General features: G+C 64.5%; 51 protein-coding genes, 1 tRNA gene, 1 pseudogene and 1 riboswitch (1 of these 54 only partly in view). Of the genes and pseudogenes, 22 read left to right on the top strand and 31 right to left on the bottom strand.

Annotated features, from left to right (window positions below; all coding sequences use genetic code 11):
* A protein-coding gene (locus VFW84_RS09270; RefSeq protein WP_329680167.1) for a translocation/assembly module TamB domain-containing protein crosses the window boundary here: on the top strand, positions 1–3,268 show its 3' portion. The gene continues 983 nt to the left of window position 1, outside the view; 3,268 of the gene's 4,251 nt are visible here — the last part of the coding sequence; its start codon lies off the left edge, out of view; the stop codon is at positions 3,266–3,268.
* Between the two features lie 21 nt (positions 3,269–3,289).
* Here the strand turns inward: VFW84_RS09270 and VFW84_RS09265 are convergent, their stop codons facing one another.
* From VFW84_RS09265 to VFW84_RS09240, 6 genes are all read right to left on the bottom strand, one after another.
* Positions 3,290–4,837, bottom strand: a complete 1,548-nt coding sequence (locus VFW84_RS09265) for a methyl-accepting chemotaxis protein (RefSeq protein WP_329680166.1) — start codon at positions 4,835–4,837, stop codon at positions 3,290–3,292.
* A gap of 109 nt (positions 4,838–4,946) precedes the next feature.
* The gene (locus VFW84_RS09260; protein ID WP_329680165.1) at positions 4,947–6,293 is read right to left on the bottom strand and encodes a DUF3422 domain-containing protein; all 1,347 of its coding nucleotides are present in this window, start codon (positions 6,291–6,293) and stop codon (positions 4,947–4,949) included.
* 17 nt (positions 6,294–6,310) lie between these two features.
* Positions 6,311–8,386, bottom strand: a complete 2,076-nt coding sequence (locus VFW84_RS09255; protein ID WP_329680164.1) for a TonB-dependent copper receptor — start codon at positions 8,384–8,386, stop codon at positions 6,311–6,313.
* A gap of 86 nt (positions 8,387–8,472) precedes the next feature.
* On the bottom strand, positions 8,473–8,868 hold the full coding sequence (locus tag VFW84_RS09250) for a DUF2946 family protein (protein ID WP_329680163.1): 396 nt from the start codon (positions 8,866–8,868) through the stop codon (positions 8,473–8,475).
* 76 nt (positions 8,869–8,944) lie between these two features.
* The gene (locus tag VFW84_RS09245) at positions 8,945–9,391 is read right to left on the bottom strand and encodes an OsmC family protein (protein WP_329680162.1); all 447 of its coding nucleotides are present in this window, start codon (positions 9,389–9,391) and stop codon (positions 8,945–8,947) included.
* Positions 9,392–9,413: 22 nt separating this feature from the next.
* Entirely contained in the window at positions 9,414–10,283 is an 870-nt protein-coding gene (locus VFW84_RS09240; protein WP_329680161.1) for an MBL fold metallo-hydrolase, read from the bottom strand.
* A 92-nt stretch (positions 10,284–10,375) separates the two neighbouring features.
* Between VFW84_RS09240 and VFW84_RS09235 the strand changes: the two genes are divergently transcribed.
* From VFW84_RS09235 to VFW84_RS09220, 4 genes are read left to right on the top strand one after another with little or no spacing between them, the layout of a single operon-like run.
* Positions 10,376–10,747 carry a metalloregulator ArsR/SmtB family transcription factor gene (locus VFW84_RS09235; protein WP_329680160.1) on the top strand — a complete coding sequence of 124 codons (372 nt, stop codon included), beginning with the start codon at positions 10,376–10,378 and terminating at the stop codon, positions 10,745–10,747.
* A gap of 21 nt (positions 10,748–10,768) precedes the next feature.
* Positions 10,769–11,134 (top strand): TIGR01244 family sulfur transferase, encoded by a 366-nt coding sequence (locus VFW84_RS09230; RefSeq protein ID WP_329680159.1) that lies wholly within the window; start codon positions 10,769–10,771, stop codon positions 11,132–11,134.
* Between the two features lie 59 nt (positions 11,135–11,193).
* The gene (locus VFW84_RS09225) at positions 11,194–12,894 is read left to right on the top strand and encodes a SulP family inorganic anion transporter (protein WP_329680158.1); all 1,701 of its coding nucleotides are present in this window, start codon (positions 11,194–11,196) and stop codon (positions 12,892–12,894) included.
* Between the two features lie 46 nt (positions 12,895–12,940).
* Positions 12,941–13,129, top strand: coding sequence for a DUF2892 domain-containing protein (locus tag VFW84_RS09220; RefSeq protein WP_329680157.1), 189 nt, complete (start codon positions 12,941–12,943; stop codon positions 13,127–13,129).
* 68 nt (positions 13,130–13,197) lie between these two features.
* Here VFW84_RS09220 and VFW84_RS09215 read toward each other — a convergent pair whose 3' ends face one another.
* From VFW84_RS09215 to VFW84_RS09180, 8 genes are all read right to left on the bottom strand, one after another.
* Positions 13,198–13,569, bottom strand: coding sequence for a hypothetical protein (locus VFW84_RS09215; protein WP_329680156.1), 372 nt, complete (start codon positions 13,567–13,569; stop codon positions 13,198–13,200).
* Between the two features lie 147 nt (positions 13,570–13,716).
* Positions 13,717–14,328, bottom strand: coding sequence for a hypothetical protein (locus tag VFW84_RS09210; RefSeq protein ID WP_329680155.1), 612 nt, complete (start codon positions 14,326–14,328; stop codon positions 13,717–13,719).
* Between the two features lie 31 nt (positions 14,329–14,359).
* The gene (locus tag VFW84_RS09205; protein WP_329680154.1) at positions 14,360–15,634 is read right to left on the bottom strand and encodes an NAD(P)/FAD-dependent oxidoreductase; all 1,275 of its coding nucleotides are present in this window, start codon (positions 15,632–15,634) and stop codon (positions 14,360–14,362) included.
* A 98-nt stretch (positions 15,635–15,732) separates the two neighbouring features.
* Positions 15,733–16,023: a metal-sensing transcriptional repressor gene (locus VFW84_RS09200; protein WP_329680153.1), complete on the bottom strand. Its 291-nt coding sequence runs from the start codon at positions 16,021–16,023 to the stop codon at positions 15,733–15,735.
* A gap of 78 nt (positions 16,024–16,101) precedes the next feature.
* Complete coding sequence (locus tag VFW84_RS09195; RefSeq protein ID WP_329680152.1) at positions 16,102–16,323, bottom strand: DUF2892 domain-containing protein; 222 nt, start codon at positions 16,321–16,323, stop codon at positions 16,102–16,104.
* 32 nt (positions 16,324–16,355) lie between these two features.
* A complete protein-coding gene (locus VFW84_RS09190; RefSeq protein WP_414638945.1) occupies positions 16,356–19,640 on the bottom strand; it encodes an efflux RND transporter permease subunit in 3,285 nt (1,094 codons plus the stop codon).
* Positions 19,640–20,725 (bottom strand): efflux RND transporter periplasmic adaptor subunit, encoded by a 1,086-nt coding sequence (locus VFW84_RS09185; RefSeq protein ID WP_329680150.1) that lies wholly within the window; start codon positions 20,723–20,725, stop codon positions 19,640–19,642. Before VFW84_RS09185 ends, VFW84_RS09190 begins: the two co-directional genes overlap by 1 nt.
* A gap of 67 nt (positions 20,726–20,792) precedes the next feature.
* Positions 20,793–21,458: an esterase/lipase family protein gene (locus VFW84_RS09180; protein ID WP_329680149.1), complete on the bottom strand. Its 666-nt coding sequence runs from the start codon at positions 21,456–21,458 to the stop codon at positions 20,793–20,795.
* A gap of 107 nt (positions 21,459–21,565) precedes the next feature.
* On the opposite strand from VFW84_RS09180, the gene VFW84_RS09175 reads away from it, so the two are divergent.
* The gene (locus VFW84_RS09175) at positions 21,566–23,503 is read left to right on the top strand and encodes a diguanylate cyclase (protein ID WP_329680148.1); all 1,938 of its coding nucleotides are present in this window, start codon (positions 21,566–21,568) and stop codon (positions 23,501–23,503) included.
* A 65-nt stretch (positions 23,504–23,568) separates the two neighbouring features.
* On the opposite strand, the gene VFW84_RS09170 is transcribed toward VFW84_RS09175, so the two are convergent.
* The 12 genes from VFW84_RS09170 to VFW84_RS09115 form a co-directional block, all read right to left on the bottom strand.
* Positions 23,569–23,644 (bottom strand) — tRNA-Asn (locus VFW84_RS09170).
* A 151-nt stretch (positions 23,645–23,795) separates the two neighbouring features.
* Complete coding sequence (locus VFW84_RS09165; RefSeq protein ID WP_329680147.1) at positions 23,796–25,949, bottom strand: TonB-dependent siderophore receptor; 2,154 nt, start codon at positions 25,947–25,949, stop codon at positions 23,796–23,798.
* A gap of 112 nt (positions 25,950–26,061) precedes the next feature.
* A riboswitch (TPP riboswitch) is annotated at positions 26,062–26,168 on the bottom strand.
* A gap of 10 nt (positions 26,169–26,178) precedes the next feature.
* Entirely contained in the window at positions 26,179–27,273 is a 1,095-nt protein-coding gene (locus tag VFW84_RS09160) for an NAD(P)/FAD-dependent oxidoreductase (RefSeq protein WP_329680146.1), read from the bottom strand.
* Between the two features lie 25 nt (positions 27,274–27,298).
* A complete protein-coding gene (gene fdxA / locus VFW84_RS09155; protein WP_329680145.1) occupies positions 27,299–27,622 on the bottom strand; it encodes a ferredoxin FdxA in 324 nt (107 codons plus the stop codon).
* A gap of 45 nt (positions 27,623–27,667) precedes the next feature.
* Positions 27,668–28,513, bottom strand: coding sequence for a uroporphyrinogen-III C-methyltransferase (gene cobA / locus VFW84_RS09150; RefSeq protein WP_329680144.1), 846 nt, complete (start codon positions 28,511–28,513; stop codon positions 27,668–27,670).
* Between the two features lie 24 nt (positions 28,514–28,537).
* Positions 28,538–29,863 carry a sulfate adenylyltransferase subunit 1 gene (locus VFW84_RS09145; RefSeq protein WP_329680143.1) on the bottom strand — a complete coding sequence of 442 codons (1,326 nt, stop codon included), beginning with the start codon at positions 29,861–29,863 and terminating at the stop codon, positions 28,538–28,540.
* On the bottom strand, positions 29,863–30,822 hold the full coding sequence (gene cysD, locus VFW84_RS09140) for a sulfate adenylyltransferase subunit CysD (RefSeq protein ID WP_329680142.1): 960 nt from the start codon (positions 30,820–30,822) through the stop codon (positions 29,863–29,865). The genes VFW84_RS09145 and cysD overlap by 1 nt, the downstream gene beginning before the upstream one ends.
* Positions 30,823–30,843: 21 nt before the next feature.
* Positions 30,844–31,611, bottom strand: coding sequence for a phosphoadenylyl-sulfate reductase (locus VFW84_RS09135; protein ID WP_329680141.1), 768 nt, complete (start codon positions 31,609–31,611; stop codon positions 30,844–30,846).
* 16 nt (positions 31,612–31,627) lie between these two features.
* The gene (locus tag VFW84_RS09130) at positions 31,628–32,134 is read right to left on the bottom strand and encodes a DUF934 domain-containing protein (RefSeq protein ID WP_329680140.1); all 507 of its coding nucleotides are present in this window, start codon (positions 32,132–32,134) and stop codon (positions 31,628–31,630) included.
* 1 nt (position 32,135) lies between these two features.
* Positions 32,136–33,857: a nitrite/sulfite reductase gene (locus VFW84_RS09125; RefSeq protein WP_329680139.1), complete on the bottom strand. Its 1,722-nt coding sequence runs from the start codon at positions 33,855–33,857 to the stop codon at positions 32,136–32,138.
* 78 nt (positions 33,858–33,935) lie between these two features.
* The gene (locus VFW84_RS09120; RefSeq protein WP_329680174.1) at positions 33,936–34,712 is read right to left on the bottom strand and encodes a sulfite exporter TauE/SafE family protein; all 777 of its coding nucleotides are present in this window, start codon (positions 34,710–34,712) and stop codon (positions 33,936–33,938) included.
* Positions 34,713–34,882: 170 nt separating this feature from the next.
* Complete coding sequence (locus VFW84_RS09115) at positions 34,883–35,389, bottom strand: DUF192 domain-containing protein (RefSeq protein WP_329680138.1); 507 nt, start codon at positions 35,387–35,389, stop codon at positions 34,883–34,885.
* Between the two features lie 105 nt (positions 35,390–35,494).
* On the opposite strand from VFW84_RS09115, the gene VFW84_RS09110 reads away from it, so the two are divergent.
* The 9 genes from VFW84_RS09110 (at position 35,495) to VFW84_RS09070 (ending at position 43,627) form a co-directional block, all read left to right on the top strand.
* Positions 35,495–37,855 (top strand): cation-translocating P-type ATPase, encoded by a 2,361-nt coding sequence (locus VFW84_RS09110; RefSeq protein ID WP_329680137.1) that lies wholly within the window; start codon positions 35,495–35,497, stop codon positions 37,853–37,855.
* Positions 37,856–37,934: 79 nt separating this feature from the next.
* Positions 37,935–38,084: a cbb3-type cytochrome oxidase assembly protein CcoS gene (gene ccoS, locus VFW84_RS09105; protein WP_329680136.1), complete on the top strand. Its 150-nt coding sequence runs from the start codon at positions 37,935–37,937 to the stop codon at positions 38,082–38,084.
* A 77-nt stretch (positions 38,085–38,161) separates the two neighbouring features.
* Positions 38,162–39,589, top strand: coding sequence for a cytochrome-c oxidase, cbb3-type subunit I (gene ccoN / locus VFW84_RS09100; RefSeq protein WP_329680135.1), 1,428 nt, complete (start codon positions 38,162–38,164; stop codon positions 39,587–39,589).
* Positions 39,590–39,605: 16 nt separating this feature from the next.
* On the top strand, positions 39,606–40,238 hold the full coding sequence (gene ccoO, locus VFW84_RS09095) for a cytochrome-c oxidase, cbb3-type subunit II (protein ID WP_329680134.1): 633 nt from the start codon (positions 39,606–39,608) through the stop codon (positions 40,236–40,238).
* Between the two features lie 18 nt (positions 40,239–40,256).
* Positions 40,257–40,394, top strand: a complete 138-nt coding sequence (locus VFW84_RS09090) for a cbb3-type cytochrome c oxidase subunit 3 (protein WP_329680133.1) — start codon at positions 40,257–40,259, stop codon at positions 40,392–40,394.
* Positions 40,395–40,407: 13 nt separating this feature from the next.
* The gene (gene ccoP, locus VFW84_RS09085; RefSeq protein ID WP_329680132.1) at positions 40,408–41,358 is read left to right on the top strand and encodes a cytochrome-c oxidase, cbb3-type subunit III; all 951 of its coding nucleotides are present in this window, start codon (positions 40,408–40,410) and stop codon (positions 41,356–41,358) included.
* Between the two features lie 145 nt (positions 41,359–41,503).
* Positions 41,504–42,991, top strand: coding sequence for a cytochrome c oxidase accessory protein CcoG (gene ccoG, locus VFW84_RS09080; protein WP_329680131.1), 1,488 nt, complete (start codon positions 41,504–41,506; stop codon positions 42,989–42,991).
* Positions 42,992–43,025: 34 nt separating this feature from the next.
* Positions 43,026–43,280 (top strand): nitrogen fixation protein FixH, encoded by a 255-nt coding sequence (locus tag VFW84_RS09075; RefSeq protein ID WP_329680130.1) that lies wholly within the window; start codon positions 43,026–43,028, stop codon positions 43,278–43,280.
* A gap of 92 nt (positions 43,281–43,372) precedes the next feature.
* Positions 43,373–43,627, top strand: a complete 255-nt coding sequence (locus VFW84_RS09070) for a hypothetical protein (protein WP_329680129.1) — start codon at positions 43,373–43,375, stop codon at positions 43,625–43,627.
* Between the two features lie 79 nt (positions 43,628–43,706).
* Here VFW84_RS09070 and fnr read toward each other — a convergent pair whose 3' ends face one another.
* Complete coding sequence (fnr, locus tag VFW84_RS09065; RefSeq protein ID WP_329680128.1) at positions 43,707–44,423, bottom strand: fumarate/nitrate reduction transcriptional regulator Fnr; 717 nt, start codon at positions 44,421–44,423, stop codon at positions 43,707–43,709.
* 235 nt (positions 44,424–44,658) lie between these two features.
* On the opposite strand from fnr, the gene hemN reads away from it, so the two are divergent.
* From hemN to icd, 3 genes are all read left to right on the top strand, one after another.
* Entirely contained in the window at positions 44,659–46,089 is a 1,431-nt protein-coding gene (gene hemN, locus VFW84_RS09060; protein ID WP_329680127.1) for an oxygen-independent coproporphyrinogen III oxidase, read from the top strand.
* Positions 46,090–46,155: 66 nt separating this feature from the next.
* On the top strand, positions 46,156–47,025 hold the full coding sequence (locus VFW84_RS09055; RefSeq protein WP_329680126.1) for a sulfite exporter TauE/SafE family protein: 870 nt from the start codon (positions 46,156–46,158) through the stop codon (positions 47,023–47,025).
* Positions 47,026–47,214: 189 nt separating this feature from the next.
* Positions 47,215–48,468 (top strand): NADP-dependent isocitrate dehydrogenase, encoded by a 1,254-nt coding sequence (icd, locus tag VFW84_RS09050; RefSeq protein ID WP_329680125.1) that lies wholly within the window; start codon positions 47,215–47,217, stop codon positions 48,466–48,468.
* Between the two features lie 201 nt (positions 48,469–48,669).
* Here icd and VFW84_RS09045 read toward each other — a convergent pair whose 3' ends face one another.
* Complete coding sequence (locus VFW84_RS09045; protein WP_329680124.1) at positions 48,670–49,908, bottom strand: DAPG hydrolase family protein; 1,239 nt, start codon at positions 49,906–49,908, stop codon at positions 48,670–48,672.
* Between the two features lie 109 nt (positions 49,909–50,017).
* On the opposite strand from VFW84_RS09045, the gene VFW84_RS09040 reads away from it, so the two are divergent.
* Positions 50,018–50,599 (top strand): hypothetical protein, encoded by a 582-nt coding sequence (locus VFW84_RS09040; protein ID WP_329680123.1) that lies wholly within the window; start codon positions 50,018–50,020, stop codon positions 50,597–50,599.
* On the opposite strand, the gene glpK is transcribed toward VFW84_RS09040, so the two are convergent.
* Together glpK and VFW84_RS09030 are read right to left on the bottom strand one after the other, a co-directional pair.
* Complete coding sequence (glpK, locus tag VFW84_RS09035; RefSeq protein ID WP_329680122.1) at positions 50,589–52,094, bottom strand: glycerol kinase GlpK; 1,506 nt, start codon at positions 52,092–52,094, stop codon at positions 50,589–50,591. The two genes, VFW84_RS09040 and glpK, sit on opposite strands and share 11 nt — an antisense overlap.
* The gene (locus VFW84_RS09030; RefSeq protein ID WP_329680173.1) at positions 52,091–52,891 is read right to left on the bottom strand and encodes a DeoR/GlpR family DNA-binding transcription regulator; all 801 of its coding nucleotides are present in this window, start codon (positions 52,889–52,891) and stop codon (positions 52,091–52,093) included. The genes glpK and VFW84_RS09030 overlap by 4 nt, the downstream gene beginning before the upstream one ends.
* Positions 52,892–53,045: 154 nt before the next feature.
* Here VFW84_RS09030 and glpD point away from each other — a divergent pair, with 154 nt between their 5' ends.
* Positions 53,046–54,659, top strand: coding sequence for a glycerol-3-phosphate dehydrogenase (glpD, locus tag VFW84_RS09025; RefSeq protein ID WP_329680121.1), 1,614 nt, complete (start codon positions 53,046–53,048; stop codon positions 54,657–54,659).
* A 129-nt stretch (positions 54,660–54,788) separates the two neighbouring features.
* On the opposite strand, the pseudogene VFW84_RS09020 reads toward glpD, so the two are convergent.
* A pseudogene (locus VFW84_RS09020) lies at positions 54,789–54,983 on the bottom strand (cold-shock protein); the annotation flags it as partial.
* Between the two features lie 278 nt (positions 54,984–55,261).
* Here VFW84_RS09020 and clpS point away from each other — a divergent pair.
* The gene (clpS, locus tag VFW84_RS09015; protein ID WP_329680120.1) at positions 55,262–55,618 is read left to right on the top strand and encodes an ATP-dependent Clp protease adapter ClpS; all 357 of its coding nucleotides are present in this window, start codon (positions 55,262–55,264) and stop codon (positions 55,616–55,618) included.
* Positions 55,615–56,808, top strand: a 1,194-nt coding sequence (locus tag VFW84_RS09010) for an AAA family ATPase (RefSeq protein WP_329680119.1), incomplete at its 3' end; no start/stop codon positions are given. The genes clpS and VFW84_RS09010, both read left to right, overlap by 4 nt.

Below are 56,808 nucleotides of genomic sequence, written 5' to 3'. Positions count from 1 at the left end.
TCTGCTGGTCCATGTCGATCTGCGCAACGAGAGCGTGGGGGCGTGGGATGCCGGACGCCTGCCGGTGGCCTGGCTGCAGGCGGATCTGGTCTTGCCGGGCCAGGCTTCGACCCGGCGTCTGGCCGGTGTGGGCCGCGAGGGCCGGGGGCAAGGCCGCGTGACCCTGGCGCCCATGGGGGGCCGTGAAGGCGGGCAGATCCAGGTGGAGGGGCGCTGGAGCCTTGATCGCTGGCAGGACACGGCCATCCATGGCGTATTGCAGCGAGTGGAGCCGCAGGCACTGCATTCGGGGGCGCCGGCCTTGCGCCTGGCCGGTCAGGTGCAGGTCCAGGGACAGTCCGATCACGCCTGGTTGATCACGGGGAATCTGCAGGGGGTGGACGTGGGTGGCCGCACGCCGATGCAAGCAGTGCAGGCCCAAGGCTCGGCACGGTGGCAGCCGCAACTGCTGAGCCTGAACAGCCTCACGCTCTCATCGGGCGGGGCAAAGGCCTCGGCGCAGGGGCGATGGATCACGCGCCCTGATGGGGCATCTCAACTGGAGGGTGCACTCGCGCTCAAGGACTTCGACCCCGCCGTGTGGTTCCCCTGGCCCTCAACGCCGGGTTCTGCCCGGGCGGAGACACGCCTGGACGGTCAGATGACGCTGTCGCTGACCCGCTCGGCCGGTGCAGCCTGGCAGGAGGCTCAGGGGCAGGGCAAGGGAGGTTTGAACTCCAGTGTCCTGCTGGGGGTGCCGGTGTCGGGTCAATGGCAATGGCAGTTGACGCAGGCCTTGCAGGCACAGGCCCAGTTGACCGCCGCTGCCAACGAGGCGCGTTTGACCCTGTCCGTGCCATCCCCCCATCGGATCGACTCGTGGACCCAGGCTGCGGGTGCCGAGGTGTCGGCAACGCTGCAAGCGCCTGTGTTGTCGGCCTTGCAGCCCTGGGCGCGTGTGGCCGGTGTCGCAGGTCTGACGGGCAAGCTGTCGCTGGACGGGCGCTTGTCGGTGGGGCGTGACGGCCAGTGGCGATCGGAGGGACAGACGCAAGCGGACAGTGTGTCGGCGGAGTTGCCCGATGGCGGCAAGGTGCTGGTGCAGGGGGCACGTGCCCAGTGGTCTGTCAGTACCCAGTCCGGCGAAGGGGCAGGGTCCGCGCGGCCATGGAAGATCGATGCCGAACTGGCACGGGCTCAGTGGGGGGGCTGGGGCATGCAGCAGGGACTGGTGTCTCTGCAGGGCACGCCTGCGCAGCACCATCTCCGAGCCCAGGTGCGCGTGGATCTGCCGGAGCGCAAACTGCCCTCCGGCGGGATGTTCAAGGAGTCTGTGCGAGCCCAATGGGTGGCCGACGGTGCCTGGCAGGGCGGGCTGAGCGGGAGTCAAGGTGATGCCCGCTGGACGGCCAAGGTGCAGACGCTCCAGGTCTTGCCCTTGAGTGTGGCGCCCGTGGCCGCCTGGCTGGATGTTCAGCCTTTCGAGGCCACCTGGCAGACCGGCTCGGCCGACACCCAATGGCAGATCACCCCCACCCGTGCCACGCTGTTTGGCACGTCCTTGCTGCTGCGGCAGGCGCAATGGCGTGCGCCTGGGGGGCGCGGTGGCGATGTGGATCTGCTCCTGGATCTGGAGCCCTTGAAGGTGTCCGAGCTGCTGGCCCGCTGGCAACCCCGGGCAGGCTGGGGTGGCGACCTCACAGTGACCGGACAGCTCAAGGCCTCGCATCGCAGTGGTGTGGGTTGGACCGTGGACGCGCAACTGGCGCGCCGCGAGGGGGATCTCAGTCTGGCGGATTCGTCCATCGAAGGGGGGGGCGAGCAGCGCTTTGGCCTGCGTCAGATCAGTCTGGATCTGAAGGCCCGCGACGGTGTCTGGACGGCCAGGCAGTCGATCGAGGGGCGGGTGATCGGTGCCCTGCGTGGGCAGCAGATCGTTCAGGCCCGTGATGCCGAGGCCCTGCCGGCGACCAGTGATCCCTTGCAGGGCGAGTTGTCGATCCAGATGAGCAATCTGCGTCCGCTGGGCGCCTGGGCGCCCGCTGGCTGGCGTCTGGCCGGTCAGTTGAGCGCCCAGGCGCGGCTGACTGGCGTACTGGGGGCGCCGCAATACAGCGGCACGGTGACGGGGCAGAAGCTGGGCGCCAGCCACGCCTTGCTGGGGGTCAGCCTCAGCGAGGGTGATTTGCTGCTGACGCTGCAGGGAGATCAGGCCCGGCTGGATCGCCTGGTGGCGCGCGGTGGCGGGGAGGGCAGCGCAGGGGGGCGGATCGAGCTGACCGGGGAGGCCTTGCTGGGGGCTCAGCCCACGGCCACCCTGACGCTCAAGGCCGAGCGCTTTGGTCTGCTCTCGCGCATCGATCGGCGGGCGGTCGTCTCGGGTGACGCCCAACTGGCACTGGGGGCCGAGACCCTCAAGGTCGACGGGCGTTTGAAAGTGGATGAGGGCCTGGTGGACCTCAGTCGCGATGATGCCCCCACGGTCGGGGATGACGTCAATGTGCTCAACCGACCCGGTGAGCTGCCGGAGGATGAGACCCCCGCGGCCCCGGTATCGCGCCGCAAATGGCAGGTTCAGTTGGCGCTGGACCTGGGCTCGGCCCTCCGGCTCAAGGGACGTGGCATCGATACCCGCCTCAGCGGTGGCCTGCGCTTGAGCACACCGGGGGGGCGCCCCCAGGTGCAGGGCACGATCTCCACGTCCGATGGGACCTACATCGCCTATGGACAGAAGCTGGTCATCGAGCGCGGTACGCTGGCCTTCACGGGCCCGACCGACAACCCGCGCCTGGACATCCAGGCCATGCGCGCCCAGTCGCCTCTGGCGGCGTCGAACGATGTGAAAGTGGGGGTGCTGATCAGCGGCACTGCGCAGGACCCGCGTGTGCGCCTGTACTCCGAGCCCCCCATGTCCGAGACCGAAAAGCTGTCCTGGCTGGTGCTGGGACGGGGGCCGGCCGGCCTGGGAGGCGCCGACATCGGCCTGCTGCAGACCGCGGCCTCGGCCTTGCTGGGCGGGGAGGGCGCCTCGCCCAAGGACACGGTGATCAGCGCCATCGGTCTGGACGAGTTGTCGGTGCGCCAGACCGATGGCGCGGTGCGCGACACCATCGTGACCGTGGGCAAGCAGATCTCCAACCGCTGGTACCTGGGTTATGAGCGCAGCCTCAATGCGACCACGGGTACCTGGCAGGCCATCTACCGGCTGGCGCAGCGCTTCACGCTGCGGGCCCAGACCGGGGATGACAATGCCATCGATCTGATCTGGTCCTGGCGCTGGGGGCAGTGATCCGCCGCAGCGTGCTGCGCGTCAGGCGGGGCTGAGCCGGAACACCCCGACCACCTGGGCCAGATTGGCGGCCTGATGCCGCAGGCTCTCTGCGGCTGCGGCACTTTCTTCGACCAGGGCGGCATTTTGCTGGGTGACCTGATCCAGCTGGTTGACGGCGTCGCCCACCTGGCCGATGCCCTGCGTCTGCTCGACGCTGGCGGCGCTGATCTCGGCGATCAGGTCCGTGACACGGGCGACCTGGTTGACGATCTCCTGCATGGATTTGCCGGCCTCATCGACCAGGGCCGAACCGGCCTCGACCTTCTCGACACTCTCGCTGATCAGGGTCTTGATCTCCTTGGCCGCCTGGGCGCTGCGTTGGGCCAGGCTGCGCACCTCGGAGGCCACCACGGCAAAGCCGCGCCCCTGCTCGCCCGCGCGGGCGGCTTCCACGGCGGCGTTCAGCGCCAGGATGTTGGTCTGGAAGGCGATGCCATCGATCACGCTGATGATGTCGTTGATCTTCTTGCTGGAGGCCGTGATCTGCTCCATGGTGCCTACCACCTGGCCCACCACCTCACCGCCCTTGGCAGCCGCCTGGCTGGCGCCGCTGGCCAACTGGTTGGCCTGGCGGGCGGTATCCGAGTTCTGCTTGACCGTGGAGGTCAACTGCTCCATGGAGGCCGCCGTCTGCTGCAGATTGCTGGCTTGCTCTTCCGTGCGTTGAGACAGGTCGGCATTGCCGGTGGCGATCTGCGCGCTGCCCGTGGCAATGGAGTCCGAGCTGTGCCGCACATTGCTGACGATACTCACCAGGCTGTCGTTCATGGCTTTCAGTGCGGCCAGCAACTGACCGGTCTCATCCTTGCTGGCGACATGGATCCTGGAGGTCAGGTCACCCGAGGCCACCGCCTTGGCCAGTTGCACCGCCTCGTGGATCGGGCGCGTGACACTGCGGCTGATGAACATGCCGAAGGCAATGGCCCCCGCCAGCCCCAGCACGATGCTGCTGATCGAGATCAGTCGGATGGTGGCGTAGTGTTCTGCTGCGTTGTTGAACTCGATCTTGGCATGATCGACCTGCAAGCTTCGCAGTGACTGCAGATCCTTGAGAACAGGCTCGGCCAGCGGGCGCAGCTTGCCGAGCACCAGGCTTTGTGCCTGGGTGATGTCATGGCCTTTCAGTGCGGCCATGGTGGGCCGCAGCGCTTCTTGCAGGTAGGTGTCCCGGTGGGCCTGAAACTGCTGGACCAGGCGTTTCTCATCCTCGGTCATGGCAGTCGCGGTGTAGGCCGACCAGATCTTGCTGATCGCGGCCAGATTCGTGTCGATGCTGGACAGGCTGGATTGGATCACGTCTGGCGTCGGTGTGACCAGGCTGACAGCGATGGCCAGGCGGTTGGACAAAAGCAGGGACTGGATGTCACCCAACTGACCGATGGGGATGGTGCGGTCTTCGTAGACGGTTTTCAGGGCGGCGTTGGCCGTGGAGATGCCATACAAGCCGATGCTGCCGATCGACAGCAGCAGCACACCCAGCAGGCCGATCAATGCGCTCAGACGGGTGGAAATCCTCAGGTTTTTCATGATGTCCATTCCTCGCAAAGAGTTTGAGCATGTTTTGTCCATGCCAGAGACATCACCTGTTATCGGTAGGGTTATCGCAAATTGAATCCCCGAGGAAACCCTTGATATTTCAAGGGTTTTCGGCGTGAAGCGCGGCTTGAACGCGTTTGCCCATCCACCACACTCCGACCAGCACGAGGGGAATGCTCAGCCCGGTGGCCAGTTCGATGTTGACGGGCAGGCCGGCCGACTTGGCGGCCTTGGCGCAGTACACCAGCAGGCTCACGACGTAGTAGGAAATGGCGGCGATCGACAGCCCTTCCACCGTGCTTTGCAGCCGCAGTTGCAGCTCTTGTCCCTTGGTGAGCTTTTCGAGCAGCATCTGGTTCTGCGCCTCGGTGGCGATGTCGACACGGGTGCGCAGCAAGGCGCTGGCCCGCTCGACACGCTGCGACAGCGAGGTCAGCCGCTGAGCCGTGGCCTGTACGGTGGCGATGGCGGGAGAGAGCCGGCGTTGCAGGAATTCGCCCACGGTCTGGGTGCCCGGGATGGGCGTTTCACGCAGTTGCGTGATGCGCTGCTCGACCAAGCCATGGTAGGCCTGGGTGGCCGAGAAGCGGTACATATTGAGGGCCGTGGCGCGTTCGATGCGAGCGGCCAGGCCGATGAGGGTCTGCAGCAGTTCCTGGTCGGAGGCCTCGGTGTTTTCCATGCGGGCCGTGATCGCGGCCAGTTGGGCTTCGGATTCGGTCAGCATGGGCCCCAGCTCCTTGGCCACCGGCAGGCCACGCAGGGCCATCAGGCGGTAGGTTTCCAGCTCCAGCAGGCGTTGCGAGATCCGGCCCACACGCAGCTCCGAGGTGTTGGGCGGCGAGATCACCAGCAGGCGCTCGAAGCCACTGTCGCGCAGCCGGAAGTCCGTCATGGCGCAGGAGCGGCGGATGCCCAGCATCGAAGCCAGGGTCTCGCGGCCTTCGAACCAGGGGTCGGCTTGCGCCCGCATGGCGGCGGGGTCGTCCACATCGCCATGGACCATGGCCATCATGATGGCCGCCACGGTGCGGCCGGGGATGCTGGCCAGCCAGGCCGGGTCCACCGTCAGGGCACGGATCAGCTCGGCCTCATCGCCTCCGGTCATGGCCGCTTCGGGCAGGGCCTGCACGATCGAGTAGCGGCTGAACTCGGTGTGCCGCTCCCATTTCAAGGTGTGGGTGTCAAAGCGCAGTCGCAGGAAGTTGCCCGAGAGATCCTCGGGCGGCAGATCCTGCTGCCCGGGCAACTGCCGCAGATGAGACCATTCCGCCTCGCGCGACACGCCCTCGTTGAGCACCGCCACGTACACCACCAGAGCCGGCAGGCGGATGCGCGCGGGGGGGCGGGCATGGACCTCGTCATGCAGTACCTCCCGCAGGGCATCGTTGGGTGGGAGGGCGCTGACGACGGGGGGCTGAGCAGGACGGGGGGTGAGGGCGGTCATGGCTCAACTGTACCCAATCACTCCAGGTTCACCTGCAGCTTGAGCCACCAGGTGCGGCCGGGCTCGTTGACCCGGGTGGTCTGCTCATAACCCATCACCGCCGCGCCGCCGCGACTGATGGCCTCGGCATAGGTCTTGTCGAAGAGGTTGTCCACCCCGACACTCACCGTGGTGGAGGGGCTCCAGCGGTAGCCGCCATGCAGCGACACGATGCCAAAGCCGCTGGATCGACCCAGATCCTGACCGACGATGTTGCCCTCGTTGGTGGCGTAGCGGTGCTGGGTGGCCACCAGCCTCAGCAAGCCGCCTGCTGTCCAGGTGCCGTTGTCCCAGTCCAGACCCAGGCGTGACTCCAGTGGCGGGATCTGGCCCAGGGCATGGTCGTCCGTCTCGTTGTCGCCCTGCACATAGGCCAGGCTGGCTTGTCCCTTCCATTGTGGGTTGAAGGCATAGTGCACACCGGCTTCGGCCCCCCAGGTGCGGGCGTCGACGTTGCGCGCGATGGTGGTGCTGCGCGTGCCCATGCCAGAGGGCTTGACGACATTGGTCTGGATCAGGATGTAGTCATCGACCTGGCTGACAAAGCCCGAGACAAAGGCTTGCCAGGGGCCGCTCTGATGGGTCAGGCCGATGTCCAACTGGGTGGTCTTTTCCGGTCGCAGGCTGTCGAAGACGCTGGTGCTGTTGGCCCCCTCCTTGCCGATGAGCTCCCAGTAGTCGGGCGCACGCTGGGTGTGGCCCAGGCCGATCAGGGCTTGCGTGGCGGGGCTCAGATCGTGCTCGTAGCGGATGAAGCCGCTGGTGAGTCGCTCGTCGCGTCGCTGTCCGGCTGTCGGGTTGGCGCCCAGGCTCATCATGCCGCTGCTCAGTGTCTGGCGCTGATCGCGGGCTTCCCAGTGGTCTTGCCGCAGGCCGCCCACCACGCGTTGCTGATCGTTGATCAGATGGGTGACTTCGCCAAAGAGGCCCAGGTTGCCGAAGCGGGCATCTTCCGTCCGGCGCTGGCTGGCATAAGACACGGCCAGTTCGCCGCCCATGCCGCTCTTGCGCAAGGTGTGAACGTTGTCCTGCTGATCCAGCCCCAGCACCAGCTTGTGCCGATCGTTGGGGCGCAAGGTCACGGCCAGGCGGCCACCGGTGGTCAGGCGGTCCGGGTTGGAGGCCATGTAAGAGCCCGTGCTGGCCGGTGGCGTGCGCAGGCTGTAGTTGTCCATCACATGGTCGACATCGTTCTCGAACCATTGCGCCTCGATCTTGTCGAGCACAGTGCCGATGTGGCTTTTCTCGAACTTGATGCCGACATGGCGGCGGTCGAAGACCGAGCCGTCCATGCTGCGGTCGCCATAGGCGGCTTCGGCCTGGCTGTCCAGCGCAGACAGCTCCAGCCGGGTGTGGCGATCCGGGGTCCAGCCCAACGTGGCCGTCAGACTGGAGCGCTGATAGGCTGAGTGCACCGTGCGGCCGTCGCCATCCTCGTAGTCACCGGATTGCGCATGGGTGGCGATGCCCTGCACATAGCCCAGGGGTGTGCCGGCCTTGAAGTCCAGGACCTCGTCATGGCGTCCGGCGCTGGCGCCGGTCAGGGCAGCCTGGAAGCGCCAGCCGGGTTCTTCAAAATAGGTGGCCTGCCGCTCGAACAGCACGGTGCCGGCCGAGCCCCCTGGGCCGCGCAACACCGTTTGCGGGCCTTTGAGCAAGGTCACCTTGTCAAAGGTATCGGGGAAGATATAGGCCGTGGGCGGATCCATGCGCATGCCGCAGCCGCCCAGGATGTGTTCGCCATCGACCAGGATGTTCAGGCGGGAGGCCGCCATGCCGCGGAACAGGGGATCGCCATCGGTGCCGCCCTTGCGGATCACGCTCATGCCGGGGATGGTCTTGAGCAGGCTGGCGCCATCGTTGGCGGGCAGGGGTTGCTGGGGCGCGCGCGGATCAAAGCGGGTTTCCAGCGGGGTGGTCATGGCGGGGGCCGTGATGACGATGGGCTCCAGCACATCGATGGCCTGGGCCAGGGTGGACAGGGGCAGGGCGGACAGCGCAACAGCGGCCGCGGTGGCGCGTGCCATCGCGGTCGGACGGAAAGGGGTCGACATGGAAGGTCTCTCTTCGTTCTGACATGCTTGCCACGCGAGCCCATCGGGTGACGGGCTCGCGCAGGTGTGAAATAGAAAAAAGCAGTTCAGGCGAGGAGTGGGGGGGCACGCGCGGGTGCATGACGCCGGTCAGGCGCCTGTGGCAGCGTGTCCTGAGCCATGAGCAGGGGGGCTCGGTGGCTGATGGCGGGCCGTGCCAGCTGGAGGGGCGGCGTGTGCGGCAGCGGGGTGTGGCCCGCCGCCAGGCAGAAAGCGCAATGCTGTGACGCAGACCCCGTGGGATCTGGCGCCGAGTCCGATCCAGCCTGCCGCAGTCCGTTCGTGGACGAGCAGACCTCCAGCAAGCTGGGGTTGCCGGCCAAGCGCTGCAGCATGTGCCAGTGGCCCACACTGCCCGCCAGCAACTGTGCGCACAGTGCCAGCAACCCCAACCAGGCGGTCAGACGCGCACGGCGGGGCAGCGGATGGGGCGGCAAGGACATGCCGCGGATTCTAGAGAGGCCGCTGGGGATGCCTTATGAGATAAATCAATGGGAGCAGAAAGCCCGGCTGCGAGGCTTACTTCAGCCGCGCCCCCGACGCATCCAGCACTTGCACGTCAATGGGAATGCCCTGGCCCACACTCTGGGTCACGGTGCAGTAAGCCTCAAAGCTGCCCAGCACCCGGTCCAGATGCGCCAGGCTGGCAGCCTCCACCCCCAGGTGCAGGCGTGCGGTCATCGACAGCACGCGCAGGCGTCCTTCGGCATTGCGTCCGACCTCGGCGTCGATCTCGCAGCGGATGGGGTCCGGGTTCTGCTTGAATTTGCGCAGCGCAAACAGCAAGGAGTCCGACAGGCAATTGCCCACGGCTGCGGCCAGCAACTGGACGGGTGAGGGGCCCTGGCTGTGCCCCAGCGGCGGCGGCTCGTCACAGAGCAGGGGAGAGAGCCCGTCGCCAAAGTTCACCATGAACAAGTAGTCCTGCTGCTGGGTCAGGGTGATCTGGACGTTGTGACCGGACATGAGGGGCTCCTGATGTGAAAGTTTAGAAGACGTTCAGTGGCAGCTTGAGGTAGCGCTGGCCATCGCTCTCTGGCGGTGGCAAGTGACCGGCCCGAATGTTGATCTGCACGGAGGGCAGGATCAGCCGGGGCATGCCCAGTGTCGCATCTCTGGCTTGTCGACGCTCGACGAACTCGGCCTCGCTCACGCCATCGTGCAGATGGATGTTGTGCTGGCGCTGTTCTCCCACGCTGCACATGGCTGCCGGGGCGCGGTCGGTCGGGGGGTAGTCGTGGCACATGAACAGGCGGGTCTGCTCAGGCAGGGCCAGCAACTGGCGCGCCGAATGGTAGAGCTGATGGGCATCACCGCCGGGGAAGTCGCAGCGGGCCGAGCCCACATCGGGCATGAACAGCGTGTCCCCTACGAACACGGCATCTCCCACGGCGTAGGCCATGTCGGCAGGGGTGTGCCCCGGCACATGCATGGCCGTGGCGTGGAGATCGCCGATCCTGAAGACCTCGCCTGGCCGAAAGAGGTGGTCGAACTGAGAGCCGTCGGTGGCGAAATCACGCTCCAGATGAAAGAGCTTTTTGAAAACGGTTTGCACGCGCTGGATGGCACCACCGATGGCCACACGTCCACCCAGGGCCGCCTGGAGATAAGGGGCGGCAGACAGGTGGTCGGCATGCGCGTGGGTCTCCAGGATCCAGTCGATGCTCAGGCGCAGCGCGCGCACCCGCTCGATCACGGCATCCGCGCTGGCATGGCTGGTGCGTCCACTGGCCGCATCGAAGTCCAGCACCGGGTCGACGATGGCGCCATGTCCGCCCTCGTGGTCGTACACCACATGGGTCCACGTGAAGGTGTCAGGGTCGAAGAAGGATTCAACCAAGGGGGCAGGGTTGCTCATGCGCCGGACTCGCTGGATGTTGAGGGCCAGGGTTCAAAGAAGGTGATGTCACTTTATTGACAAACAATATATCTGTCAACATAATGTTAATCATGAAAGTGAAAGATCAGCCTCCTCCTTGTGATCGCGTGAGCTTGCCGCCCCCTGATGTGGTCGCCTTGCAGGCGTCTGCTGAAAAGGCCTGTGCTTTGCTCAAGGTGCTGGCGCACACCGACCGTCTGGTGCTGCTGTGCCGGCTGGCGCAGGGCGAGTTCTGCGTCGGTGAACTGGAGTCCGACCTGGGCATCCGTCAGCCGACGCTGTCCCAGCAGTTGGGTGTCTTGCGTCAGGAGGGCCTGGTCGACACGCGTCGGGTGGGCAAGCACATCTATTACCGCCTCATCAGCGACGACGCCGCTGCCGTGATGCAGGTGCTTCACAGCCGTATATGTGGCGCGGCCCTGCCGGGCGGCACCTGTGGATGATTCCCTTTTTTACCGGAGAAGATGATGACCCTGAGTGTTTCCACCTCGTCCCTGTGCCCCGAGTTCACGGTGTGTGGCCAGATCTCCGTCAACGATGTGGCGGTGCTGGCCCGCCAGGGCTTTCGCAGCATCATCAACAACCGTCCCGATGGCGAGGGTGGCCCGGGGCAGCCCACCAGCGCCCAGATTCAGGCTGCGGCCGAGGCGGCGGGCCTGCGCTATGTGTACTTTCCCGTGGCCAGCCTGATGATCAGTCCCGAGAAGGTGGATGAATACCAGCGTCAATGCGCGGATCTGCCCCATCCGGTGGTTGCGTTCTGCCGCTCGGGTGGCCGGGCCAGCGCCTTGTTCCAGGCATGTGGTGGCCAGGTGGGGTGCGCTTCGTGAATGAAGGGCGGCGTGTCGGGTCGGCAGGGCAAGCCCCATGGGCCTTCCCTCCGCCTTGGGTGCGCCAATGGCAGCGTGCCTGGTTGACGGGCGATCTCACGGCCGGCCTGGTGGTCGCGGTCATGCTGGTGCCCCAAAGCCTGGCCTACGCCATGCTGGCCGGCTTGCCGCCTCAGGTGGGGCTTTTTGCCAGTTTGTTGCCTTTGCTGGCCTATGCCGTGTTCGGCAGCAGTGGGTCCTTGTCGGTGGGGCCGGCGGCGATCACGTCGCTGATGGTGGCGCAGTCACTGGCCCCCCTGGCCACGCCAGGGTCCTTGACCTATCAGGCCATGGCCTGGTGCCTGGCGCTGGGCTCGGGTCTGTTGATGCTGCTGATGGGGGTGTTGCGTCTGGGCTTTCTGTCGCAATTGCTCAGTCGCCCCGTGGTGCAAGGTTTTACCGTGGCCTCGGCCATCCTGATTTTTGCCGGGCAGGTGGCCCCCTTGATGGGCTGGCCCTCCTTGGGCTACACCGTGCCGGAGATGCTCTGGTCCGCATGGAAGCAGGTGAGCACCCCGTCTGATGTGCAGGCCGGCGATGCCTTGATGGGCCTGGGGGCCTTGCTGGCGCTCGGGGTGGGGCCGCGCATGGTGTCGGCCCTGGGACGTCTGAGCCATTGGCCTGTGGCGGGGGTGCAGATCGCTTCGCGTTTGTGGCCTCTGGTGGTGCTGGTGCTGGCAACGCTCGTAGCCTCCTGGATGGGTGCTCAGACCGATCTGCATCCTGCACTGGTGGGTTCGGTGGGGAGGGGCGATGCGGTGGCGGGCGCCACCTGGTCCACGCTGGCCAGCCTGGGCCGCGATGATCTGCGGGGCCTGGTCATGCCCGTGCTCTTGATTGGCCTGGTGAGTTTTGTCAGCAGCGTTTCGGTGGCGCAGGCTTTTGCGCTCAAGCGCGGTGAGCGCATTGATGCCGACCGTGAACTGCTGGGCTTGGGGCTGGCCAATGTGGGTGGCGCCGTATTGGGCGGCATGCCGGTGGCCGGCGGCCTCTCGCGATCTGTCGTCAACGAGGCCGCAGGGGCCCGCAGCCCGCTGGCCGGTATCGTGACCGCCGTCCTGCTGGGGCTGCTGTTGCTGACCATGATGCCCGTGCTGGCGTATTTGCCCAAGGCCGCACTGGCCGCCGTGATCATCATGGCCGTCGCAGGCTTGATCGAATGGCAGGCCTTGCGATCGGCATGGCGCTATGACCGAGCCGAGGCCTGGTCGTTCCTGAGTACGGCCGTCGGAGTCTTGCTGATCGGTTTCGAGGCGGGCATCATGCTGGGCATGGCCTGGTCGATGGGCGCCATGATCTGGCGGCACAGTCAGCCGCACATGGCGGCGGTGGGGCGCGTGCCGGGCACCGAGCATTTCCGCAACATGGCGCGGCATCAGGTGGAGTGTTTGCCGGGGGTGCTGATGGTGCGGGTCGATGAGAGCCTGGATTTCACCAACATTCAGCGGGTGGAGCAGCGTCTGTGCGAGTTGATCCATGGGCAAACGAGCAGCCGCCTTGTGGTGCTCTTGCTGTCTGCGGTCAACCACATCGACCACACGGCGATGCAGTCCCTGCTGGAGCTCGATCAGGCGTTGAAGGATCAGGGCAAGACCTTGTATCTGGCTGAGATCAAGGGGCCGGTCATGGACCGTTTGCAGGCAGGTGATCTGGCGCGCCGTTTTGAGGGGCGCTGCTTCATGAGCGCGCAGCAGGCCTGGACGGCCCTGTCATGTGTTTGAACAGGTGTGGGGGCCTTTCCCCCAGTGTGTTGATCAGGAGAGAAGCATGAAAGCAAATGTTGGTGGTGTGGATCGCATGGCGCGCATTGGCGCTGGCGTGGCCTTGATCGCGTTGGCAGCCACCGGTGTGGTCGGCGTGTGGGGCTGGATCGGTGTGGTGCCGCTGGCCACGGGCCTGTCGGGTTGGTGTCCGGCCTATCTGCCCTTCGGGCTGTCGACCTGCAAGACCAAGTGATGCCCTGAGCACCACCTGATCTGAGCGCCAAGGGCCCCAGCATGGGGCCCTTGTTCATGGCGCTGGCATCAGGGTTTGGGGGCGGATGCAGGCATGCCACCCTTGCCACCCATGCCGCCCTTGCGACGCTTCATGGGGTGACGCTGCCCGCAAGGGGCGGCCGATGCCGCACAGGGCGGTTGCATGCGAGGCCCGGCGCCCATGCCCGGCCCCATGCCCATAGGGGGTGGTTGGTCCGGAATGCTCATGCCCTTGGCCTGGGCGCGCTTTTTCATCTCTTCATGGTGCTCGACGCGCAGGCGGTTGCGCTCGTCGTCCGTTTTGGCGGCCCACATCTGAGCGCGAAAACGTGTCCATTCCTGATCGCTCATCAACTGGCGAACGTCGGCCGTGCCCCAGGCTGCGGGTGGCTCCGCAGCCTGAGCGAGCGGCCAGGTCATAGACATCAAGGTGGATAAGCCGCCTGTGAGCAGGCAGGTCCAAAGTCGTTTGCTGATCATGTGCTTCTCCTGGTGTGCAGTCGTTGTCGGCATGTAGGCCGCTTTTTGATACTGCGCCGGGGATGAGCGTCTTGTCAAACCGTCAGGTCAAGTCAGAGCTGGATCAGACTCACGAGCGGCTTGCGTCTCCAGTTGGCGCCGGGTGGTGTTGTCCAGGGCGCAGCCCTTCCAGGGCAGCAGGCCAGGCACCAGGCGACGATAGGCCGCGTAGGCCCCAGGGTGGTAGCGCAGGATGCGCTGCTCCTCAATGCGGCTGCCGATGATCAGGTAAGCCGTGATGCACAAGGCCGAGACCAGCCAGGTGTCCGTCATGGGCTGCGCCCAGATGGCCACCAGCATCAGAAAATACCAGGGGTGACGCACCCAGCGATGCCAGGGGCTGAAGGTCAGGGGCCAGGTCTCTGCGCGCAGGCCCAAAAAGCCGGGCAATGAGTAGTACCGGAGGGTGTGCACGAAACCCAGACCCGCCAGCAGGCTCACGCCATGGTGTACCCAGCGCCAGGCCGGTGGCTCCGACCACAGAGGCTGAGCGGGCAGGTAGAGCCAGATGCTGATGGGCAGCGCCACCGACACCAGGGCGATGAGGTTGAAGGCCAGGCGGGAGCGCTGCCCGAACAGTCGCTCCAGGGTGTGGCCCGCCAGCAGGCTGTGCGAAGCGCCAAACAGCAGCCAGCACATCGCCAGGAAGAGCAGAGGCATTGAATCCATCAAGAATGGTATCGCATCACCCTCAGTGGTCCTTGAGCTTCATGATGCCCATGGCCTTCATCACGATTTTTTCGTAGATGGGTTCGGAGGTGCCCTTCTTCATCTTGCGCAGGAAGTAGCGCTCGAAGGCGATCTTGGCCAGGTGCACCCAGTAGCCCTCGGCAAACCAGTTGACGTTGCGCGGGGCGATCTGAGGGATGGCCACGAAGGCTGCGCCCCGGTCACCGAAATCGGCCAGGCAGACGGCGTTCCAGGTGGCCTTTTCCGTCGGGGGCTTGCCATCAAGCAGGGCCCGGATGTTGTGAGCCGTGGCCGTGACCATGGACTCGATCATGTAGCCCGTCTTGGGCACGCCCGTGGGCACCGGTGTGGGTTCGGTCGGTGCGATGGCCACACACACGCCGATGCCAAACACATTGGGATAGCGCGGGTTGCGCTGGTGCTCGTCGATGAGGACAAAACCCCGAGGGTTGACCAGGCCATCGATGCCCAACACGGCGTCCACGCCCTTGAAGGCGGGCAGCATCATCGAGTACTTGAAGGGCAGGGTGTGCTCCTTCTTGGCTTTCCCCTCGTCATCGTGCTCCAGCACGTGCATGAGGCCGGCTTCGACCTTGGTGACCTTGGCATTGCAGATCCAGCGCACGGCCTTGTCACGGAAAATGGATTCCATCAGGCCCTTGGAATCACCCACGCCGTTGAGGCCCAGGTGGCCGATGTAGGGCTCCGAGGTCACGAAGGTCATGGGCACCTTGTCGCGGATCTTGCGGCGACGCAGGTCGGTCTCCATGATCATGGCGTATTCATATGCCGGGCCGAAGCACGATGCGCCCTGGACCGCGCCGACCACGATGGGCCCCGGGTCCTTCACGAAGTCCATCCACGCATCCTTGGCATGTTCTGCGTGCTCAACATGGCAGATCGACTGCGTGTGCCCCTGCGGGCCCAGACCCTCAATCTCATCAAAGGCCAGCTTGGGCCCGGTGGCGATGACCAGGTAGTCGTAGCGGATCAGGCGGCCGTCGGCCAGTTCGACCTCGTTGCGCTCGGGGTGCACACGCTGCGCGCCGACCGGGATGAAGGCCACGCCCTTTTTCTCCAGGATGGGGGCGATGGGCAGCTCGATCTCGTCGCGGTCACGCCAGTCCACGGCCACCCAGGGGTTGGAGGGCACGAAGTGGAAGGTGGGGGTGTTGGAGATCACCGTGATGGTGTCTTCAGGGCGGGCGTTCTCTTTCATCTCGAACGCCATGGGGAGGCCGCCGATGCCGGCGCCGAGGATCACGATATGGGCCATGACTCATCTCCTTACCTGTACCCGTATGGGTATATCGAGATAATGCGCCTGACCCAGGCACTTGACTACAGGGTTAACGCGGAGTCAAGTGCCTGTGATCAGCGAATCTTGCCCAGCAGCGTCTCGATGTCGCCCAGCATCTCGCTCATTTCGGGCACGGCACCTTCCGGCGACCTGAGGCGCTCTTGCAGATGCTGCTCCATGAAGCACATGGTCATGCGCACAGAGGTGCTGTCCAGGGCCTTGCGCACCGCCGCCATCTGGGTGGCAATGTCCAAGCAGCCATCGCCTTCTTCGATCATGCGCTGGATGCCGCGCAACTGGCCCTCTGCGCGCTTGAGGCGGTTGAGGATATCGGTTCGGCTTTTCTCGTTGTCCAGTGCTGACATACTGCAATCGTCGGAAGGTGACGTCCCTTTGGCGCGTGAAGACCCCATTTTGCTACTCCTTGAGGTGAGCGCGTCTGATCAGGCGCAGCAAGCCGCACCGTCCTTGAAGCCCAGCTTGCGCAGGATCATGGCCAGCGGGCAAAAGTTGGTGAAGCCGAACTGGAACAGATTGGCCCCCACGAAGGCCGTGAAGGCCAGGGCCCACTTCGAGACAAACAGCGGGCTGCCCTCCACGCCCAGGGCGAGGGAGATCATGATGAACAGGCCGGCGATGATTCGGATCATGCGTTCAACGGTCATGGTAGTGTCCTTTCCAAGCGGGGGGATGTGGATCAGTGGGCGGGTTCGAAGCGGCGGCGGTAGGCGGCGTAATACAGCACCGGGATCACCACCAGGGTCAGCAGCGTCGACACCAGGATGCCGAAGATCAGCGAGATGGCCAGGCCATTGAAGATGGGGTCATCGAGGATGAAGAAGGCGCCCACCATGGCGGCGATGCCGGTCAGGGCGATGGGCATGGCGCGCACGGCGGCTGACTGCACCACGGCGTCCTTGAAGGCCAGGCCCTGAGCCACCTGCAGCTCGATGAAGTCGACCAGCAAGATGGAGTTGCGCACGATGATGCCGGCCAGGGCGATCATGCCGATCATGGAGGTGGCGGTGAACTGGGCGCCCAGCAGGGCGTGGCCTGGCATCACGCCGATGATGGTCAGCGGGATCGGCGCCATGATGATCAGCGGCGTGCGGTAGGACTTGAACTGCGCCACCACCAGCAGGTAGATCAGGATCAGGCCCACGCCATAGGCGGCGCCCATGTCGCGGAAGGTCTCGTAGGTGATCTGCCATTCGCCATCCCATTTGAGGGCGTAGGCCCGGTAGGGATCGCTGGGCTGGCGGATCCAGAACTCGTCGATCTCGCCGGTGCCCGGCAGGGCGGCCTGGGGCAGCTTGTCGCGGATGGCAAAGAGGCCATACAGGGGTGAATCCAGCTGGCCCGCCATGTCACCAAAGACATAGCTGACAGGCAGCAGGTCCTTGCTGAACAAGGGCTTGTCGACCACGCCACGCTCCACGCGCACCAGCTCGGACAAGGGCACCAGTTGCCCGTTGGCCGCGCGCAGGGGCAGGGCCAGCAGTGCGTCCAGGCCGATCTGGGCCTCGCGCGGCAGTTGCAGGCGCACGGGCACGGCGATCTTGGACTGACCATCGTGCAGGTAGGCGGCGTCTGTGCCGGACAAGGCAGCCTGCACCGTCTGCGCAACCAGGGCCACCGGGATGCCCAGGGACTCGGCACGCTGACGCTGCACGCGCAGGAACACGCGGGGGGCGTCCTCCTTGAGGTTGGTGTCCACGCCGACGATGTCGGGCGTGTCCTTGAAGGCCTGGGCCACGCGCTGGGCCAGGGCGGCGCGGCCCGCCTGGTCGGGGCCGTAGATCTCGGCCACCAGGGGCGACATCACGGGCGGGCCCGGGGGCACCTCGACCACCTTGACGCGCGCGCCATGGCGTGCGGCGATCTTCTCCAGGGCGGGGCGCAGGCGCTGCGCAATGGGGTGGCTCTGCTCGTGGCGGTGCTTCTTGTCCACCAGGTTGACTTGCAGCTCGCCTTGCTCGGCGTCGGCGCGCAGGTAGTACTGGCGCACCAGGCCATTGAAGGTGATGGGCCCGGCCGTGCCGGCATAGCCCTGCACATTGAGCACCTCCTTCTGGGTGGCCAGGTAGGCACCCAGGTCCTGCAGCGCGGCCTCGGTGTCTTCCAGGGCCGTGCCTGCGGGCATGTCCACCACCACCTGGAACTCGCTCTTGTTGTCGAAGGGCAGCATCTTGAGCACCACGCCCACCATGGACGAGGGCACCGTGGCCAGGCCGACCGACACGGCCACGGCCGCGATGATGCCCAGGCCCATGGCCCAGCGCTTGCGGCGGCTCACGAGCAAGGGCATGAGCACCCGCTGGAACAGGCGCTGCAGTTGCCCGGCCAGGCCGGTGGGTGCGGCGGGCGCATGCTCGCTGCCGCCATGCCCGCCGGTGTGGGCCTTCATCAGCTTGAGCGCCAGCCACGGGGTGACCGTGAAGGCGATGGCCAGCGAGATGGCCATGCCCAGGCTGGAGTTGATGGGGATGGGGCTCATATAGGGCCCCATCAGGCCGCTGACAAAGGCCATGGGCAGCAGCGCCGCGATCACGGTCAGGGTGGCCAGGATGGTCGGGCCTCCGACCTCATCGACCGCCTCGGGGATGATCTCGCGCAGCGGCTTGCCCGGAAAGAGCTGCTGATGGCGGTGGATGTTCTCGACCACCACGATGGCGTCGTCCACCAGGATGCCGATGGAGAAGATCAGGGCAAACAGCGACACCCGGTTGAGCGTGAAGCCCCAGGCCCAGGAGGCAAACAAGGTGGCAGTGAGCGTGAGGATCACGGCCGCGCCCACAATCATCGCCTCGCGGCGGCCCAGGGCCAGACCCACCAGCAGGATCACGGAGCCCGTGGCAAAGGCCAGCTTCTGGATCAGCTTGTTGGCCTTGTCGGCGGCGGTTTCGCCATAGTCCCGCGTGATGGTCATCTCCACTCCATCGGGCAGCACGGTGTTGCGCAGCTCTTCCAGCCGGGCGCGCACGGCCGTGGACACATCCACGGCGTTCTGTCCGGGCTTTTTGGTGACGGTCAGGGTCACGGCGGGGTAGGCCCCCCCGGAGGCCTGCGGCGCACTGGCGTTTGGCGACGCATTCACAGCCGCCCCCGGGGTGAACCACACATGGCGCTGGGCCTGCTGGGCGCCCGCTTCGATGCGGGCCACTTCACGCAGGTAGACGGGCTTGCCGTTGTTCACGCCGACCACGATCTGGGCAACGTCGTCCGCCGAGCGCAGGAACTCGCCCGTTTCGACCGACAGCAACTGGCTGCCACCGGAGGCCGCAGGCTCCAGCACGCTGCCCGAGGGCATGCCCAGGTTGGCCGCCGCGATGGTCTGACGCAGGCGGGCGATGTCGACGCCGCGCGAGCGCAGGCGTGAGGGATCGATCTCGACCATCACGGCCTGTCCGGGGCCGCCGATGGTCTGCACCTCCCGGGTGCCGGGCACGCGCTTGATGTCGCCTTCCAGCGTGCGCGCCACCCGCTCCAGGGCCAGCGCCGACTGGGCGTCGCGGCTCCAGAGCGTGACACCCAGCACCGGCACATCGTCGATGCCCTTGGGCTTGACGATGGGGGGCAGGGCGCCCAGTTGGCTGGGCAGCCAGTCCTGGTTGGCATTGAGCACGTCGTACAGGCGCACCAGGGCGTCGGTGCGGGGCACGCCGACCTTGAACTGCACTGTCAGCACGGCCATGCCGGGCCGCGCCACCGAGTAGGTGTGCTCGATGTCGGCGATCTGCGAGAGCACCTGCTCCGCCGGGCGGGCGACCATGTTGTGCACATCGTCGCTCGACGCCCCAGGGAGGGGGATCATCACATTGGCCATCGTGACATTGATCTGGGGCTCTTCCTCGCGCGGGGTGACCAGCACGGCGAACAGGCCCAGCAGCATGGCCACGATGGCCAGCAGCGGTGTCAGGGCGTTGTGCTGGAAGGCGGCGGCCAGCCGACCGGCGATGCCCATGGGCTGGGTGTGTTCCATCATCGCCCCTTGGCTTGCGCGCCAGCCAGCCCGGCGCGGACGGCATCCAGGGCCACCGTGTCACCGGCCTTCAGCCCGGTGAGCACTTCGACCTCGGCGTTTTGCGCGGCCGAGCGTGTCCGCACGGCCTGGAGTGTGAACTGCCCCTGGCGCACCACATACACGCCAGTCAATTCGCCGCGCCGCAGGATGGCCGAGGCGGGCAGGCGCAGGCTGTGCCCCCCTGGCGGGGAGGAAGCCGTGGTGTCGCCGTCAAATTGCACCTGAACACTCTGGCCGGGTCGCCAGGCGGCCTGCACCTGGGGGGGCAAGTCCAGGCGCCATTCGACGGTCTGAGCCACCATGTCGGTCACGGGCAGCAAGGTGCTCTTGATGGGAGTGATGCTGTCGGTGCCGTGGGTGGTTCGCACGCTGATGCGGCGGGCCGTGCGGGCGGCATCCGCCTGAGAGGCCGGCACCTGTACGACCACGCGCAAGGCGCCCGGTGCGTAGACGGTCAGCAAGGCGCGCCCCGGAGCGGCCAGATCGCCCACATTGACATGGGTGGCCAGCACGATCCCATCAAACGGGGCTGTGACCTGGGTGAAGCCGCGCTGCAGGGCCGCCTGCTGTTGACCGGCCTGGGCCGCCTGCAAGCCAGCCTGGGCTGCGCGCCACTGCGCCTGGGCCGAGTCCAGCGCGGCGCTGCTCACGAAGCCTTTGGCGCTGAGCTCGCGTGTGCGATCCAGTTGCAGCCGGGCGTTGTGCGCCAGAGCCTGCGCCTGGGCCATCGAGGCATCGCTCTGGGCCAGGGAGGCCTGCGCCTGTCGGGCATCGACCTGGGCCAGCACCTGTCCCGCCCGAACGCTGTCACCCGCCTTGACGGTGAAACTGAGCAGGGTGCCCGGGGTTTGTGCCGCCACGGTGGCCTGCCGGATGGGCTCGACCGTGCCTTCGATCTGATGGGTGCCGGCCGATACCCCTGGCTGTACCACGATGGTGGGCACCACAATGGCGGCCGCCGTGGCGCTCAGGGCCAGGCTCCCAGCCAGCATGAGGGCAGTGACCGGGCGCACGAGGTGCATTCCAGTGAAGGCGTTGAGCATGGTGGCATCTCCAGATGGCTGAATACTCCCCACAGTATATTCATACTGGTGGGGGTATGCAAGCAACTCATTCAGAGTCTGACACCCTGGGCCGAATGTGTCGAGTGATGATCTGGGCGATGTCTGGATGGCTGGGGAGCCAGGTGTGGACGATGGGGCGCAGGATCTCGCGCTCGACACCGCCGCCGCAGGCCTCTGACAAGGCCACCACGCCATCGTTGGGCTCCATGCCGAAGGGGCTCCAGCGGCCGCGCCAGCCCAGCGTACCGATCACATGGGTGCAGGCGATGGCGGGTGGCGGTACGCCAGCCATGCGCTCGGGGCTGGCCAGCAGGCGCCCGCAGTCACCTGTGGCCCATCGAAAAGGCAGCAGATGCCCCAGCGCCTGCGCCATCCGTGCGGGACGCATGGGGGAGCCCAGAAGGAAGAGGTGACGCGGCAGCCGGGTGCCCTCGGGCAGGTGAGCCAAGGCGCTGCGCAACAGCACGCCGCCCAGCGAGTGCCCGATGACGATGCAGTCGCCCTGAGCGCACAGCGCCACCAGCCTTTGCACCAGGCGATCGCGGATGGCCTCGAAGGACTGTGCGCAGACGAAGTAGCCGAAGGTGTGCGTGTGCCAGCCCTGACGCCGCAGCCGGAGCAGGGTGGGCCAGCCCGACAGTGGGGAACGCCCCATGCCGTGAACAAACAGCACGTGCGCCTTCTCAGGCAGGACAGTGCTGGAGCGTGTCATGTGGTGTGATTCTTGGGCGACATGAGCATTTGTGGTCCTCTGGCGAATATATTACTGGTGCGTGCCAGGAACGTCGTCCGAAGAAACAGCATAGTGGAGTATCCGGTTTGCTCAAAATTTTCCGCAAGGCCCTGATGTACTGGCTGCTGGCGGTGGCTCTGGTCATGGTGGTGGCCTGGCCCATCTATCGCCAGTACTGTCGCGGGCTGGAGCAGGCGGTGCTGGCCCGAGAGCACGGCCACCTTGAAATGACGGACCGCCTGGTCCAGGCGGAGTTGCAGGAGATCGGCAACAACACGCGCGTGCTGGCTGGCTTGCCTCGCGTGCGTGACTATCTGTTGTTGGGGCAGGCAGACATCCGGGGGATCGTCGAGGAGCAGTTCGTCCATTTTGCGCAGACCTACCAACGCTACGATCAGGTCCGTCTGCTGGACATGACCGGACAGGAGCGCGTGCGCGTCAATTTCCGCGGTGGGCGGGTGCGCATCGTGCCTGGCGCCGAGCTGCAGAACAAGGCAGATCGCTACTACTTCAAAGAGGCTCTGAGGCTGGATGCCGGGGAGATCTATCTCTCGCCGCTCGACCTGAACATCGAGCACGGGCAGGTCGAGCGCCCCTTGCTGCCCATGATCCGCGTGGCGGCCCTGGTGCGCGATGCCTCCGGGCGCCCGCTCGGCGTGCTGGTGGTCAACTACCAGGCCGAAAAGATGCTCAAGGGGTTTCGTGAACTGGTGATTCACGCAGGAGAGAGCGTGGGCATGCTGGTCAATGCGCAGGGCCAGTTCCTGTCACATCCCGATCGAGACAAGGAGTGGGGCTGGATGCTGGGTCACCCCGAGCATCAGTTGTCACGCTTGTATCCCCGGGTGGCGTCCACCATCACCGCCCAGGACAGCGGGCAGGTGCGCGATGTCGATGGGGTCTACCTGTTCAGCACCATCAAGGCGTCGGTGGCATCGGCCAGTGCGTGGTTGCAGGCCTCGCCTGATTCCCATGGCCCGCAGTGGAAGCTGGTGGTCTTTGTGCCCGAGCGGGTGTGGCAGATGGATTCCTTCCTGCATCAGACCTCAGGTCAGGTGGCGGTGGCCTTGATGCTGCTGGCCTTGGGGGTGGCTGCCTGGGCCCAGGCCGTGCAGCAGGCGCAGCGTGCCGCCTTGCGCGCCCACAGGGATGCCTACACTCAGGAGTTGCAGGACCTCTACGACAACGCCCCGTGTGGCTACCACTCGCTGGACGCCGACGGGCGGGTGGTGCGGATGAACCGAACGGAGCTGAGCTGGCTGGGCTACCAGGCGAACGAAGTGGTGGGCCAGATGCACTACGCCGATCTGGTCTTGCCCGAGACCCGGGCCTTGTTCCTGGAGCGTTTCCAGGACTTCATGCGGGGCGTGGAGCTCGCCGATCTGCAGATCATGCTGCGGCGCAGGGATGGCAGCGCGCTACCGGTCTCGCTCAATGCCAGTGCGGTCAGAAACGAGGCGGGTGAGGTGGTGTCCAGCCGCACCACCGTGACCGACATCACCGAACGTCATCGTCTGGAGCTGGAGCTGCAAAGCCAGGCGCGCACCGACCCCATGACCGGTGTCTCCAACCGACGTGATTTCTATGACCACGGTGCCCGCGAACTGGCCCGTGCACAGCGCAGCGGCAAGCCCGTGTCTGTGCTGATGCTGGACATCGACCACTTCAAGAAGGTCAACGACAGCCACGGCCACCATGCAGGGGACCTAGTCCTCAAGGGCGTGGCCGAGGCGTGCGTCAAGCATCTGCGTTCGCACGATCTGTTCGCACGCATGGGCGGAGAGGAGTTTGCCGCGCTGCTGCCCGAGACCGATCTGAACGCGGCCCGCGAGGTGGCCAATCGCATGCGCGAGGCCCTGGCGGCCATGCGCGTGACGCATGGGGACGAACGTCTGTCCGTCACGGTGTCCGTCGGCGTGGCCAGCCAGACGGATTCGCAAGACGATCTGGACCGTTTGCTCGTTCGTGCCGATGAACATCTCTACCAGGCTAAATCGGCAGGCAGGAATCGCGTTGTGGCTTGATGGCTTGGCCATGAGTGCGCACAAAGCAAAAAGCCCCGCACTTTCGTGCGAGGCTTTGCTTATTTTGGCTCCCCGACCTGGGCTCGAACCAGGGACCTACGGATTAACAGTCCGGCGCTCTACCGACTGAGCTATCGGGGATCAGATGTTTCGCTGTTTCGTTTTGCGTTGCAGCGATCAATCGAGAACGTGACTATAGCATTGTTTTTTGAATTCACGCAAATCGCTGCGATTTTTGTGAGCCTGTTGAGGCTATGCCACATCGCGCACAAACACCTCGCGGTGCCTGCACTCAGAAGTCGATCTGCGCCGATGCCGTGAGCTTGCGCGCCTCCATGGGGAACAGCCAGATGTGCCCGAAGTTGTTGGGTGCTTCACGCCAGGCGCGCTTGTCGAACAGATTGCTCACGCCCAGACGCCAGGTGAGGTCCACCCCCTGGGTTTGTTGCGTCGCGCGCACGCCCACATCCACACGGGTCCACGCGGGCAGGCGCAAGGTGTTGGCCTTGTCCACCCAGCGGCGGCCCTCGTGCACCAGATCGGCCTGCAGCACGAAGGGCAGGGTGCCGGTCACGTCTTGCGACACCTTGTAGCTGGTCGACAGCTTCAGGGCGATGTTGGGCACATTGACCGGGGTCTTGCCAGTGGCCACCACGGCGCTGCCTTCACGTTCGGCATCCAGGATCATGGCCGAGGCGTTCACGCCGAGTTGGCCATACTGTGCCTGCCAGTAGCCTTCCAGGCCGCGGTGCACCGAGCCGCCATCACGTTGGTACAGGGCATCGACGCTCTCGAACTCGGGACGCTGGATGCGGAACCAGTTGAAGCCCCATTGTTGGCCTTCACCCTGGCCTTTGACGCCGATCTCCAACTGACGGCTCTTGGCGGCGGGCATGATCTCCAGCGGATTGTCGACATAGAACTGCGGAGCGGTCTTGATCTCGGCACCTTCACCCCAGCTGATGTACATCTGGGTGCGTGGCTCGACTGTGTAACCCACGGACACCCAGGGCGTGGTGATCGATTCACGGCGCTTCGTGCTGGGGCTGCCATCGGTGGGGATGCTGCGGCGCGCCAGCGTGGTGTGGCGCACACCAGCCCACACGCGCCATTGTTCGTCCAAGGTGATGGCGTCTTGCAGCAGCCATTCCGTGGAGCGCTCATGGCGGTCGGCCACGGGGTAGGTCAGGTCAGGGTTGGGGGCGAATTCCAGCGTGGGTGTGGCGATGTTGCCGAGGCCCGTCAGCGGGTTGAAGGCCTGGGTCGACAGGTCTGTGCGGTGGAGGGCCCGCAGCACGCCCAAGGTCAGATCGTGGCGAGTGCTGCCCAACGTCACCTGGCCGTTGAGTTGTGCATTCAAGGCACGGGTGATGCGTTTTTCTCCATCGGAGCGGAAGTCATACATGGCGAAGCTGCCGTCCGGGCAAAAGCGGTCGTAAATCTCCATCGAGCAACCAAAAGGGAAGGCCGCGTGGTCGTCTGTGCGCAGGTGCTGCTCACCATAGGTCACGGTCGAAGCCCAGGCCGGGCTCCAGGTCTGGCGCCAGCGCAGGGTGCCGGTGTTGCCGCGCATGTCGACCGGCTGGCTCCAGGGCTGCTGGTTCAGGTTGGTGTCGGGGTCGATGGCATCGGCGGAGGGCAGGGTGTTTCCGGTGGCGCTGAAGCCCGGCATGCTGGGTTGGCGGTGGCGGCTGTGCTCGAACTCGGCCTCCAGGGTGCTGCCTGGCGCGATGCGCCAGTCCGTGGCCAGGGCCAGCAGGTGGCGCTGGCCGCCGGTGGCCTGGGTGCCCGGATCCAGGCGTTCTGTGGCGGCATTGATGCGCAGGCCCATGCTCTGCGATGCACCAAAGCGGTCGCTCAGGTCCACGGCGGCCTTGACGCTGTTGCCACCCGTGTAAGCCAGTTCAGCCTGACGCACACGCCCCTCGGGTCGTTTGACCAGCAGATGGACCAGTCCGCCAGGGGCGCTGATGCCGGCCTGAAGGCCACTGGTGCCCTTGAGCAACTCGACACTGGCCTTGTTGTCCAGGGCGATGCGGGTTTCGGCATTGATGGGCAGACCCTCGCGGCGGAAGTTGCTGGTGTTGTCCAGCACGAAGCCACGCATGGTGAAAGAGTCCCAGTAGCCCGCGGTGTTGTAGGCGTCGCTGGTGCTGGCGTCGAGCTTGATCACATCGGCCAGACGTTGTACCTGCGCGTTGGCCAGGGCATCCGGTTTGAGGCTCAGGGCTTGAACCGGCGTCTGCCAGGCGGGCAGATCCCCCAGGCCGGCGATGCTGGCGCGGGGCTCGCGCGCCGGTGAGGCCTTGACCGATACCGCAGGCAGGCTGGCGGTGCTGCTGTCCTCGGCCCAGGCGGGCGACGAGAGCGTGAAGGCACTCAGCAGGGTGGTGGTGGCCAGGGCCACCGGGGTGATGTGATGAAGCGAAGCGGATGAACAGCGCATGGTGGACGACTCCTGCACGGACGGCGGGGCAAGGTCGTCGCCGCGGGGCGGCAGGCTGTCAGATCTCCATGCGACCGCAGTCGCCCAGCCCTGCAGGCTGAGGATTCATGGATGGCGTCAGGCCATGCTTTCCTACGCGAGGATGACCTCGGTCAGGTTCGAAGGGACTCTCTCAGCCACGTCCGATGTGCGGTCGGTGTGGCACCCCTAGCAAGGCCTGTAGTTTAGGTCATCCCTGAGTGATGCCCAGCCGCTGGTGCAGCACGTGGCTCGTGGTGGTGTAGAGCAGTTGCGGTGGATCAAGGGGGCGCAGGCGCGTGGCGGCGGCGTGGGCCGCCATCGTGGCCTCATGGAAGCCGCACAGCAGCAGGCGTTTCTTGCCCGGATAGGTGTTGATGTCGCCCACGGCATGGATCCCCGGGATCGAGCTGGCATACGCGACGGTGTCCACCGCGATCTGTTTGCGCTCCAGGGCCAGGCCCCAGTTGCTCAGGGGCCCCAGCTTGGGGCTCAGGCCCTGGCGCACCAGCAGGTGGTCCAGAGGCAAGGTGCGCGCCTGTCCGTCTGCGCCCAGCAGGTGCAGGCAGCTCAGGCGCTGTGTGTCGCTCAGGTCGGCGCCCTGGGGCATGCCCAGCACCAGATCGATCTGGCCTTGGGCGATGCACGCGCGAACCTGACGGTCCAGCTCAGCGTCGGCCTGGAACTGGTCGCGCCGGTGCAGCAGGCTCAGGCGGATGGGGCGCTGTTCGGGCGGGGCTGCGAGCACATCGAGCACGCTTTGCAGCGCCTCATCCCCCCCGCCGGCCACCACCAGGTGCTGACCGGCCCAGGGCGCGGGCAGGCCATCAGCCGGCAGGTGGTAGTGCAGGTTGACGGGCTGCGCGTCCTTGTCCAGGCCAGGAATGGGCAGACTGCGCGGCACAAAGGCGCCAGCGCCCGCGGCAATGAACACCGCGCGCGCTTCAAAGTGCTCGCCGGTGCTGGTGTGCAACTGGAAGATCGGTGCCTCGGGCTGGCTGCGGTCCACCTCGAGGTGGGTCACCTGCTGGCCCAGGTGCAGGTTGCGAGGGCGGCCGGTGCCGTGATCCGGGGGCAGGAAAGGCTGGCACTGGGCCAGCAGCAGCTGGGTCAGCTCACGCCCCGTGCAGCGAGGCACCCCCGGGATGTCGTAGATGGGCTTGTCCGGGTAGAGCGCCACACATTGACCGCCGGCCTCCGGCAGGACGTCGATGAGCTCGGCGCTCAGGCCCAGCAGGCCCAGCTGGAACACCTGGAACAGGCCCACGGGGCCCGCCCCGATCACGACGGCGTCCGTGCGGATCATCGTGTGGGTGTTCCTGCGGCGTCGATCAGCGGATCAACTGATCGAGCTTGCCGGTCTTGTCCTTCCACTCATCGGCCGTGGGCAGGGCATCCTTGCGCTTGGTGATGCTGGGCCAGGACTTGGCCAGATCGGCATTGATCTTGATGTACTGCTGCTGGTTGCCCGGCACGTCCTCTTCAGGGACGATGGCGTTCACGGGGCATTCGGGGATGCAGACGGCACAGTCGATGCACTCATCGGGGTCGATGACGAGGAAGTTGGGGCCTTCGCGGAAGCAGTCCACCGGGCACACGTCCACACAGTCCGTGTATTTGCATTGGATGCAGGCTTCGGTGACGACGTGGGTCATGTCAGATCTCTTGGAGTATTCGGGTTGAAAGGGATTGCCGCGATTTTACGGGGCCTCGGGGCCCGCCGTCGCTGGGCCTTCTCCACAAAGGGAGATATGGGTCAAAGGTTGATCAGGTAGTGCGGTGGCGCCAGCCCCCACGATGACCAGGGTTGGGCGCCCGGCATGGATGGCGCTGGCATCGTCCAGGCTGGCCACCGTGTGCAGGGTGTGGCGCATGTCGGGCCAGCCGGCACGCGAGACCACGCTCACCTCGGTCTCAGGCGCCCAGCCAGCGTCGAGCAGTCCTTTGGACAGTGGGGCCAGTTGGCGTCCGGCCATGTAGAAGACTTCGGTGTCGGCGCGCTGCCCTGGGCCCATGCCGCATTGCAGGTCACCCGTGCGCGTCATGGCCGTGGTGAAGCTGACGCTGCGGCCCGTGCCACGGCGGGTCAGTGGGCGTTGCGTGGCCGCCGCCGCCGCCAGGGCCGCGGTCACACCCGGCACCACTTCGGAGGTGACGCCGGCCTCGCGCAGGGCGTGCAGCTCTTCTTCCAGGCGGCCAAACAGGCTGGGGTCACCGCCCTTGAGGCGGGCCACCACGGCCTGGGCACCGTGTTCGGCACCGACGGACACGGCGTGCTCGACCAGCAGACGGTTGATGCGTGTCTGGCCATTGAAATCACTGCCGGGCTGGCCGGAGAAGCCCCGCTTGCCCACGTCGATCCACTGCGCACCCGGTGCCATGTCCCGCAGCGTGGGGTCGGCCAGGGCGTCGTAGAGCACCACCTTGGCTTGCGCCAGCAGGCGGGCGCCACGCACGGTGATCAGATCGGATTCACCCGGCCCGGCGCCAATGAAGACGACACGGGCGCTGGGCACGCTGGCAGAGGGTGGTGTGTGTGATGACATGGACGAAGTCTGCCAGCGATCCGCTCAGGCGGCCTTGACCAAAAGCGCACCACTGGTGCGGTTCGTGGTGGGATCCACGACGATCAGGGCGCCGCCCACGCGGTTGTCCAGGTAGGGCTCGACTGGCAGGGGCTGCTGCGTCTGGATCTGCACGCGGCCGATCTCGTTGACAGCCAGCTCGTGCGCGTCCTGGTCTTCCAGGGTGTGGATGTCCAGGCGGTTGTCGATGGATGTGATGCGGGCCTGCACCCAGCGGTTGCCGTGGCGCACCCAGTACTTGCGACCCAGCACGGCGGGCTCGGTGTCCAGCCAGGCCAGGGTGGCCGTGAAGGTGTCCGTGGGCTGGATGCCACCGGGGGTGTGGATCCAGTCACCGCGCGAGATGTCGACCTGGCGGTCCAGCACGATGCCGGCCGACTGACCGGCTTCGCACGAGGCCACCACTTCGGCCGAATGGCGCACTTCGGCCACGATGGCGGTCTCGCCACTCGGGAAGATCTGCACTTCGTCGCCGGCCTTGACGCTGCCGTGGGCAATGCGGCCCCAGAAAGCGCGGTACTGATGGCCGGTGCCGCTGGCAGAGGCCTCGCCCTCGCCGACGCTGTCGCGGGTCACGTACTGCACGGGGTGCAGCAGAGAGCCATCGTGGCGCTCGTCGGTCACGGGCAGCTCTTCGAGCACCTGCAGCAGGGTGGGGCCCTGGTACCAGGGCCAGTTGGCGCTGGGGGTGGTCACGTTGTCGCCGCGCAGGGCGGACACGGGGATCACGCCCTTGCTGGTGATGCCGGCTTGCTCGGCAAAGGCTTCCAGGGAGGCCTTGACGTTGTGGAAGGCCGTTTCGGTGTCTTCGTCGATCGCGTCCAGCTTGTTGATGGCGAACACGATGGAGGGCACACGCAGCAGCTGGGCCAGCAGGCTGTGGCGGCGGGTCTGGGCCAGCAGGGGCACGGGCGACGCCTTCCAGTCGATCTTGGTGATGTCCACCAGCACGACCGCGGCGTCCGAGCCGGCGGCTGCCGTCACCATGTTGCGGGTGTACTGCTCATGGCCCGGGGCATCGGCAATGATGAACTTGCGCGTCTTGGTGGCGAAGTAGCGGTAGGCCACATCGATGGTGATGCCTTGTTCGCGCTCGGCCTCCAGACCGTCGGTCAGCAGGGACAGGTCGATGGGCGCACCGGCGGCGCGCTTTTCCAGCGCGTCGAGCTGGTCGGCCAGGATGGCGCGGCTGTCGAACAGCAGGCGACCGATCAGGGTGCTCTTGCCATCGTCCACGCTGCCTGCCGTCAGAAAGCGCAGGGCCTTGTGTGCCAGTTCGTCCTTGGCGTGGTTTTCAACTACGGTGTTCATCAGAAATAACCTTCCTTCTTGCGGCGCTCCATCGAGGCCTCGGACGTGCGGTCGTCCATGCGGGTGGCGCCACGCTCGCTCACGGTCACGTGCAGGGTCTCGGCGACGATGTCGGCCGGGCTGGCGGCATCGCTTTCGACAGGGCAGGTGCAGGTCATGTCACCCACGGTGCGGAAGCGCACGTCCACCGTCTCGATGGTCTCGCCTTCCAGGGCCGGCGTGACCTCGGTCAGAGGCACCAGCAGGCCCTTGCGGCGCATCACCTGGCGGGGATGCTTGAAGTAGATGCCTGGCAGGGGGATGCCTTCGCGAGCGATGTAGAGCCACACGTCCAGCTCGGTCCAGTTGCTGATCGGGAAGGCGCGGAAGTGCTCACCCGGCTTGATGCGGGTGTTGAACAGGCTCCACAGCTCGGGGCGCTGCTCCTTGGGCTGCCACTGACCAAAGCTGTCGCGGTGGCTGAAGATGCGTTCCTTGGCGCGGGCCTTCTCTTCGTCGCGGCGGGCGCCACCGATCAGGCAGTCAAAGCGGTTGTCCTCGATGGCTTCGAGCAAAGTCACCGTCTGGTGGCCGTTGCGTGACTCCAGCGGGTGAGCCAGGCGCACGGTGCCCTTCTTGATGGACTCGTCCATGTGCGCCACGATCAGGCGCTCACCGATCTCGGCCACGCGCTGTTCGCGGAACTCGATCACTTCGGGGAAGTTGTGGCCGGTGTCGACGTGCAGCAGCGGGAAGGGCAGCTTGCCCTCCAGCCGGCCTTGCGCGTTCTTCATCTTGAAGGCCTTTTCGGCCAGATGCAGCACCACACACGAGTCCTTGCCGCTGGAAAACAGCAGGGCAGGGCGCTCGAAGCTGGCGGCCACTTCACGCAGGATGAAGATGGCCTCTTCTTCCAGGGCGTCCAGGTGGCGGTGGTCCACATCCGCCAGCAATTGGTTCACGTTCACGGGGGCGTTCATCGTTTTACTCACTCTTGGAATTCATTTCTGGTGGACGTGCAGGCCGCATTCCTTGGCCTTCTCGTCCTCCCACCACCAGCGGCCAGCGCGGAAGTCCTCGCCCACGGCGATGGCGCGGGTGCAGGGGGCGCAGCCGATGCTGGGCATGAACTGGTCGTGCAGGGGGTTGTAAGGCACGTGGTTCACGGACACGTAGTGCCACACATCGCCCCAGGTCCACTCGATCATCGGGTTGAACTTGGCACGGCCCTTGTCGTCCTGCTCGCGCGCGGCCATGTCGCCACGGTTGTTGGATTGCTCGCGACGCAGGCCGGTGATCCAGGCCGAACGCTCGGCCAGCATGCGGCCCAGGGGCTCGAGCTTGCGGATGCCGCAGCAGGCCTTGCGCAGATCGATGCTCTCGTACATGGCCTTGTCGCCGTTCTTCTGGACGAACTCGATCACGGCCTCGGCCACCGGCTGGTAGACCTCGACGTGGATGCCAGCGTCGGCGTAGTGCGTCTCGATCGTGCCGATCAGGGACACGGTCTCGGGGTGCAGTGCGCCGGTTTCCAGGGTGCCGATGGCGATGGGCAAGCGGTGGCGTGCGATCAGATCGGTGACGATCATGTCTTCCACGCCCAGGCTGGTGGCTTGCACGACCTTGCCCGGGTGCTCGATGGCGGCGGCCTTGAGCAGTTCGAGGGTGGCCTGCACCTTGGCCGCGTAGTCGGCACTTGGGTGGTTGTACAGAGTGATGGCCGAGCCGGCAGGGGCCGGGCCACCCAACAGGGAGGAGGTTTCGCTCATCTGCAGTCTCCTGGCATCAGGCCGCGCGACCGAACACGGGCTTGGTCACCTTGACGTCGCCCTGGTAGTGGCCGCGAGGCGCAAAGAAGCTCAAGGCACGCTCGGCGGCGGCACGGTCCTGATCGCCGCGCAGCACCACGGCATCAAAGCCGGTGCGGGCCAGCAAGGGCATCATGTCCACCAGCACTTCGCCGGTGGCGCGGATCTCGCCCTGGAAGCGGTACCGCGAACGCAGGATGTGGGCTTGCGTGTAGGCGCGGCCGTCCACCCACTTGGGGAACTGCAGCACCACCAGGGCCAGCTTGGGCACATCGGTTTCGAGGACTTCGATGTCGGTGTCGTTGCTCAGGATCACGCCCACAGGCTTGTAGTCGGCGCAGCCCTGCGCGGGCCATTGTTCGCGCACGGCATGCCACTGGCCCAGGGTCAGCAGGCTGTGGCTCTTGATGGGCGGGTGCGACATGGGACCGTCTTCGCCACCCACCGTGTGCCACTGGTCGTGAGGGAGTTCGATGAATTTCATATCAGGCTGCCTTGGCGGAATCTTTGGCGGTCGAGCGACGCACGGCATTGGCCGCGGCCTTGAAAGGGTCCAGCCCGATGCGCTGGACCGTGTCGATGAACTTCTCGTTCGCGGCGCGCTGGTCCTTGTAGGTTTCGATCACGGCCTCGATCACGTCGCTGACTTCGTCAGCGGCGAACGAGGGGCCGATCACCTTGCCTGCGGCGCTGGTGGGTGCATGGTCCGAGCCGTCCGAGCCTCCGAGGGTGACCTGGTACCACTCGGTGCCATCCTTGTCCACGCCCAGGATGCCAATGTGGCCCGTGTGGTGGTGGCCGCAGGAGTTGATGCAGCCGGAGATGTGCAGGTCGATCTCGCCGATGTCGTAGAGCTCGTCCAGGCTCTGGTAGCGCTCGATCAGCTCGTTGGCAATCGGGATGGAGCGGGCATTGGCCAGGGCGCAGAAGTCACCACCCGGGCAGGCGATCATGTCGCTGAGCAAACCGATGTTGGCCGAGGCCAGCGTGGCCGCCTTGGCAGCCTGCCACAGGGCAAACAGGTCTTCTTCGCGCACGAAGGGCAGCAGGGCGTTCTGGTCGTGGGTCACACGCAGCTCGCCGCAGCTGAAACGGTCGGCCATGTCGGCGATCGCATCCATCTGCTGATCGGTGACATCACCGGGGGCCTGGCCCACGCGCTTGACCGACAGGTGCACGTTCTTGTAACCCTGCACCTTGTGGCCGCGCACATTGCGCTCCAGCCACTTGCCGAACTGGGTCTTGTCCTGCTCGGAGGCGTCGGAGGGCAGGCCGTTGCCGGCCGGTGTGTGAGCCTGCACCGATGCAGGGTAGACAAAGCCGGCGTTGACGCGATCGAACTCGGCCTGGGGGATCAGGTGGGCGGCGCCGTCCAGATCGCGGCTGAGGATGGCCTCGAACTCCGCATTGACCTGATCGAAGAACTTCTGTCCTTCGGCCTTGACCAGGATCTTGATGCGGGCCTTGTACATATTGTCGCGGCGGCCGTAGCGGTTGTAGACCCGCACGATGGCTTCGATGTAGACCAGGATTTGCTGCCAGGGCACGAAGCTGTTGATGACCGAACCCGTGATGGGGGTGCGACCCATGCCACCACCGACGATCACCTTGAAGCCGACCTCACCGGCGTCGTTCTTGACCAGTTGCAGGCCGATGTCATGCCAGTAGATGGCGGCACGGTCTTCCTTGGCGCCGCTCACGGCGATCTTGAACTTGCGGGGCAGGAAGGCGAACTCGGGGTGCAGGGTCGACCACTGGCGCAGCACCTCACAGTAAGGACGGGCGTCGATGATCTCGTCTTCGGCCACGCCCACCATGGCATCGGCCGTGATGTTGCGGATGCAGTTGCCCGAGGTCTGGATGCCGTGCATGTTGACTTCGGCCAGCAGGTCCATCACGTCGGCACTGCGGCTCAGGGGGATCCAGTTGTACTGGACGTTCTGGCGCGTCGTGAAGTGGGCATAGCCGCGGTCGAACTCGCGGGCGATGCGGGCCAACTGGCGCAGCTGGGTGGACGACAGCTCGCCATAAGGCACGGCCACCCGAAGCATGGGCGCATGGCGCTGGACATACCAGCCGTTTTGCAGCCGCAGGGGACGGAACTCGTCGTCACCCAGCTTGCCGGCCAGATTGCGCTCCAACTGGTCGCGGAATTGCGCCGCGCGCTGGCGGACGAACTGTTTGTCAAATTCGGTGTACTGATACATGGCATCGGTCCGGTGATGAAGCCGGCTGTCAATGTGTCAAAGAAAACGGATTCTTCGGTCTGTAGGGGTGTTGCCGCCTCAGGCGGACAGCAGCACCTTGCGGGCAGCAACCACCAGACACGCGCACAGCGCAAAGCGCGTGATTGTGTCAGGCAAATGCTTGGTCAATTTGGCGCCCACCCATATTCCGGGGAGTGAGCCAGCCAGCAGTTCAATCAGCAGCATCCAGTGGACATTGCCCAGGGACGCATGGCCAATACCTGCCACGATGGTCAAAGGTACGGCGTGCGCGATGTCGGTGCCCACCAGGCGTTTCATGTCCAGGCGGGGGTAGAGCAGCAAGATCATGGTGGCGCCAAGCGCACCTGCACCGATGGAGCTCAGTGACACGAGCACGCCCAGGACCGCGCCGCACATCACGGTCAGCACAGGGCGGCGCTCACGGGTGATGTATCGCTCCAGCCAGATGCCGACCTTGTGCCACAGTGGGCGGAAGGCCACGGTCACCGCCGTCAGCAGTAGCGCAATTCCCAAGGCATAGGCCAGCACGCTGTCACCACTCTTGCTGATCCCTTCCATGTGCATGTAAGCCATGGTCAGGATGGTGGCCGGGATGCTGCCCATCAGCAGTTTCTTGGTGATGTGGTAGTCGACGTGGCCTTCGCGGTGGTGCGCCACGGAGCCAGAAACCTTGGTCAGGCCGGCAAACCACAGGTCTGTGCCAATGGCCACGGCCTTGTCCAGATGGAAGACCGAGATCAGCAGCGGGGTCATCAAAGACCCGCCGCCGACACCAGTCAGCCCCACGATCAATCCCACGCCTGCGCCAGCAGCTATGGCGGTCCAGTCCAGCATCATCTATGCACTTCGGTTGCTTGCTCACGCCCCTCAGAGGTGAAGGGCAGGTGAATGCAGGCTGAAATGTAGTGGTGCTCTATATATATGAGAACTACTTATTTATAAGTTGCTTATTCCTTATTGGAATAATTGAGTGATGATCAGATGCTCTCATCTGAGCTCAGTCATCAAGGCGTTGGGCTGAAAGGCTCACCGGCCAGCTTGTCGCCTTCCTTGATGCCACGCTTGGCAAACCAGCCCTTGTTCATCTCCAGCACGAAGCGCACCGGCTTGGCCGAGCAGTGGTTGTTCTCGGTCTGAGGCTGCATTTCGTCGATGTTCACGATGCTGCCGTCGTCCGCCACAAAGGCGATGGCCAGCGGGATGAGCGTGTTTTTCATCCAGAAGCACTGCTTGCTGGCCTGAGGGAAGACGAAGAGCATGCCTTCGTTGACCCCCATGCTGCTGCGGTTCATCAAGCCGATCTGCTGCTCGCGCGGCGTCTGGGCCACTTCGGCCTTGATCAGGTGCATCCCGGCGCGCAACTGGATGGCCGGCAGCCTTTGCGGGCCGGTGGGCAGACCCATCTGAGCGTGCGCCGGGAGCGATGCTCCCAGCAACAGGCCCGCCAGGGCCAGGCCCTTCAGCCACGAGGTCGAGCGGGCAATACGTTCTTGCAAGACAATTTGTGCCATTGAGTTGATCCTGGTCCGGGCTGTTGCCGACGTTTGGGCCTAGAGTGTCGCAGCCCCATGAGTCCATCTGTTTCTACCTCGACCCCTAACGCAGCACCGCCGCCCTTGGCCGACAGTGATCGCCCGCCGCTCCCGCCCGTCCACCTGAGCGATGCGCAGGCCGCTGGCGTGGACGATCCGGCCGTGATGCAGCAGTGCCAGGTGGGGCCTCGGGGTGCAGATGGCAGTGTGCCCATCGGTCTGGGCTTGTCGGGCATGTACTGCGCGGCCTGCGCCATCACCATCGAGCATGCCCTGGCGCGCGTGCCGGGGGTTCGTGAGGTTCAGGTCCAGGGGGCGACCCAGCGGGCGCGCATCACCCTGCAGCCTGGGCAGGTCAAGCTGTCGGATCTGATCCGGGCCGTGCAGGCCCAGGGTTACCGGGCCTGGCCCGATGCGGGTGCCCGGGCACTGAGCGAGCGGCTTCAGGTCCAGCGCAAGCTCCTGTGGCGTCTGCTGGTGGCGGCTTTCTGCATGATGCAGGTGATGATGGTGACCACGGCCCAGTACGTGGCGGGACCCGAGGACATCCCGGCCGACATCTGGCGCCTGATGAACTGGTCCAGCTGGGTGATCAGTCTGCCGGTCATGACCTTTTCCTGCGGGCCCTTTTTTGCCGGGGCCTGGGCGGCGCTCAAGCATGGGCGCATTTCCATGGACACGCCGGTGGCGCTGGGCATCGCCGCCATGTTCGGCGTCAGCACCGGCGTGACCTTCGGCCACACCGACTGGCTGGGGCAGGATGCCTATTTCGATTCGCTCACCATGTTTGTCACCTTCCTGCTGGGAGGGCGGTGGCTGGAAGGGCGGGCGCGCGAGAAGGTGACGCAGTCCCTGGAGGCACTGTGCAGTCGTTTGCCGGAGGCCGTCGAACGGTCGGTGGATGCCGTGAGCGCGGAGGCCGATCTGGCCAGGGCGGCCGTGCAATCCGTGCCGCTGTCGGCCCTGCGTCCGGGTGATCATGTGCGCATCGCGGTGGGCCAAGCTTTCCCGGCGGACGGGCAGATTGTGCTGGGTCAGACCGAGGTGGACGAAGCCCTGCTCACCGGCGAGTCTCGCCCCGTGCCTCGGCAGGCCGGCCAGGTCGTGGTGGCAGGCAGCATGAACCTGGGCTCGCCGGTGTGGTGCCGCATCGAGCGCCTGGGGCCCGATACCCGCTACCAGCAGATCGTCTCCCTGGTGCACCAGGCCCTCACTGAAAAGCCAGGATGGCTGCGCACAGCGGATCGATTTGCCGGCCCCTTCCTGTGGGCCGTGCTGGGTCTGGCCGCCTTGGGCGGGCTGGCCTGGCTGTGGATCGATCCGGGCCGCTCCGTGTGGGTGGCCGTGTCGGTGCTGGTGGTGACCTGCCCCTGTGCTTTGTCGCTGGCGGCCCCCTCGGCCCTGCTGGCCGCCGCCGGTGGCCTGGCGCGGGGAGGGGTGCTGGTGCGTCGCCTGGATGCGCTGGAGACCCTGGCCTCTGTAGATACCGTGCTCTTCGACAAAACGGGCACCCTGACGGATGCCCACTTGAGCGTGGACTGGATCTGGCGCGATGGCGAGGTCCATGCCTGGTCGGGCGATCCGGCTCAGCAAGTCTGGGCCGCGCCCGCCGCTTCGCTGGCGGCCCTGTCGCATCACCCCCTTTCGCAAGCGTTGGCCACCTTGTCCGGCCCGGCCGAATCCAGCTGGGTTGCCTGGTCCGAGGTCACTGAAAAGGCCGGGCTGGGCCTGGAGGCCAAGGACCCGGAGGGCCGACGCTGGCGCCTGGGCGCCGCCGGGTGGGCCTTGGGTGAGGTGGGCTTGCTGGATCTGGCGGGCGGCTGGTCGGACGGGCGTGTCTGGCTGGCGCCCCAGGATGGGGCGCCACAGGCGGGGCAGGTGCTTGGTTTTTCTCTGGATGAAAAAATGCGCCAGGAAGCGCCTGCGGCGCTGAAAGATCTGCGTCGATTGGGGGCCGATGTGGCCGTGCTTTCAGGCGATCACAATGATCGTGTCGTCGCGCTGGTGCAACATATGGCGCTGGTTCCGCCATTGCGGGTGGCCAGTGCTGCTGCAACGCCGGAGCACAAGTTGTCCGTGTTGCAGGAGCAACAAAAGACACACCATGTGGCGGTGGTGGGTGACGGCATCAACGATGCGCCGGTGCTGGCGCGCGCCCACGTCTCTTTTGCCCTGGATCAGGGGGCTCCCCTGGCGCAATCGCAGGCCGACTTCATCGTGCTGGGCGGGCGCTTGAGCGGCGTGCCGCTGGCCATGGACACCAGTCGCCGGGCCCTGCACATCGTTCGGCAGAACCTGATGTGGGCCGCTGCCTATAACTTTGTGTGCATTCCGCTGGCGCTCATGGGCTATCTGCCCCCGTGGCTGGCGGGGCTGGGCATGGCCTTGAGTTCCCTGGGCGTGATGCTCAATGCACTGAGATTGGGCAGAGTGTCACCAAGTTGATGCGTGTGCAACCTTGCTGCACTGCACAAGAGAGCACCATAATGAACCGTTTGATCACCCCGGATTCTTGAAGCACGTCATGGACATCCTGTATCTACTCTTGCCGCTGTCGGTCGTGCTGGTGCTCCTGATTCTGGGCGTGCTGGGGTGGTCCATTCATCGAGGGCAGTTCGACAACCTTGACCAAGAGGCTGTCCGTATTCTTGAGGAAGATCAAGAAAAGCCGTAGATCATGACTTGATCCGCCTCAAGTCACTCTACTGGTTTGCCCTCACAATAGCGCCTGTTGAAATAGGAGAACTAGAGATGGCAACCAATCGCTCTGCCACCTACAACGACACGGTCGTCCGGCAATTTGCCTTGGCGTCCGTGTTGTGGGGTGTTGTGGGCATGGCCGTCGGGGTGCTGATTGCAGCCCAACTGGCCTGGCCCGAACTGAACTTCGGTATTCCCTGGCTGACCTACAGTCGGCTCAGGCCTTTGCACACCAACGCGGTGATTTTTGCGTTCGGTGGTTGTGCGCTGTTCGCGACGTCCTACTACGTGGTGCAACGCACCTGCCAGACCCGGCTGTTTGCCAATGGGCTGGCATCGTTCACCTTCTGGGGCTGGCAACTGGTCATCCTGGCTGCAGCCATTTCGCTGCCCATGGGCTGGACTCAGGGCAAAGAATACGCTGAACTCGAATGGCCCATCGACATCCTGATCACCCTGGTCTGGGTGGCTTATGCGATCGTGTTCTTCGGCACCGTGGGCATCCGCAAGGTTCGTCACATCTATGTGGCCAACTGGTTCTACGGCGCCTTCATCCTGGCGGTGGCCCTGCTGCATCTGGTCAACAGTGCTGCCATCCCGGTCACGCTGACCAAGAGCTACTCGGCTTACGCCGGTGTGCAAGACGCCATGGTCCAGTGGTGGTACGGGCACAATGCGGTGGGCTTCTTCCTGACCGCAGGCTTCCTGGGCATGATGTACTACTTCATCCCCAAGCAGGCCGGCATGCCCGTGTACTCGTATCGCCTGTCGATCGTGCACTTCTGGGCGCTGATCTTCACCTACATGTGGGCGGGTCCTCACCACCTGCACTACACCGCGCTGCCTGACTGGGCTCAATCCGTCGGCATGGTGTTCTCGCTGATCCTGCTGGCACCCTCCTGGGGCGGCATGATCAACGGCATCATGACCCTGTCGGGTGCCTGGCACAAACTGCGTGACGATCCCATCCTGAAGTTCCTGATCGTGTCCCTGTCGTTCTACGGCATGTCCACGTTCGAGGGCCCGATGATGTCGATCAAGACCGTGAACTCGCTGTCTCACTACACCGACTGGACCGTGGGCCACGTGCACTCCGGCGCCCTCGGCTGGGTGGGTCTGATCTCCATGGGGTCGCTCTACTACCTGATCCCGCGTCTGTTCGGTCGCAAGACCATGTACAGCGTGTCGGCCATCTCCCTGCACTTCTGGGTGGCCACCATCGGCATCGTGCTCTACATCGCCGCGATGTGGATCGCCGGTGTGATGCAAGGCCTGATGTGGCGCGCGGTCAACCCTGACGGCACCCTGGTCTACAGCTTCGTCGAAAGCGTGAAGGCAACCTATCCCTTCTACGTGCTGCGTGTCGGCGGTGGTCTGCTCTACCTGGGCGGCATGATCCTGATGCTCTGGAACACCATCATGACGGCCACGGCCGGCAAGGCCACCACGGTGTCCGTGCCCCAGCCCGCTGCGGCTTGATGGATGGAGGCTACAAATGGCTAACAACAATCACCACGAACCCTCCCTCTTCTCCCACGAGAAGATCGAGACCAGCAACTTCCTAATGATCGTGCTGACCCTCGTGGTCATCCTCTTCGGTGGTCTGGTCGAAATCGTCCCGCTGTTCTTCCAGCGCAGCACCACGCAACCGGTCGAAGGCGTCAAGCCCTACACCGCGCTGCAACTGGCCGGACGTGACGTCTACATCCGCGAGGGCTGCTACAACTGCCACTCGCAGATGATCCGTCCCTTCCGCGCCGAAACCCTGCGCTACGGTCATTACTCCATGGCCGGCGAGTTCGTGTACGACCACCCCTTCCAGTGGGGTTCCAAGCGCACAGGTCCTGACCTGCATCGCGTGGGCGGCAAGTACTCGGATCAATGGCATGTGGCTCACCTGACCAACCCGCGTGATGTGGTGCCCGAGTCGAACATGCCGGCTTACCCCTGGTTGCTTGGAGCCACCATTGACCCCAAGAGCATGGCGCCCCGCATGGAAGCGCTGCGACTGGTCGGTGTTCCTTACTCTGACGCCGAGGTCAAGGCTGCGGCGGATGAGGTCAAGGACAAGACCGAGATGGATGCTTTGGTGGCCTATCTGCAGGTCATGGGCACGGCGGTCAAGTAACGAGGCAAGGAGACGGACATGGATATCGGACTTTTGCGTAGCGCGGTGACCGTGCTGTCTCTGTGCATGTTCGTGGGCATTGTGGTGTGGGTCTATACCCGCTCCAACAAGGCCCACTTCGAAGAGGCAGCCAAGCTGCCCTTCGCAGACGAATGATTGGAGGCTCTCAATGAGCGACTTCGTATCGAGTGGCTGGGCACTGTATGTGGCCGCCATCGTGGTGGGTGGCCTGGTGTTCTGCGTGGGCGTTCTGCTCGGCGCAGCGCGCCACAAGGTCATCCGGGATGCCCAGGGCAACATCGACAAGACCACCGGTCACGTGTGGGATGGCGATCTGCAGGAGTTGAACAACCCGCTGCCGCGCTGGTGGCTGATGCTGTTCATCATCACCCTGGTGTTTGCTGTGGCCTACCTGTTCATGTACCCCGGTCTGGGCGACAACAAGGGCAGCCTGAACTGGTCGTCGGCCGGTCAGTACAACGACGAGATCAAGAAGGCCAAGGCCACCGAAGATCAGGTCTATGCCAAGTTCAAGACGGCATCGGTCGAGGACATTGCCCGCGATCCGCAGGCCCATGAAATCGGTCAACGCCTGTTCCTGAACAACTGTGCGGCTTGCCACGGTTCTGACGCGCGGGGTGCCAAGGGCTTCCCCAACCTGACGGACAAGGACTGGCTGTATGGCGGCACGCCCGAGAAGATCATCGAAACCCTGACCAACGGTCGCCAGGGGCAGATGCCTGTCATGGCTGCTGCCGTCGGTGGCGCCGAAGAGGTCAGCCAGGTGGCCAACTATGTGCTGAGCCTGTCGGGCAGCGCCCACAACTCCATCAAGGCCCAACTGGGTCGCGAGAAGTTCCAGGCCTGTGCGGCATGTCACGGTGCCGATGGCAAGGGCAATCAGGCCATGGGCGCGCCCAATCTGACCGACAAGATCTGGCTGCACGGTTGGGGTGAGGGCGCGATCATGGAGATGGTCAACAAGGGCAAGCTCAATGTGATGCCGGCCCAGAAGGATCGCTACACGCCTGAGCAGATCAAGGTGCTGGCTGCCTACGTGTGGGGCATGTCCAATGCCCCGCAGACCGCCCAAGGCGAGAGCGGCGACAAGAAGCAGTGATCGTGCTTGGCACCTCTTCTGCTGACCAAGTGGAAACCCTTGGCATTCAGTGGGATGATGGTGCTGAACACTGGAAACGGTGGTGCTTTTCTGATACCCTTGGGGGGTATAGAAAGGGCCACCGTTTTTTGATGGTGCATACATCATGAGCGATTCCAAAGATCCCCAGGACGACGCAGCGCGCCGTGTGATTCCCATTCAGCCGGTGGCTGCTGCCGCGGCAGATGGCCGGCGCGAGGAGACCGTGCTGCTCTATCAGAAGCAGCCCAAGATCTACCCTCGCGAAGTCAAGGGCTGGTTCATGAACTGGCGCTGGGCGCTGGTCTTTCTCACGCAGTTGGTGTTCTATGGCATGCCGTGGATCAACTGGAACGGGCGCCAGGCGGTGCTGTTCGATCTGGGAACGCGCCGCTTCTATCTGTTCGATCTGGTGCTCTATCCGCAGGACTTCATCTACCTGACGGGTTTGCTCATCATCTCGGCCTACGGGCTCTTTCTCTTCACGGCCGTGGCCGGCCGCTTGTGGTGTGGTTATGCCTGTCCGCAGACGGTCTATACCGAAATCTTCCTGTGGATCGAGCGTCGCTGGGAGGGTGATCGCCCCAAGCGCATGAAGCTGGACAAGGCGGGTTTTTCTGTCGAGAAGCTCTGGCGCAAGGGCGGCAAGCATCTGAGCTGGATCGTGCTGTCGCTGTGGACGGGCTTCACCTTCGTGGGCTACTTCACGCCCATCCAGGTGCTGGCGCATGAGGTGGTCACACTGGGCATGGGCCCCTGGGAGATCTTCTGGACAGGCTTCTATGGTTTTGCCACGTATGGCAATGCCGGCTTCATGCGCGAACAGGTGTGCAAGTACATGTGCCCCTACGCGCGCTTCCAGAGCGCCATGTTCGACCGCGACACGCTCATCATCAGCTATGACGAAAAGCGCGGCGAGCCCCGTGGCTCGCGCTCGCGCAAGGCCGATGCCTCGGCGTTGGGGCAGGGCGATTGCATTGACTGCACCTTGTGCGTGCAGGTTTGCCCGACCGGCATCGACATCCGCAAGGGTCTGCAGTACGAATGCATCGGCTGTGCCGCCTGTATCGACGTGTGTGACAGCGTGATGGACAAGATGGGCGCACCGCGCGGCCTGATCCGCTATGCCACGCTCAACGCCATGGACGGCGGTTGGAGTCGCAAGCAGATGTGGCAACGTATTGCCCGTCCGCGCGTGCTGGTCTACTCGGCCATTCTGGGCCTGGTGGTGGTGGCCTTTGTCGGCAGTCTGTATTTCCGCACGCCCTTCAAGGTCGACATCGTGCGTGACCGCGGGGCTTTGGGTCGGGTGGTGGAGGACGGCTTCGTCGAGAACGTCTATCGCATCCAGATCATGAATGCCACGGAATCCGAGCATCGCTTCCGCGTGTTTGCCGAGAAGCTGCCTCGTGTCCAGGTGACGGCGCAGGAAGAGATCATTCTGGGGCCGGCCGAAGCGCGTTGGGTGCCGGTGGCGGTGCGTATCCCACCTGAGGACGCTGCCAGGTTGGGCACAGGTGCCCATCAGGTGGACATGGTGGTGACGCGTCAGCGACAGGCCGATGAACCTGAAGTGGCGGTGCGTGAGAAGACCACCTTCATGGTGCCGCGCTGATCGGTGATTTCATTTTTGACTTGGAGTTGTTGTCATGTCTGCATCGCAAAAGGCCGCCCCGGGTGGCAGTCAACCCTGGTGGACCTTCCCCATCGTCTGGATGGTGATCGGAGGGCCGGCCATCGTCGTGGTCGCTGGGATCACGACGGCGGTCATCGCCTGGAAGCATGTGGATCCCGTGCTGGACACCAGCGCGCCACGAGCCCAGGCCTTGCAGCCCAATGAGGTCCCAGCCCTTCTGGGGCGCAACCGTGCGGCCGAAAACGCCGTCACGCCGGCCGATCGCTGAAGACCCCCCTCAAATGAGGGTTTGTCCCGCTGTGGTTTTGGGGCAAAGGCTTGAATATGTCCTTGTGTTGGCTAACGATCAAGGAGTTCAGCATGACACAGCGGATGCTGCACGCAGCGCAAATCCTCTGGCCCGCCTTCATCGTCGCGGGCATTCTGGAGATGGTGGTGTTCTCATGGGTCGACCCCAATCTGCTCCATCTGGGCAATTGGGAGCCGGACATCATGACGACCTACAGTTTGTCCTTCCTGATCTTCTGGGCGTTGGTGGCGGTGTCTGCCGCCGTCAGCCAGTGGCTCATGGGGGCAAACGACACGGCGCGTCACACCCTGTCGCACCACGCCTGACCTGCTCAAAGAAAAAGGCCCTTGACGGGCCTTTTGTCTGTCTGAACGCTTGATCGGCCGCCTTGCGTGGCCGCAGCGCTCAACAACGCGTGGTGTTCACCAGCGCCCGCAGACCGGGTTCGTCCAGGATGCGGATGTCGCGCTGCTTGACCTCCAGCAGGCCTTCTTCCTGGAACTTGGAGAAGGTCCGGCTGACGGTTTCCAACTTGAGACCCAGGTAGCTGCCGATCTCTTCGCGGGTCATGCGCAACACCAGCGCCGACGCCGAAAAGCCGCGCGCATGCAGGCGCTGGGTCAGGTTCAGCAGGAAGGCCGCCAGACGCTCTTCGGCACGCATGCTGCCCAGCAGCAGCATCACACCGTGATCGCGCACGATCTCGCGGCTCATGATCTTGTGGAACTGGTGCTGCAGATCGGTGAACTCGCGCGACAGCTCTTCGAGCTGGGCATAGGGGATCACGCAGACCTGAGAGTCTTCCAGCGCCACGGCATCGCAGGCATGGCGGTCAGTGCTGATGCCGTCCAGGCCCAACAATTCACCGGCCATCTGGAAACCTGTGACCTGATCGCGGCCATCTTCAGACGAGACGCAGGTCTTGAAAAAACCGGTGCGCACGGCATAGACGGCCTTGAAGGGCTCACCTGCATGAAAGAGGGCGTCACCCCGTTTGACGGTCTTGCGGGCGCCCACCAGTTCATCGAGCTGGCTCAGTTGAGGTTGCGACAGCCCAACGGGCAGGCACAGTTCACGCAGATTGCAACTGGAGCAGGCGACCTTGAAGGATTCGTATTTCATGGAGCTGGCGTCGGCACGCGTGAGCGAGCATTCATGACGCGGAGGCGTTGCCTCTCCGGCAACTGGCCCTGGTATGTTAGCAGTGGAGACTGGATCGCTCATAGGGATCTGATCATTCGGTTGAGGGGCCGCGCTTTAGAGATTGATCAAGCTGGTCGCATTGTTCCCTTTACGACCGCGCTTGCCTTGACCTATGTCAACCCGCAACCGTGTCGCTTTGGCACAGTCCCCCCTCATGAATGCTCAGGCTCTGTCCGCTTCCTCCTCGTCGGCTCCGCTCGTCATCACGCGTGACATGATCGCGCGGCTGGATGTGGCCGGCCCCCGTTACACGTCCTACCCGACGGCGGATCGTTTCGTCGAGGCCTTTGGTGCCCCTCAGTACCGGCAGGCGTTGGCGCAGCGCGCGCATGGTGCGGGTGCCGTGGGTGGGGGGGCTCAGCCCCTGTCCGTGTATGTGCACATCCCCTTTTGCGAGTCGGTGTGCTACTACTGCGCCTGCAACAAGGTGGTCACGCGCCACCACGAACGCGCCATTGAATACCTGGAGGCGCTCTACCGCGAGATCGATCTGCATGTCGAGGTGCTGGGGCGTGGGCAATCCTTGTCGCAGTTGCATCTGGGCGGTGGCACGCCCACCTTCCTGACCGACGAGCAGATCGAGCAGTTGCTCAACAAGCTGCAGTCGGCCTTCCGCTTTGTACCGGGAGGGGAGTACTCCATCGAGATCGATCCCCGTACCGTGGATGCCGAGCGCCTGGGGCGCCTGTGGGCCATGGGCTTCAACCGCATCAGTCTGGGTGTGCAGGATTTCGATCCGCAGGTCCAGCAGGCTGTTCACCGCGTGCAGTCCTTCGAGTCGGTCGCCGGCTTGATGGACGCTGCACGCAAGGTGGGCTTCGAGTCCATCAACATGGACCTGATCTACGGATTGCCGCGCCAGACCAGCGAGAGCTTTGCGCGCACGCTGGCCCAGGTCACGCAGCTCCGACCCGAGCGCGTGGCGCTGTATGCCTACGCCCACCTGCCGCAGCGCTTCAAGCCTCAGCGTCGCATTGATGCCAAGCTGCTGCCCCCGCCGGTCGACAAGATTGGCATGCTGTCGGCGGCCATTGAGCATTTTCGTGAGGCGGGCTACGACTACATCGGCATGGATCACTTTGCCTTGCCGAGCGACCCGTTGGCCGTGGCCAAGCGCCAGGGGCGCCTGCATCGCAATTTCCAGGGTTACAGCACTCAGCCTGACAGCGATCTGATCGGCCTGGGGGTGTCGGCCATCGGGCGCATCGGCCCGCACTACACACAGAACGCCAAGACACTGGACGAGTACTACGACACCTTGGGTCGTGGTGAGTTTCCCATCGTCCGGGGTCTGACGCTCAGCCGCGATGACCTGGTGCGCCGTGCGGTCATCATGGCCATCATGTGCCAGGGACGGGTGGACATCGAGTCCATCGAACTGGCCTATCTGATCGATTTCAGGCAATACTTCGCCCAGGAAATCGAACAGCTGGAACCTCTCGTCGAGAAGGGGCTGGTCGTCATGGAGCCCGACGGTGTCCGGGTCTCGCCTTTGGGCTGGTATTTTGTGCGCGCCATTGCCATGGTCTTCGATCGCCACTTGCAGGCGGACAAGGTCGTGGAGCGCTTCTCTCGCATCATCTGACGGCGCGACGGTCGTCTCCGCCGGGAGGCGGGGGCGCTGCCGTGTGAGCTCGAAGGGCGCCTGCGAATGATCTACAGCCTCTTGATCACGGCCTTTCTGATGGGCCTGGGTGGTGTGCCGCATTGTGCGGCCATGTGTGCCGCGCCCTGTGCCGTGGCCTTGCCTCGGGGGCTGCCCTGGACGGCCTTGCTCGGACGGTCCCTGGGCTATGCCCTCATGGGCGCCGTGGCGGCGGGTGCCACATCGACACTGTCGACCTGGTCGCGCTGGGTGGGCGTGCTGCAGCCCCTGTGGGTGATGCTGCTGGCCGCGGCGGTGTTGCTGGGGGGCTGGATGGTGCTCAAGGGCGCCATGCCGGCGGCCTTGCAGCAGCATGGACTCAAGGCCTACCACCGTGTCCAGGCCGCCATGGCCGATTCGGCCTGGCTGGCTCGCTGGCCCTGGCTGCGCTCGGCCGCCCCGATGATCCTGGGCATGGCCTGGGCGGCCTTGCCTTGTGGCTTGCTCTATGGGGCGGTGATGGTGGCCGCACTGGCGCCGTCCCTGTGGGAAGGGGCCGCCGTCATGGCGGCGTTCTCCCTGCCGGGTGGCGTGGCCCTGTGGTACCTGTCCAGGCGTTTCAATGCCTGGCGCCAGACCCCGTCTGGGGCGGTCCAGGCGCCCACCCTGGCCCTGCAGGCGAGCGCGGTCGTGCCGGTGCTCTGGCTGGCGCGCGCGCCAGCCGAGCGGGCGGAGGAGGCTGGGCGAGAGGCGCGTGTCGCGTTGCCCTCGGTGCCGTCCATGTCCGAGCCCGCGGGTGTGCCGGGCCGCTCGTTCCTCCACTGGCTGTCAGACCCTCGCTGGGCGGTTCGGCTGTCGGGTCTCATGCTGGCCGCGGCCGCAGCCTGGGCCCTGGCCCACCGCCTGATGGAGCAGTGGCAAGCCTGGTGCGCGTGAGCGCGAGGGTCTTGTCGCTGCGTACTTTCCCCAGGACGGGGGCTGTGTTGTGTCAATTGCATCGCCAATCGGGTGGTATTGGGCCCTTCAAGCGCGTGATTGACAAAGCGGCTGGCTTAGAATGAACAAAGCGCTGCCGACATCCATGGCAGTGTTGTTTACGGAAACGCCAAACGCGGAGACCAGACCATGTACCAGCACATCAAGGTGCCCGAAGGTGGGCAGAAGATCACGGTGAACCCGGACTTCTCGCTCAATGTCCCCAACAATCCGATCATCCCCTACATCGAAGGCGACGGCACCGGTTTTGACATCACGCCCGTGATGATCAAGGTGGTCGACGCTGCGGTGGCCAAGGCCTACGGTGGACAAAAGAAGATCCACTGGATGGAGATCTATGCCGGTGAAAAATCCACCCGCATCTACGGTCCCGACGTCTGGCTGCCTGCTGAAACCCTGGAAGTCCTCAAGGACTACGTGGTGTCCATCAAGGGCCCGCTGACCACCCCCGTGGGCGGTGGCATCCGTTCCCTGAACGTGGCCCTGCGCCAGGAGCTTGATCTCTACGTCTGTCTGCGCCCGGTGCGCTACTTCAAGGGCGTGCCTTCGCCCGTGAAGGAGCCCGAGAAGACCGACATGGTCATCTTCCGTGAGAACTCGGAAGACATCTACGCCGGCATCGAGTTCGAAGCCGAGAGCGAGAAGGCCAAGAAACTGATCAAGATCCTGCAGGATGAGTTCGGCGTCAAGAAGATCCGTTTCCCCGACACCTCGGGCATCGGCATCAAGCCCGTCTCGCGTGAAGGCACCGAGCGCCTGGTGCGCAAGGCCATCCAGTACGCCATCGACAATGACAAGCCCAGCGTGACCATCGTGCACAAGGGCAACATCATGAAGTACACCGAAGGTGGCTTCCGTGATTGGGCTTACGCCCTGGCCCAGAAGGAGTTCGGCGCCGAGCTGATCGACGGTGGCCCGTGGTGCAAGTTCAAGAACCCCAAGTCGGGCAAGGAGATCGTCGTCAAGGACGCCATCGCTGATGCCTTCCTGCAGCAGATCCTGCTGCGTCCGGCCGAGTACAGCGTGATCGCCACGCTGAACCTCAATGGCGACTACATCTCTGACGCACTGGCCGCACAGGTCGGTGGCATCGGCATCGCCCCGGGCGCCAACCTGTCCGATTCGATCGGCATGTTCGAAGCCACCCACGGCACGGCACCCAAATACGCTGGCAAGGACTACGTGAACCCTGGTTCCGAGATCCTGTCGGCCGAGATGATGCTGCGCCACATGGGCTGGCTGGAAGCGGCTGACCTGATCGTCAGCGCCATGGACAAGTCGATCCAGAGCAAGAAGGTCACGTATGACTTCGCGCGCCTGATGGAAGGTGCGACGCAGGTGTCGTGCTCCGGTTTTGGTCAGGTGATGATCGACAACATGTGATGGGTCACGAGCCGTGCGTCTTTTGACGCGATGGCCGTGAATGAAGCCCTTGAGGTCCACTGGTGGACTCAGGGGCTTTTTTTATGTGGGTCTGGGTCGGTGGATGGTCGCTTGAGCGCTTTGGCGGGGGAGCGTGGGGCGCGGGCCGACAGGCCCCCGCCGACCCAGCCCTGCGCTCTCCCGACAAAACGCTCATCAGCCTCACTGCTTCAGATACTCCCGCTTATACAGGCGCGGCAAAAAGTAGGGCAGCATCTGGAACTCACGCAAGGCATGCGAGCCCAGGTCCTCGAAGAACGTCGTGTTGAGCACCCGCGCCAAGGCCGTGTTCACGAAGGTGCTGGTCAGGATCACGCCATCGCCTGAGGCGTTCGGGCGCCACTGATGCACCAGGGTGTTGTCAGGCAAGATGCCATCCAGCAAGGTCGGGTTGGCGCTGGCGTAGAAATAGGTCGGGTCGCTCAAGGGCACCGGCGGGGCAGTGACCAAAGGATCGACCCCCGCGATGTTCAACGTCATGGTGGTCTTGCCGATGTGCTCCTTGACCTTCTGGACTGCGCCGATGTCGTAGTTCAAATCCGGGCTCCTGGGTGGAACAGTCCACTCAAAGGACACATGATCCACCGGCTGCCACAGGCGATAACGTGCTGTGTTGCCGATGTGATCCCACCACCACGACAGCATGTCGGGCGTGATGCCACGGATCTCCTGCACCACCGTCAGGGTGACGTTGAGCTTCTTGTCGACGGGACTGATGGTGTAGGTGCCACGCTTCTTGAGCACCGCATTGAAATAGCGCTCATTGAGGGCGCTCATCAAGGTGGGCTGCAGCCCGCTCAATGTCTTGCGGACATGGTTGACATAGGCTTGCGCCAGCCAGGGGTGGGCCGCGTTCGTGACCTGGATCGTGAACTGGCTGTCGCCAAAGGTGCTGCCCACGGGGGTGTACTGCACGAGCATGGTGAAGGGCGGCTTGCCATCGATCGAAACGCTCTGCGCCAGGAAGCTGTAGGGTTTGCTGCCCAAGTCGTTGTCGGACGCCACCCGCCCGCGAACGGTGCCGGGGTCAAGGTAGGTGACGTCCACTGTGCGCAGGGCCCCACCGAACAGTGCCTGGGATTGATGCCGTGCACCGCTGGAATAACCCAGATGTTGCGGTGACTCCGGCGGCTGAACCCAGCGGAAGGATCGCAGTTCGCTGTTGGCCGCGCTCAGCAAGGTCTGATCGGCGTTGTCCCAGAGCCAGCTGAAGGCTTCGGGGCGAACCTCCTTCACCACGAACTGCGCCGAGGCACTGATGGTTTGCGCTTGCGCCTCACCCGGCAGACCGGGCAGCAGGTAGGCAGGCTGCAACAAGGCGAGGGTGGCTGCAGCGAGCAAGCCACGGGTCGTGGCGATCAGGGGGCGGGCTAAGATCGATGGGTTGACATGGTGTGGCACGGTGGGCTCCAGATGAATCTCTACATATGTAGAGTTGATAGAACTCTACCGATGTAGAGTTTCCGTGACCATGTCGTAAACCCTCAATGGATTGCCGAGCCGCTGACCGATGGACAAAGACCGCAAGACCCTGATTGCCGACACCGCGATGACCCTGTTGGGCCAGTTGGGTGCTAAAGGGCTGACCCACCGTGCGGTGGATGCTGAAGCGGGTTTATCGGCGGGGTCGACGTCGTTTTATTGCCGTACCCGTCAGGACCTGCTGACGCTGGTCTTGAGGCGTCATGCTGCCCTGGATCTGGACGACCTGCAGCAGGATGCGTCCGACTGGATGGCCGGGGAAACCTCGCCAGAGCGCTTCATCGATCTGCTGGTCAGGCGAGTGCTGGATTGGCTGTCACCCGCCAAGCGGGCGCGGCTGGTGGCCCGCTTCGAGTTGTTCCTGATCGCCTCACGCGAGCCCGAGCTCGCCGCCATCCTCCATGACCTGCGTGGCAGCTTTTTGCTGGCGACCGTGGAAGGGCTGCGCCGTGCCGGGGTACCCCAGCCGGAGGCGGTGGCGCCCGGCCTCGTGATGGCGGTCGATGGGATGCTCATGTCCCAGATCGGTTTTGCCGATCAGCCCCTGACTTCTGAGCAGTGCAAGGCCTTGCTGACCCGGGTGATGCAGGCGTCCACACTCAGGTGGTGACTTGGGTGACGGCGTGCTGCCAGGCCTGCATCAGGGCCTGAGCCTGCGCCCGTGACAGCGAGGGCTCAAAGCGCTTGTCGACCCGCCACAGTGATGCCAGCTCGTCCAGGCCCTGGTACAGGCCTGTGGCCAGACCTGCCAGATAAGCTGCCCCCAGCGCAGTGGTCTCGACCACCTCGGGACGCACCACCGGGATGCCCAGCAGATCGGCCTGGAACTGCATCAGGAGGTCATTGACACAGGCGCCGCCATCGACGCGCAACTCGCTCACGTCGGTGCCGCCACAGGCGCGCGCATCGGCGTTCATGGCCTCCAGCAGCGCGGTGCTCTGGTAGGCGATGCTCTCCAGTGCGGCTCGGGTGATGTGGCCCAGGGTCGTGCCACGGGTGAGCCCCAGGATGGCCCCGCGTGCCTGGGGAGCCCAGTAGGGAGCGCCCAGGCCCGTGAAGGCGGGGACAAAGATCACGCCGCCGGAATCGGGCACGCTCAGTGCCAGTTGCTCGACGGCACTGCTCGCCTGAATGGCCCGCAATCCGTCGCGCAGCCATTGCACCACGGCGCCGCCCACGAACACGCTGCCCTCCAGGGCATAGGCGCGCTCGGTGCCTGCGTGGGCCGCGATGGTCGAGATCAGACCGTTGCGGGACGTGCGCACCTCGCTGCCCGTGTGCATGAGCATGAAGCAGCCTGTGCCATACGTGTTCTTGGCCAGCCCTGGGCGGAAGCAGGCCTGACCAAAGAGCGCGCTTTGCTGGTCGCCTGCGATCCCGGCAATGGGGATGCGTGCGCCAAACCACTCCAGGTAGGTGTGTCCATACACATGGGACGACGGCTGCACCTGTGGCAGCACGCTGTCGGGCACGCGCAATGCCCCCAGCAGGGTTTCGTCCCAGCGCTGCTCATGGATGTTGAACAGCATGGTGCGCGAGGCATTGCTCACATCGGTGGCATGAACGGCGCCACGGGTGGATGTGCCACCGGTGAGTTGCCACAGCAGCCAGCTGTCCACGGTGCCAAAGGCCAGCTCGCCACGGTCGGCCGCCGCGCGCGCCCCGTCGACGTGGTCCAGGATCCAGGCCAGCTTGGTGCCCGAGAAATAGGCATCGACCACCAGGCCGGTGCTCTCACGCACCACAGGCTCCAGGCCGGCTTCGCGCAGCGCCAGACAAGTGGGCTCGGTGCGTCGATCCTGCCAGACGATGGCATGGTGCAGGGGCTGGCCCGTGGCGCGGTTCCAGACCACGGTGGTCTCGCGCTGATTGGTGATGCCCACGGCGTGGATGTCCGAGGCCTGGATGCCCGCCTTGGCGATGGCCTCGCGTGCCGTGTCCAGTTGGGTGCGCCAGATCTCCAGAGGATCGTGTTCGACCCAACCGGGCTGCGGGAAGATCTGCGTGAGCTCCTGCTGCGCCATGGCCACGATCTGGCCGCTGTGATTGAACACGATGCTGCGGGAACTCGAAGTTCCCTGATCAAGAGACAGCAGGTAGCTCATGGGGTGAGGACTCCGTCGGTGGGGGCGGGGGCTTGCAGGACATTGATCCATTGCACATCGGCCTCCTTGAGCAGCTCAGGGAAGGGCGCGGGAGGTTCACCGTTCGTGTAGAGGCGGTGGATCTGATCAATGCGTGCGAGTTCGACCATGGCTGGGCGATTGAACTTGCTGAGATCGGCGGCCAGCCAGACCGAGCGGCTGTGTTCGATGATGGCCTGCGCCACCTTGACCTCACGGAGATCGAAGTCGCGCAAGGTGCCGTCAGGCTCGATGCTGGAGATGCCGATCAGTCCGATGTCGACGCGGAACTGGCGGATGAAGTCCACGGCCGTTTCCCCGACGATGCCACGATCGGCCGGGCGCATCACGCCACCGGCCACGATGACTTCGCAATCGGGGTTGCCGCTGAGGATGGCGGCCACATTCAAGTTGTTGGTGATCACCCGCAGCCCCTTGTGTTGCAGCAACTCGCGTGCAATGGCTTCGGTCGTGGTGCCCAAGTTGATCAGCAAGGCGCAGTGATCGGGAATGGCCGCCGCGATGGCGCGGGCGATGCGCTGCTTGGCCTCTGCGTTGGTGGACTGGCGTTGCTGGTAGGCCTGGTTCTCGGTGGTGGAGCGTGGGATGCGTACCCCACCGTGGTAGCGGGCCAGTAACTGGGCGTCCTCCAGCAGGCGCACATCGCGACGGATGGTCTGCAGCGTCACGCCAAGCGTGTCGGCCAGGGAGTCGATGCTGATGGCTTCGTGCTGCTGCACGAGAGAGAGCAACTGGGTCTGCCGTGGGTTGGGAGTCATCGATGAAGTGGTGGAGTCCTCTTCGGGAATCATACGGTGCTCCAAGCGTAGCTGATTTGCCAAAACGAAAAGTACAGAACTATAATGAAAAATAACGAACATTCTGGTTCGTGTCTTCCCTGGTTTTGACCTGTACCTTCCTGGAGTTCCGTCCGTGATCTTGACCCCGCCCTTGACGCATTCCGGGCCTTCGGCCAGTTCACACGAGGCCTATGACGTCCTGGTGGTTGGCGGCGGCATCAATGGGGTGGGCATCGCCAGAGATCTGGCGGGACGAGGGCACCGTGTCGTGCTGGTGGAGCAGCACGATCTGGCCTCTCACACCTCATCGGCGTCCACCAAGTTGATCCACGGTGGCTTGCGTTATCTGGAGCACCGGGCTTTTTCTCTGGTCCGCAAGGCCTTGCAGGAGCGTGAGGTGCTGCTCAGAAGTGCGCCGCACATCATGAGGCCCTTGCGTTTCGTGATGCCGCACGATCCGTCCATGCGCCCAGAATGGCTGATTCGTGCAGGTCTGTTCCTGTATGACCACCTGGCGCGGCGCGAGGTGCTGCCGGGGTCCTGCACGGTGGATCTGCGCAGCAGCGAGCTGGGCACGCCATTGCAGCCGCGTTTTCGCAAGGGCTTTGTCTATTCAGATGGGTGGGTGGATGATGCCCGCCTGGTGGTCCTGGCGGCGGTGGATGCGGCAGAGCAAGGTGCCCATGTGTGGACGCGGCAGCGTTGTGTGCGCGTGCAACGGGGTGCCGATCACTGGGAGGCCCATGTGCTGGACGAGCGCGTGGGCGGGCTGCGCGCGGTGCGCGCGCGCATGCTGGTCAACGCAACGGGCCCCTGGGCGGGCCGATTCCTGGCGACGACGGCGCAAGGCCTGGGCGGCGAAAAGCTCACACAACACTCGCTGCGCCTCGTCAAGGGCAGCCACATCGTGGTGCCTCGGCTGTTCGATCACGATCATGCCTACCTGTTCCAGAACGAAGACGGCCGCATCATGTTTGCCATCCCCTACGAGGGGCATTTCACCCTCATCGGCACCACGGACGTCGAAGTGCAAGGTGATCCGGGTGCTCAGGCCATCAGCCAGGAGGAGGTGATCTATCTGTGCCAGCAGGCCAGTCGATATTTCAGCCGGGAGTTGCGTCCCGAGGATGTTCGCTCGAGTTTTGCCGGCGTGCGACCCTTGCTGGAGGATGCGGCGAGCACCGCCTCGGAGGTGACACGTGACTACGTGCTGGAATGCGACGCGCAGGCAGCGCCCTTGATGACCGTCTGGGGCGGCAAGATGACCACGTTCCGCAAACTGGCCGAGGAAGCCGCTGACCAGATCGGGCACATGCTGGGAGATCATCGACCTGCGTGGACGCAGCACGCCAGCCTGCCGGGGGGCGACCTCAGCCCCTGGATCGGACCGGCACGGCGGCCTGATCTGGACCTGCAGACCTTCGTGGCCATGCTGCAGCAACGCTTTCCCTGGATGCCTCTGCCCTGTTTGCAGCGCATGGCCAGGGCGTACGGCAGCCGCGTGTTCATGATCCTGGGGGCCGCCACGAAGATGGAGCACCTGGGGGAGATCATCGCGGGGGTACTGACCGAGGCGGAACTGCAGTATCTGATCGACCGCGAATGGGCCAAGTCGGCGCAGGACGTGCTCTGGCGCCGCAGCAAGCTGGGCTTGCACTTCTCGGCGGCCCAGCAGAAAGCCGTCGAGGCCTGGTTTGCAAACAAAAACCACCTGGGCATGATGCCGCAGGTGGCTGATGGATGGTGATGCGCGGTCAGCCGCGCAGCGGCTTTGTCAATGCAATGGCCGGGTGCCGTCCATGTTCATATTGTCTCGGAAGTGCATGTCTTCCAGGGCATCTGCGGGTTCGCTCAGGGCGTCCTCGATGGAGACCGGCTGGATGTTTTGCGCCAGCATGCCCTTGGGGCCGCTGACGAGCTCATACCGGACCTTGGAGCCCTGTTTGAGTGTGCGGAAACCATCCATCTGGATGGCGGAAAAGTGTGCAAAAACGTCCCCTCCGCCTTGGTCAGGTTCGATGAAACCGAACCCTTTGGCGTCGTTGAACCATTTGACAGTGCCTGTAGCCATGGCTGTCCCTCCTGTGAATTTGTCACGATTCTGCGCGGGCAAATTTCTGATGTCAAGATGGAGTTGTGACAGAACCTCTCGCGGTCTTGTGGCTGATTTCTGAGGGAATGCGTGGGTCTTCGGGATGGGTTTAAGGTGCCCGGACGGTCTTCGCCAGAACTCGAAAAGCGTGAAGCATTGAAAAGGTTGGCTCTGTCATTGAATTTCCCCCCTTGTTTCCGGGTAGTTCAATCCAACATGTCGATGCAAGACTTGCCGAGCTCTCTTAGAATGAATTCATGACCCAGTTTTTACAGCCCTATGCCTCGACCGAGCCACCGCGTGGCCCGGCAGAGGAGGGTGCCGGCTCGGTCGTGGTCGAAAAACAGCTCCAGAAGACGGAACCACCCAAGCTCTATCAGGTCGTGATGCTCAACGATGACTTCACCCCGATGGAATTTGTGGTCTATGTCTTGCAGGAGCACTTTCGCCACGACATTGAGAGTGCCACGCAGATCATGCTGAAAATCCACCACGAAGGTCGTGGTGTGTGCGGTGTCTTCACCAAAGATGTCGCGGCCACCAAGGTCGAACTCGTTCTTGCCGCCGCCCGGCGTGCCGGGCATCCCCTGCAGTGCATCCTGGAGACCGCATGATTGCGCAAGAGTTGGAAGTGAGTTTGCACATGGCCTTTGTCGAGGCCCGGCAGCAGCGCCACGAGTTCATCACCGTGGAACACCTGCTCCTGGCCTTGATCGACAACCCTTCAGCTTCCGAGGTGTTGAAGGCCTGTGCTGCGAACCTGGATGAGCTTCGCAAGAACCTGGACCAGTTCGTGCGTGACAACACGCCGACCGTCGGAGGCACCGACGAGGTCGACACGCAACCCACGCTGGGCTTCCAGCGGGTGATCCAGCGCGCGATCATGCACGTGCAATCATCCGGCAGCGGCAAGAAGGAAGTCACCGGTGCCAATGTGCTGGTGGCCATCTTCGGCGAGAAGGACTCGCACGCCGTGTACTACCTGCATCAGCAGGGCGTGACACGTCTGGATGTCGTCAACTTCATCGCCCACGGCATTCGCAAGGTCGATCCTCCGGATGCGGGTCGCGGTGCGGCACCTGAATCCTCCGGCTCGCCTGAAGGCGAGAAGGAAGAAGCCGAGAGCAAGGCATCGCCGCTGGAGCAGTACACCCAGAACCTCAATGTGCAGGCCAAGGAAGGCAAGATCGATCCCCTGATCGGCCGTGACCACGAGGTCGAGCGGGTGATCCAGGTGCTGTGCCGCCGCCGCAAGAACAACCCCCTGCTGGTCGGCGAGGCTGGCGTGGGCAAGACGGCGATCGCCGAGGGCCTGGCCTGGCGCATCACCCAGGGTGACGTGCCGGACGTGCTGGCCGATGCCGAGGTCTTTGCCCTCGACATGGGCGCGCTGCTGGCGGGCACCAAATACCGTGGTGACTTCGAGCAACGCCTCAAGGCGGTCATCAAGCAGCTCAAGGAGCAGACCAACTCGGTGCTCTTCATCGACGAGATCCACACCCTGATCGGTGCAGGTGCGGCCTCGGGCGGCACCCTGGACGCCAGCAACCTGCTCAAACCCGCGCTCAGCTCGGGGCAGCTCAAGTGCATTGGTGCCACCACCTTCACCGAGTACCGGGGCATTTTCGAGAAGGACGCGGCCCTGTCGCGGCGCTTCCAGAAAGTGGACGTGGTCGAACCCAGCGTGCAGGAGACCATCGAGATCCTCAAGGGGCTGAAGTCGCGCTTCGAAGAGCACCACAGCGTGAAGTACGCCGCCAACGCCCTGCAGGCGGCGGCGGAGCTGAGCGCCAAGTACATCAAC

Source organism: Aquabacterium sp. (genome assembly GCF_036279655.1).
Lineage (GTDB): Bacteria > Pseudomonadota > Gammaproteobacteria > Burkholderiales > Burkholderiaceae_C > Aquabacterium.
The sequence above is the reverse complement of the archived record's forward strand: the minus strand, read 5'-3'. Positions and strand labels throughout refer to the sequence as shown.

Excerpts from the sequence above, each read along its gene's own strand:
- VFW84_RS09205 (WP_329680154.1), bottom strand. The coding sequence starts at position 15,634 with ATGGCCCATATCGTGATCCTCGGCGCCGGCATCGGCGGCCTCCCCATG.
- ccoG (WP_329680131.1), top strand. The coding sequence starts at position 41,504 with ATGAGCGATTCCAAAGATCCCCAGGACGACGCAGCGCGCCGTGTGATT.
- VFW84_RS09210 (WP_329680155.1), bottom strand. The coding sequence starts at position 14,328 with ATGCCTCTGCTCTTCCTGGCGATGTGCTGGCTGCTGTTTGGCGCTTCG.
- ccoP (WP_329680132.1), top strand. The coding sequence starts at position 40,408 with ATGAGCGACTTCGTATCGAGTGGCTGGGCACTGTATGTGGCCGCCATC.
- VFW84_RS09245 (WP_329680162.1), bottom strand. The coding sequence starts at position 9,391 with ATGTCCGGTCACAACGTCCAGATCACCCTGACCCAGCAGCAGGACTAC.
- VFW84_RS09160 (WP_329680146.1), bottom strand. The coding sequence starts at position 27,273 with ATGATCCGCACGGACGCCGTCGTGATCGGGGCGGGCCCCGTGGGCCTG.
- VFW84_RS09070 (WP_329680129.1), top strand. The coding sequence starts at position 43,373 with ATGACACAGCGGATGCTGCACGCAGCGCAAATCCTCTGGCCCGCCTTC.
- VFW84_RS09240 (WP_329680161.1), bottom strand. The coding sequence starts at position 10,283 with ATGAGCAACCCTGCCCCCTTGGTTGAATCCTTCTTCGACCCTGACACC.
- VFW84_RS09260 (WP_329680165.1), bottom strand. The coding sequence starts at position 6,293 with ATGACCGCCCTCACCCCCCGTCCTGCTCAGCCCCCCGTCGTCAGCGCC.
- VFW84_RS09125 (WP_329680139.1), bottom strand. The coding sequence starts at position 33,857 with ATGTATCAGTACACCGAATTTGACAAACAGTTCGTCCGCCAGCGCGCG.
- VFW84_RS09195 (WP_329680152.1), bottom strand. The coding sequence starts at position 16,323 with ATGACCGTTGAACGCATGATCCGAATCATCGCCGGCCTGTTCATCATG.
- clpS (WP_329680120.1), top strand. The coding sequence starts at position 55,262 with ATGACCCAGTTTTTACAGCCCTATGCCTCGACCGAGCCACCGCGTGGC.
- VFW84_RS09220 (WP_329680157.1), top strand. The coding sequence starts at position 12,941 with ATGAAAGCAAATGTTGGTGGTGTGGATCGCATGGCGCGCATTGGCGCT.
- VFW84_RS09185 (WP_329680150.1), bottom strand. The coding sequence starts at position 20,725 with ATGCTCAACGCCTTCACTGGAATGCACCTCGTGCGCCCGGTCACTGCC.
- VFW84_RS09120 (WP_329680174.1), bottom strand. The coding sequence starts at position 34,712 with ATGCTGGACTGGACCGCCATAGCTGCTGGCGCAGGCGTGGGATTGATC.
- ccoS (WP_329680136.1), top strand. The coding sequence starts at position 37,935 with ATGGACATCCTGTATCTACTCTTGCCGCTGTCGGTCGTGCTGGTGCTC.
- VFW84_RS09090 (WP_329680133.1), top strand. The coding sequence starts at position 40,257 with ATGGATATCGGACTTTTGCGTAGCGCGGTGACCGTGCTGTCTCTGTGC.
- VFW84_RS09145 (WP_329680143.1), bottom strand. The coding sequence starts at position 29,863 with ATGAACACCGTAGTTGAAAACCACGCCAAGGACGAACTGGCACACAAG.
- cysD (WP_329680142.1), bottom strand. The coding sequence starts at position 30,822 with ATGAACGCCCCCGTGAACGTGAACCAATTGCTGGCGGATGTGGACCAC.
- VFW84_RS09265 (WP_329680166.1), bottom strand. The coding sequence starts at position 4,837 with ATGAAAAACCTGAGGATTTCCACCCGTCTGAGCGCATTGATCGGCCTG.
- fdxA (WP_329680145.1), bottom strand. The coding sequence starts at position 27,622 with ATGACCCACGTCGTCACCGAAGCCTGCATCCAATGCAAATACACGGAC.
- VFW84_RS09255 (WP_329680164.1), bottom strand. The coding sequence starts at position 8,386 with ATGTCGACCCCTTTCCGTCCGACCGCGATGGCACGCGCCACCGCGGCC.
- icd (WP_329680125.1), top strand. The coding sequence starts at position 47,215 with ATGTACCAGCACATCAAGGTGCCCGAAGGTGGGCAGAAGATCACGGTG.
- VFW84_RS09190 (WP_414638945.1), bottom strand. The coding sequence starts at position 19,640 with ATGGAACACACCCAGCCCATGGGCATCGCCGGTCGGCTGGCCGCCGCC.
- glpK (WP_329680122.1), bottom strand. The coding sequence starts at position 52,094 with ATGAGCTACCTGCTGTCTCTTGATCAGGGAACTTCGAGTTCCCGCAGC.
- VFW84_RS09055 (WP_329680126.1), top strand. The coding sequence starts at position 46,156 with ATGATCTACAGCCTCTTGATCACGGCCTTTCTGATGGGCCTGGGTGGT.
- hemN (WP_329680127.1), top strand. The coding sequence starts at position 44,659 with ATGAATGCTCAGGCTCTGTCCGCTTCCTCCTCGTCGGCTCCGCTCGTC.
- VFW84_RS09135 (WP_329680141.1), bottom strand. The coding sequence starts at position 31,611 with ATGAGCGAAACCTCCTCCCTGTTGGGTGGCCCGGCCCCTGCCGGCTCG.
- VFW84_RS09250 (WP_329680163.1), bottom strand. The coding sequence starts at position 8,868 with ATGTCCTTGCCGCCCCATCCGCTGCCCCGCCGTGCGCGTCTGACCGCC.
- ccoN (WP_329680135.1), top strand. The coding sequence starts at position 38,162 with ATGGCAACCAATCGCTCTGCCACCTACAACGACACGGTCGTCCGGCAA.
- VFW84_RS09180 (WP_329680149.1), bottom strand. The coding sequence starts at position 21,458 with ATGACACGCTCCAGCACTGTCCTGCCTGAGAAGGCGCACGTGCTGTTT.
- VFW84_RS09115 (WP_329680138.1), bottom strand. The coding sequence starts at position 35,389 with ATGGCACAAATTGTCTTGCAAGAACGTATTGCCCGCTCGACCTCGTGG.
- VFW84_RS09200 (WP_329680153.1), bottom strand. The coding sequence starts at position 16,023 with ATGTCAGCACTGGACAACGAGAAAAGCCGAACCGATATCCTCAACCGC.
- cobA (WP_329680144.1), bottom strand. The coding sequence starts at position 28,513 with ATGTCATCACACACACCACCCTCTGCCAGCGTGCCCAGCGCCCGTGTC.
- fnr (WP_329680128.1), bottom strand. The coding sequence starts at position 44,423 with ATGAAATACGAATCCTTCAAGGTCGCCTGCTCCAGTTGCAATCTGCGT.
- VFW84_RS09075 (WP_329680130.1), top strand. The coding sequence starts at position 43,026 with ATGTCTGCATCGCAAAAGGCCGCCCCGGGTGGCAGTCAACCCTGGTGG.
- VFW84_RS09235 (WP_329680160.1), top strand. The coding sequence starts at position 10,376 with ATGAAAGTGAAAGATCAGCCTCCTCCTTGTGATCGCGTGAGCTTGCCG.
- VFW84_RS09165 (WP_329680147.1), bottom strand. The coding sequence starts at position 25,949 with ATGCGCTGTTCATCCGCTTCGCTTCATCACATCACCCCGGTGGCCCTG.
- VFW84_RS09230 (WP_329680159.1), top strand. The coding sequence starts at position 10,769 with ATGATGACCCTGAGTGTTTCCACCTCGTCCCTGTGCCCCGAGTTCACG.
- VFW84_RS09040 (WP_329680123.1), top strand. The coding sequence starts at position 50,018 with ATGGACAAAGACCGCAAGACCCTGATTGCCGACACCGCGATGACCCTG.
- VFW84_RS09215 (WP_329680156.1), bottom strand. The coding sequence starts at position 13,569 with ATGACCTGGCCGCTCGCTCAGGCTGCGGAGCCACCCGCAGCCTGGGGC.
- VFW84_RS09030 (WP_329680173.1), bottom strand. The coding sequence starts at position 52,891 with ATGACTCCCAACCCACGGCAGACCCAGTTGCTCTCTCTCGTGCAGCAG.
- VFW84_RS09130 (WP_329680140.1), bottom strand. The coding sequence starts at position 32,134 with ATGAAATTCATCGAACTCCCTCACGACCAGTGGCACACGGTGGGTGGC.
- ccoO (WP_329680134.1), top strand. The coding sequence starts at position 39,606 with ATGGCTAACAACAATCACCACGAACCCTCCCTCTTCTCCCACGAGAAG.